Origin of the sequence: Pseudomonas sp. GM78 (assembly GCF_000282475.1) — a bacterium.
GTDB lineage: Bacteria > Pseudomonadota > Gammaproteobacteria > Pseudomonadales > Pseudomonadaceae > Aquipseudomonas.
Window position 1 is genome coordinate 1 of the sequence record NZ_AKJF01000147.1, and the last position, 54,866, is coordinate 54,866.

Genomic DNA, 54,866 nt, shown 5'->3' on the forward strand with positions numbered 1-54,866 from the left:
TGCCGAGCCCTAGCGAGGCACCGAGTGGTGGGGCAAAGCCTTTTGGTTCCTTTTTGGCGTTTGAAAAAGGGACTCGCCGTAAGGGCGAAACCGCCAGCCGCCACCACCGAAGAAACGGATAAGCTCCCAATCCAATCCAATCCAATCCATACACATAACGTCAAGCTTAAGTGAACAGCATTGCTTGTAGGAGCGAGCCTGCTCGCGAAAAACCTGAGAGCGCCGCAGGGTGTCAGGCTTCCAGCGTTTTCGTTGTCGTCCATCGCGAGCAGGCTCGCTCCTACAAATGCATTTAGCGTAAGGCCCGGGGGTTACCACCGCACGCCAAACACTTCGCGCAGCTCATCCAGTGCGGCCTGGTCGAGCGGGGTTGGCTTGGGGTTGCTCATCAGCCAGAGGCGTGCCGTTTCTTCCAGCTCTTCCAGGGCATAGCTCGCCTTCGACACCGAGCTTTCCCAGACCACCGGACCCAGGCGCTCGAGCATGACCCCGCGCACGCTGTTGGCCAGTTGCGCCACCCGCTCGGCGACCTTCGGCGAGCCCGGACGCTCATAGGCGATCAACGGGATGTGCCCGACCTTCATCACCTGATAGGGCGTCAGCGGCGGCAGGATGTCATCCTGCTGCCAGACCCCGGCCAGCGTCAACGCCACCAGGTGTGTGGAGTGGGTGTGGACCACGCCGCCGACACCCGGGTTGCGATCATAGACCTCCCGGTGCAAGGCCAGGGTCTTCGACGGTTTGTCGCCGCTGACCCATTCCCCTGCCAGGTTGACCTTGGAGAGGGCGGCCGGATCCAGGCGGCCCAGGCACGCGTCCGTGGGCGTGATCAGCCAGCCATCGTCGAGCCGGGCGCTGATGTTGCCGGCACTGCCTACCGTGTAGCCACGGCTGTACAACTGGCCGCCGACGTCACAGATTTCTTCGCGCAGGGCGTTTTCGTTGCTCATGCTTGATCTCCCGCCAGATGTTTCAGCGCCTTGGCGAAAAAGTCGGGGCCACCGAAGTTGCCGGACTTGAGCGCCAGGGCCAGGGGTTCACCGGGTGTGCTGACGCAAGCGGGCACGCCCGGATCAATTTGCGCACCGATCTGCAAGAGCTGGATACCCAGCGCTTGCACCACGGCCCCGGAGGTTTCCCCGCCGGCGACCACAAAGCGCCGCACACCGGCCTGGCGCAGTCCGCTGGCTATCCGGCCCATGGCCTGCTCGACCATATTGCCCGCGCGCTCGGTACCCAGCTCACGTTGTACGGTCTTGACCTCATCCGGGGAGCTGGTGGCGTAGATCAGCACCGTTTCTGCCGAGTCAGCGGCGAAGGCCAGTGCCTGTTCGATAACCGGCGCTCCCGCAGCCAAGGCCAACGGGTCAATCCGAAAGGCCGGACGACCTGCCTGCAGCCAGCTCGCCACTTGCCCGTTGGTGGCTTGCGAAGCGCTGCCCGCGAGCACCACTTCGCCGCCGTCGACCTTAGGCACTAGAGCGGCGTCCAGGTCGCGCAGTTTACCCGCCCGACGGAAGTTGTCCGGTAAGCCCAGCGCCAGCCCCGAACCGCCCGTCAGCAGGGCAAGACCGGCGCAGGCTTCGCCCAACAGGTGCAGTTCGGCATCGGACACGGCATCGGCGATCGCCATGCGCACACCCTCGGCGCGAAGCTGCGTCATGCGGGCGCGAATGCTTTCTACACCCCTGGACACCGTGTCATGTCGCAGCAGGCCGACCTTGCCCTGGCTCTGCGCTTGCAGCACCCGAACCAGGTTGGCGTCGGTCATCGGTGTCAGCGGGTGATGCTGCATGCCCGACTCGCTGAGCAGTTGGTCCTGGACGAACAAATGCCCGCGAAAGACCGTGCGCCCGTTTTCCGGGAAGGCGGGGCACGCCAGGGTGAAATCACTGCCCAGCGCGTCCAGCAGCGCTTCGCTCACCGGGCCGATGTTGCCGGCAGCGGTAGAGTCGAACGTCGAGCAGTACTTGAAGAAAATCTGTTCGCAGCCACGCTCACGCAACCAGCGCAGCGCTTCGAGCGAGGCCTCCACGGCGTCGGTGGCCGGCACGGTCCGGGACTTCAGGGCGATGACGATCGCGTCGGCGTCGAGTTGTTCGGCAACCTCGGCACCGGGTATGCCGATGCTTTGCACGGTGCGCATACCGCCGCGCACCAGCATGTTGGCAAGGTCTGTCGCACCGGTGAAATCGTCAGCGATGCAGCCCAGCAGAGGGCGGGCAGGGGCATTCAACATGTCGAGCTCCTCCTTTGGGTTCATCCGGGCAGATATTCAGTCATGTACTGCTTGATCACAGCGCGGAAATCCTCATCCGCGGTGAAGCCCAGGTCCCGCGAGTAGGTGGCGCAAAAGGACCCTGGCCACGAACCGACGATGCGCTCGATCGCCGGATTGCGCTCCAGGCTGATCCGCGCGGCCACGTTTTCACCGGCGACCTGGCGCAGGGCATCGATCATCTGTTCGACGGTAATCGACAGGCCTGGCATGTTGATCACCCGACCCTCGGTCATCTGCTCGCCGGCCAGCTCATGACCATGGATCAGGTTGGCGATCGCCTGTGCTGGCGACATCAGCCAGAGCCGCATATCGAGGGGCACCGGGCAAACGCTGGATTGGCCATTGAGCGGTTCGCGGATGATCCCGCTGGCAAAGCTGGAAGCGGCCAGGTTGGGTTTGCCCGGGCGCACCACGATGGTCGGCATGCGCAGGCTGCGACCATCGACAAAACCGCGCCGGCTATAGTCGGCGAGCAGCAGGTCGTTCATGGCCTTTTGCGTGCCATAGGAACTCTGCGGTGCCCACACCTGATCATCGCGCACGCGTTCCGGCAGTTGCCCGCCGAATACCGCGACGGAGCTGGTCATCACCCATTTCGGGCAGGTGCCGAGCTGGCGAATGCGTTCGAGCATGTTCTGGGTCGCGGTGAAGTTGATGCGCATGCCCAGTTCGAAGTCGGCCTCCGCCTGGCTGGAAACCACCGCAGCCAAATGGAAGATGCTGTCGGTGCTGGCGTCGATCAGGCTGTCGAGCACTTCAGGGTTGGCGATATCGCCACACACCACCGTTACCCGCGGATCATCGATGCCCTCCAGCGCGACCATGTCGAAGGCGATGATTTGCCCGATGGGTTGGGACTGGCCTGCACGGTCGGTGAGCGAGCCACGCAGCAGCAGGGCCTGGATCAGGCGGCGGCCAAGGAAGCCGGCTGCACCGGTCACGAGAATTTTCATGAGTTGCTCCAAACGTCAACGGTTGACGAGTTTTCCGGGAATTCTGAAGACCAGCAGGGCGCCGAGGAACAGTGCGCTTGCCATCACATACATGCCGATCGTGGTACTGTGGGTCGTGTCTTTGAGGAAACCCATCAGGTACGGCGAGACGAAGCCCGCCAGGTTGCCCCAGGAGTTGATCAGGGCAATGCCGGCGGCTGCGGCGGTGCCGCCGAGGAAGGCCGTTGGCAGGCTCCAGAACAGCGGCAGGGTGCTCATGGCGCCCATGGAGCCCAGGGTCAGGCCGATCATCGAAATGGTGAAGTTGTCGCTCCAGGTAGCGGAGATGAACAGCCCGATACCGCCCAGCACCGCGGTCAGCGCCAGGTGCCAGCGACGCTCGCGCAATCGGTCGGCGCTACGCGACACCAGGATCATGGTCATCGCGGCGGCGGCATACGGGATGGCGGTGAGCATGCCGACCTGCAAGACATCGCTGACGCCAGCCTGGCGGATCAGCGTCGGCAACCAGAAGCCCACGGTGTAGAAGCCGGCGATCATGCAGAAATAGATGGCCGTCAGCAGCCAGATGCGCGGCTGCAGGAACACCTCTTTGAGGCTGTGGGTTTGATGGCCAGCGGTCTCGGCGTCGATGCGCGTCTGCAGCAGGGTTTTCTCTTCCCGGGTGAGCCAGCCTGCACTGGAGATGCGGTCGCTGAGGCAGAAGATCACCAGGATGCCGACGGCGATCGAAGGCAGCCCTTCGAGAAAGAACAGCCATTGCCAGCCGGCAAACCCATGGTCACCGTTGAAGGCGCTCATGATCCAGCCGGACAGGGGCGCACCGATCAGTCCCGAGAGCGGCACGGCCGTGGCGAACAGGGCGTACATCTTGCCGCGACGATGGGTCGGGAACCAGTAGGACAGGTAGAGGATGACGCCCGGGTAGAACCCGGCCTCGGCGATCCCCAGCAGGAAACGCATGATGTAGAAGGACATCGGCGTGCTGACCAGCGCCATGGCCGAGGAGATGATGCCCCAGGTGATCATGATGCGCGCGATCCACAACCGCGCACCGACGCGATGCAGGATCAGGTTGCTGGGAATTTCCACGAGGAAGTAGGCAATGAAGAAAATCCCTGCGCCAAGACCGTAGACGGCCTCGGAAAACTGCAGATCGTCGGACATCTGCAATTTGGCGAAACCCACGTTCACCCGATCCAGATAGGCGACGAGGTAACACAGCAGCAGCAACGGCAGGGTACGCCACGCGGCTTTGCGATACGCAAGGTCCTCGAAGCGATCGACGGGCACGGTGGTGCCGGTTTGAATCACTGATTCAGTCATGTGTTTCCCCCATCCTTATTTTTGTAGTGGGTGACGTTGTTTTTATCGGACTTACATGAAGATCGGTTTTTTATCATAATACGTCATACGAATTCAAGGAGCAGAATCCAGAGGGGACGACGGGTCTAAAATGCAGTACCGTTCACCGATTTGAGCCCAGAGATGCCTATGCCTACTCCTGACAAATCCCCCTGTTCCGCCGAGGCGCTGGCCGTTTTGAAGGACTCCGCCAAGGGCACGCTGTCCGATCAGGTGACGGCGGCCCTGAAGGCCTACATCGCCAATGGCGAAGTGCTGCCGGGCGCTCGTCTGCCCACCGAGCCCGTGCTCTCGGAGCGTTTCGGGGTGAGCAGGACGGTCATCCGCGAGGCGATCTCACGCCTGAAATCAGCCGGGCTGGTCGAAGTTCGCCAAGGCAGCGGCACCGTCGTCAGCGAAGGCGCGCACATCAAGGCGTTCACCATCGACCTGGACGTCAGCGGGTCGATCGAGGCAGTGTTGCGGGTTACCGAACTGCGCCGCGGCATCGAAGGGGAGGCGGCGGCACTGGCGGCACAGCGGCATTCGCCGGCGCAACTGGAGGCCATCCACCAGGCGCTCAAGGCCATCGATGCCGCCGAGCAGGCGGGGCGCGATGGCGTCGAGGAAGACCTGGCGTTCCATCACTCCATTTCCAGGGCAACGGGCAATCCGCTGTACCCGTCACTGCACGAGTTCATCGCGCAGTACATCAAGGAAGCGATCCGCATCACCCGCTCCAACGAGGAACGCCGCCACGACCTGGCCAGGACGGTGCATGTCGAACACTCCGCCGTGTACGAGGCCATCGCCGCACGAGACCCTGAAGGCGCGCGCCATGCCGCCCTTAACCACATCAACAATGCGGTCGAGCGGCTCAAGAGTGCCGATCCGGCGTTCTGGCAGAATCCGGGGGCGAGAACCTAGTAGCACCGCGCGCGTCATGCATCGGTTGTTGGCCGTTGGCGGCTCCATTGCCGAAGCCTTCAACCAGATCTATATCTTCGAGCGCGCCTGCCAGGCTCAGGTGGCTGCATTGGCTGGTGGGCAATCGCTGCGTTTCCCCTCAAAAGACGTCTGCGAACTCACGGCCAGGCAGTTGGCCGCCGAGATTCGAGACAATCTTCACCTGTTGGCCTGGGAAGCTGCGTTGCGACTGATCGATGAGCAGAAATCCGATTATTGCGCCTGAGTGATTTCTGCCCCCGGATTATGGTGAACGCCTTGTCCCGACAGCAAAGCGCAGAGCAACGGGTCGCTTCAGCCTGCGCTGTGAAATCCGGGCAAAACGTATTCGGCAATTTCTTCAACCACCTCCACAAGGGGGCGTTCGCTGTGACGCAGATGCAGGCCAATATGCTGCACACCCGCTTCACGCAGTGCCTCCAGCTCTGCAATGAGCGCCATACGCCCGCCACGACCACCGAAGCGCAGCGGTTTCATCGGCGCATAAGGATCGGCTTCAAGGTCCAGATGCAGGAAGGTGATATAGGGTTTGTCAGCACCTACTTCACGCCAGAGACCAACGCGCCGACGATGTTCCTGTGGTGTTCCAGGGTAGGCGAGCCAGCCATCCATGTGCTCTCCAATCCAATTGGGTGATTGTTGGCCAAGTCCGGCAACCAGCAAGGGAACGCGCTCTTCACGCTGTGGCAAGAGTTGAGCGCCTTCCGGCAGGCGTCCAGTGCCCTGGCTTTTCAGCAGTTCCACGGCACTGCGAAAATGTGCTCCCCGTTGGTTGTAGTCGACTCCGAACAGCGGGTATTCCATCGGCCGATCGCCACTGGCCACGCCCAGTAGCAGGCGACCTTCACTCAGTTCGTCGATGCTATTGGCCGCCTTGAGGGTTAACCAGGGTTGTCGAAGCGGCAACACCACCGCGGCGGTGCCCAGCATGATGTTTTCAGTGACGCCGGCTAGATAGCCCAAGTAGGAAAAGGTCTCGAAAACCTGGGCGGCATCTCCAAAGTTCGGGTCATACATCGGCACGTCACGCACCCACAGTGCTCGAAATCCACTGGTGTCCGCCAATCGGGCCAATTGGGCGTGTTGCTTCAGGTCAGGAACGCCAAAGGGTCGTTTCTCTGCCATGCGCAAGTGTTGGCCCGATTTCGACCAATCATTGTCCAGTGGCAATTCCAGCCCGATGGAGAAGTGGGTGGATCCCAGCAAACGTTGAAAGTGTGAGTTCATGAAGTCTCCTGTGCCTGCACAATCCAGGGCAGCGCTTTGGGTGAATGCCGACAGTATCGGCGCCCCCTGTTGGGAGAAAAATGCACCGACAGGCACAATAGTTTTGACCTGAATGCACTATTGGACGACTTCCTTTGTGGAGGCAGTAGTGATTGCCAAGGGAGCAGGTTCAGGGAGGAGCTCACTGCGAAGCTCTTTACTCAAGACTCACAAAAACGCCGCTCATTGAGCGGCGTATTTTCAATGCAAAAACGATAGCTTGAATCGATCAGCCTTTTGCCTGGTTCGGGGACTTGAGTCGCTCGACTATGACCTTGCCCACGTCCAGCGCTGAAGCCGGATTTTGCCCGGTCACCAATTCGCGGTCGATGACGATATGAGGAGCCCACGCAGCAGTGTTGCTGCTGTATACGCCTCCGGCTTTTTCAAGGGCGGTTTGCGGATAGAACTTCATGGCCCCCCCGTTCAGTAGTCCCTTGGCCAGTTCCTCTTCCTGGTTGCTGATGACGGTGAACTTGTATCCGGCGTAGGTCCAGTCCGGCGTGGCGGTTTCGGTGCCGGATTCGAGCTTGTGAGTGAAGGTCGTCGGGTCGGACAGGGTAGACAGCAGGGCAATCGGACCATGGCAGACGAGGGCGGTTGTCTTGTTGTTTGCATGGAAGTTGTTCAGCAGTTTGCCCAACGCGGAGCTGCGCAGCAGATCCTGCATCGGTGCGTGGCCACCGGGTACATAGATAGCATCGAAATGCTCGTAGCCAATCTGTTCGACGCGCGACAGGCTGATGACAGGAGACTCACCCGCAGAGGTGATCTTGAGGCGTTCAAGCAACGCCTTGTGCTCCTCCAGTGCCGTCACGTCATTGTTGAAATACATCTTGTCGCTGGAGGACTTGTCCAGCGTTGGCGCGTTGCCCGTCGGCGTTGCAAAGGTCACCGAATGCCCGGCATCAAGCAGCAGTTTCACAGGTTGCATCAATTCGTTCAGGTAAAAACCAGTCGCAAAGACTTTCTTGTCCTTGAGGTCGAGGTGGTCTGAATCTGACAGAACGACCAATACGTTGCCGGCCTGAGCGTTGAAGGCCGTAGTGCAAATGGTCATTGCCAGGGCGAGTCGGGTAATGGGGCGCATGGGATTTCCGAACAGTGGAGGTTGTGTTCGATCAGCAGTCGACTGATCGTTGATACAACTATATTCATGCCTCCCTGGGCGATAAACTTGCTCAGAAGAAAAGCACTTGTTCTTTGGAGGTAAAGGTGAGCCGTCGATTCGACTATCTTGCAGACGTAGAAGTCTTCGTCACCGTAGTGGAGAAGGGCTCCCTGAGTGCTGGGGCGGTTGTTCTGGCGACCACCCCTTCGGTGGTCAGCCGGGCGATCTCACGCCTGGAAACACGCCTGGGCGTTCAGCTATTACGGCGCACGACTCGACGCCTGAGCCTGACCGACGCGGGTCTGCTTTACCTGGAACAGTCCCGCACGGCATTTTCGTTGATCGATGATGCAGAGCGGGCGATCCTTGGGCAGGAAGGCACGTTGACCGGTCGGGTCCGACTCAGCGTGCCGACGACTTACGGACACTACAGGCTGCCGGCGTTGCTCTGCCGCTTCAACCGGCAGTACCCACAGGTGCGCATCGAGTTGAGCATCAGCAATCGAAATGTGGATCTGGTGGCCGAAGGGTACGACCTGGCCATTCGCCTGGGGCAATTACCCGACAGCGGTCTGGTTGGACGCAAACTTGAAGAGGCGGGTTTGTGTGTGGTCGCCGCGCCGGATTACCTGCAGCGCGCAGGTATGCCTCGCAGCGTTGACGAACTGTCAGCACATGCCTGTCTGCCATTTGTGATGCCCAGCAGCGGCCGGATCGGGCCTTGGCTCTTTTGCGAGCAGGGGATTGATCGGGAGTGGATACCCGAGGCGAGTATTCAAGTGTCCGACGACGTGCTGGGCACGGTGTCATTGGCCGAGCACGGCATGGGAATCTGCCAGACCTACGAGTTTATTGTACGGGAGCGGATTCAAAGCGGGCGCCTGGTGCCGCTGCTCGAACAGTCGGGTGGGCGGTCCCGACCGTTCTCGTTGATATTCCCGCCTCATCGCCAGTTATCGGCTGCGTCCAGGGCGCTGATCGACTTCCTGATTCGCGAGGTAGCGAATCAGGCCGATACATCACTCATTAAGCGTCATGCAATCGAGTAGGGCGGGTAATCGGTATAACCCTTGGATCCGCCACCATAGCTCAATGCGCGGTCTGGTTTTAACAGCGGCCAGTCGTTGTACAGGCGCTCGACCAAGTCGGGGTTGGCGATGAACGGTTCACCGAAGGCTGCGATGTCGATCAACTCGTCGCGCAGGAATTTTTCCGCACGCTCTTTGGTCATGCCTCCGGCGAGAACCAATGTACCAGGGTAGTGGCTGCGGAATCTCTGCAGAAAATCGTCTGGAATCGGCGAACTGCCCCGCGACAGTTGATCCATGAAATGAACGTAGGCCAGTCCACGCCGGGACAGCTGATCGGCGATATACAAGTAGGTTTCCTCGACGTCCTCGTAAAGCCCCATGTCGAACAGTCCGCCGAACGGTGACAGGCGTATTGCCGTGCGTTGCGCACCAATACGATCAATGACGCTATCGACCACTTCCAGCAAGAAACGAGTGCGGTTTTCGAGGGTGTCGCTGCGGTAATCGTCCGTGCGGTCATTGACCAACGGATTGAGGAACTGTTCGATCAGGTAGCCATTCGCTCCATGCAATTCAATGCCATCGAAGCCGGCATCAATCGCATTGGCAGCGGCCTGTGCAAAGTCACGAATGACCTCCTTGACTTCCTCTGTGCCGAGGGCGCGGGGTTCAGAAACATCGACCGGGCCGGGTTCACCACGATCGGTCATACCCCAGGCCTGGGAGTTGCGAGCAATCCGGGAGGTCGAGCTGACCGGTGCAGCACCGCCGGGCTGAATGCTGACGTGGGAAATACGCCCGACATGCCATAGCTGCGTAAAGATAACGCCGCCGGCATTGTGGACAGCCTGGGTCACTTTGCGCCAGCCATCGATCTGGGGCGAGGTGTAGATACCAGGGATGGCCAGAAACCCTTCAGCCGAGCGCGAAATCGGAGTGCCCTCGGTAATGATCAGTCCGGCACTGGCGCGTTGGCTGTAGTACAGCGCGGTCAGTTCGTTGGCGATGCCATCGGGGTTGCGAGCCCGGGTCATCGGTGCCATTGCGATGCGGTTACGCAGCGTCAGCGCGCCGGTCTGGCAGGGGTCAAATAAAGTGCTCATGGGGTCATGTCCTCACTGATGGTGCTCAAGAGCGTAAGCGTCGGTTTGCTCGCTGATAACCTGGCAACGATGAACATGTTTTGTGAGGTCGTTTCACAACTGTGCAGGGAAGCGGCAGCCACATCGAGGATATGGGGCGATCAATGTGAATTTTATTCAAAAGACAAATGAATGTTGCCCCCTTATTTATGCCATTTTTGACAAGGTGCTTGTGATATTTTTTCACTAGTCATTCAGAGGAGAAAGACGTGGATAACAGAGCGGGTGAGATGTCGGTATTCGTGCGCGTTGTTGATGCCGGCAGCTTTTCGCAAGCCGCACGCCAAATGCTGATGACGCCTTCAACCGTCAGCAAACTGATTGTGCGCCTGGAGCTTCGTCTAGGCGTTCGCCTGCTGGAGCGCTCGACACGCAAGCTGTCATTGACCGATGAAGGGCGCATTTACTATGAGCGCAGTCATGCACTGCTGGCTGAACTTGATGACGTCGAACGGGTATTGGCCCAAGGCGCACAGAAAGCACGTGGAACAGTGCGCATCAATGCCTCGGTAGCGTTTGGTACCCTGGCGATCGAACCCAATTTGCCGGCTTTCTGGGAGGCTCATCCCAATATTCAGATCAACCTTTCCTTGTGCGATGACATCGTCGACATGTACCTGGATAGAACGGACATTGCCTTCCGCGTAGGCGTATTGAATGACTCGACGCTGCGTGCGAGGAGGATCGGGGTTGCCCGGCGCAAGATCGTTGCTTCGCCGGTTTACCTGGAAAAGTACGGGGTTCCCGAAACCCTGGAAGACCTGTGCGAACATAATTGCCTGAGCTTCAATTTCCGTCGTTCCAGTCCGGTCTGGCCCATGCACCAGAGTGGTCGTATCGTTGATCGGATCGTCCAGGGCAACCTGCAAGCGAACAATGGCGAGACGGTTCGGCGCATGGCCATTGCCGGCGTCGGGATCGCCAGGCTGGCGGACTTTCACATCGATGAAGATCTTGCTGCAGGGCGCCTGGTCGAGGTCCTCGCGCAAAGCGGGCATGATTGCGAGGAAGTCCATGCGCTGTATCAGGGGGGGCAACATGTGCCCCAGCGTATCCGGACGTTCCTCGACTTCATGGTGCCGCGCCTGCAGGCTTTCATGGATCGCGGGTGAGCCCGCTGCCATCCTCAGTCGCTGGCTTCAATGATTGCCTTGAGGTTCTCCAGGCCTGAGCGATAGAGGGCCTGGAAGTGCTCGATGACTGTCTCTTCATCGGCCCCCTGAACCAGAAACGTGCTCGACCAGGACGCCAGCGTTCGGCCTTTGCCATCGGACTGCGCCGACATTCTGCCGACATAGTCAATGACCGGCGACGGGCCTTCCAGCAAGGCATAGCTATAGTGTTTTTCATCTTCGTCAAACGTGAGCAAGCGCTCGACAATGGTCGCACCCTGGGTGGTTTCCAGATGACGCAGGCGTCCTCCGTCACTCAGGGTGCTGCTGGCGATGACATCGAGCCAGCGAGGCAACCAGTCAAAGCCGCCGAGTAGCGACCAAACCTGTTCGAGGGGACGTTCGATGGCAATCCAGACGTGGACTTCACTCATGTTTTTACCTGTTTTGGGAGGGGTGTTCATAGGATGACTGACGCGACCAGCCATAAATTGGCGGCACTGATCAGCAGGAAAATCACCCAGGCCATGACAGCGACCGGGTGTGAAGTAGCGAAGTCGCCCATCAGCGTTTTATCGCGGGTAAAACGAATCAGCGGATAGACCGCAAACGGCAGTTGTATCGACAGCACCACCTGTGAAAGCACCAGCAGGTCACCCACTGCGCGATCCCCCAGCCAGAGGATTGCGCCCAGCGCCGGCACAATGGCCAGCAGACGGGTGACGACGCGTTGCTTCCACAATGCAACCTTCAGCTGCAGGAAACCTTCGAGCACCACTTGACCGGCGAGAGTGCCTGTCAGCGTCGCGCTTTGTCCGGACGCAAGCAGGGCCAGGGCAAACAGCACGGCGGACAGGGCGACCCCCGTCAGCGGCGCCAGCAGTTGGTGGGCCTGCTCGATGCCGCCAATCTCGGTGTGGCCACTGTCATGGAATACGGCTGCGGCCACTAGAAGAATGGCGACCTGTACGGCGGCGGCAAGCGAAAGCGCGCGGATCGTATCGTTCGAACCGCGGCGCAGAGATTGCCTGACCTGCACACCGTCATCAGGGCGGCTGGGGGATCGGGACAGGGATGAATGCAGGTACAGGTTGTGCGGCATGACGGTGGCGCCGATGATGCCCACCGCAATGAATAGCGCCCCAGGTTCAGCCAGTGTGTCCAATGAAGGACTGAACCCCTGGAGCACAGCATTTGTATCGAGTGTGATCAGCGCCAGTTCAATGGCAAAGCACAGGACAATGATCGCTACCAGTGCCAGGACGATCTTCTGCACTCGGCCATTGGCGGCGCCCTTCACGCCCAGGATGAACAGGGTACTGACAGCAGTCAGCACGATGCCGATGCTCAGCGGCAGGTTGAACAGCAGTTTGAACGCCAATGCCGCTCCCAGTACTTCGGCGATGTCGGTAGCGATGATGGCTATCTCCGCCATCGCCCAGTGCGCAAATGTGGCTTGTCGGCCATAGCGAAGGCGGCAGGTCTGGGCAAGGTCCTGACCTGTGACCACGCCCAGGCGCAGGGCGAGTGTTTGCAAGAGCATGGCCGCCAGGCTCGACAACACCACCATGAACAGCAAGCTGTATCCGAATTGAGCACCGGCGGCGATCCCGGTGGCCCAATTGCCGGGATCCATGTAACCCACGGCGATCAACAGCCCGGGGCCCATCAATAGTGAGAGGCGCCCGGGCACAGGCGAGCGTTGGTTGGCCGGCACTGCGGGGTGCTCCGAAAGCGAAATCCGGGCTGTCATCGATCAAAGTCTCCTGTGGCGCCGGGGCAGGCGCGCCAGCACCAGGGTATGAATGAACAGCAGAATGCCGGCCACCGAAAGGATCGCGGATACGTTTCCACTCATGGCTTGGGCTGACAGCAGGCACACCAGCGCCGCCATTTGGCTCAGCAGGCGCCGGGCCAGCGAGCTCCGTGAGGGTTTCGACACTTCGAACAGGCAGCCGGGCCAGGCGTCTGGCATGGCTTGCGAGAACGTCATGACGGCGATGGCCACCACGGCATAGAGCCAGATCCCGACAGCGGGGGGGCTGTCGGTCAGCGCCAGGGCGATGGCGCTGATCGTCAACAACGTTGCAAGAGCAGTGAACGCAACACGGCTATGACTCATGGTGTCTGGCTCAAGCCCATCGGCGCATCCACCCGCAGGCGCAACACATGAAATGGTGGCTGACTGTCGTCCTCACCCGCATTGAGCAAGGGGTGACGGTGCAACTGGTTGGCCGTGATGTACAGCCATTTGCCTTGTGCATCGAGTTCGACACCATCCGGCCAACCGAGCAACCGATCATCCTGGGCCAGGATGCGATAGCCGGCCGGCGACGCTAGCCCGATAGCGTTATTGGCGATGTCGGTCACGTAGACGTTGCCTTCGGCATCGACATCGAAGCCGTCGCAATGCGGCTTTTCGCACCAGTACTCCACGGCCTCACTCAACGCTGTCATGCCGCAGGGTTGAGCGAGGCTTTCGGTGCTGATCCGATAGACCTGGCGCGCCGACATCGAACCGAAATACACCCAGCGGCCTAAAGGATCGATTGCAATCGGATTGAGGCCGTAGCGATACGCAATGACTTCACCTTCGGGCGTACGCAACGCCAGCGGTTTACCCGCAACGATCAGCGGCACATCGCCCGGCATCAGTCCTGGGTAGCACTCCAGCGAGCGCCACGAAAGGCCGGTTAGCAGATCGACCACGACAATGGCTGGATAGTCGCTGACGCCACTGGCATTCATCGTCATGTCGGCGATGTAGATGCGCTGGCGCCGCCAATCGATGACGAAATCCTGGGTGAAGGAACTGGGGCGCAGGACGTTCTGCGGCAACACGATCAGTCGGTGTAAACGTTTTTCGCGGTCATTCCAGGCGATCAGCCGCGGCTGCTGTTGCTGCGGCTTGCCCATGTCGAGTATCCAGACGATCCCTTCGGGGTCGGTGCGGATACCGATCACTGCGGACATGCCACGCCCATCGTCGCCAGGTTTGCCGGCCCAGGTCTCATTGGGGTAAGCCGGGTGCTCACCGTCCTGCGCCACTGTCCGCACCGAGATGTCTGGCGCGATGATGGCAGATACCGACACCAGTACTCGCCCGTCAGGCATTACCGTGGGGTTGCCCGGACGCTCGACCGGGAATGTCGCGAAAATCTCCAATGGCTGGCTGTTCATGGCTTGGCCTGCACGAACGATTCTGCGGTGCCGCTGGACGGATCGACAAAAATGATGTCGCTTGGATCACGTCGCGGGGTATCGACCGACACCATGAACAGCGGGTGTTCGAGGATCTTCGGCATGCCGTGAATGGTGAACTTCTTGAAGAACAGCATTTCGCCTGGACCAACCTCGAACTCTTCGCGATCGCCCATGAAAAAGGTTGCGCGCCCTGACAGCACAATCAGGTATTCGTCGCAGGTGGCGTGGTAGTGCGCGGGGGTCGGATGATAAACCCGGAATACGCGGGCACTGGCTTCGTCTTCATCGGTCAGGCGCGTGTCGACCAGCAGCGTTTCGGCTGTTTCGGGGAACGTCTTGACGATCTCGTCGAGGTTGAACGAGGCATGGGGTGCGGCCTCGACCAGTTTTTTCCGGGTGCTTGCTTCGGTCATCTTGAAACCCTCATTCAGGCGTCTTTCGAGGGACGCTGTGATGTTGTTTGAGGCTTCAGGATAAGCACTGGAAAAACAGCAGAGAACGCAGTGGCCGTGCACAAGATTTGAGAATTCAAATAACAATTCGATTCGCTCGTGTGCCCACCGCGATGGCGTGCTTCTGCGAATTCAATTCCAAACAGCTACGCCCGGCGATGCATTTCTGACGCGAACGGCCTGCGGCATAGTGATGAGTACTCACTATCGAGTCCAGCTGCGTCGGAGACAAAAGATGCAAGTCAGAGCTGCTGTTCTAAGACACATGAATGCGGCCCCACCCTATGCCCAGAGCAAACCGATTTCGATCGAAACCATCGAACTGGCGCCGCCGGGACCGGGCGAAGTGCTGGTGCGAATTCGCGCCGCCGGCCTGTGCCATTCCGATTTGTCGGTGATCAATGGCGACCGGCCCAGGCCATTGCCCATGGCGCTCGGTCATGAAGCTGCAGGAGTGGTCGAAGCCCTGGGCGAGGGGGTCAGCGATCTCGAACCGGGGGATCATGTGGTCATGGTGTTCATGCCCAGTTGCGGTCATTGCCTGCCCTGTGCCGAGGGTCGCCCTGCGCTCTGTGAGCCTGGGGCGAAAGCCAACGCTGCCGGGACGCTGATCAACGGCTCGGTGCGCTTGAGCTCGCCTGCCGGGCATGTCCATCATCATCTTGGCGTTTCGGCGTTCGCCGAGTACGCCGTGATGTCGCGTAATTCCGTGGTCAAGATCGACCGCCAATTGCCCTTTGTCGAAGCGGCGTTGTTTGGCTGCGCGGTGTTGACCGGTGTCGGTGCGGTGGTCAACACCGCGCAATTGCGCGTAGGCTCGAGCGCCGTGGTAATCGGCCTGGGCGGCGTCGGGCTCGCTTCGGTGTTGGGTGCACGGGCCGCGGGGGCCAGCAAAATCATTGCTGTTGACCTGTCAGCGGAAAAACTCGCCCTGGCCAGGGACGTTGGCGCCACCGCCGTGGTCAACGGTGGTGCCCCGGACGCCGTCGAACAGGTGCTGGCGCTGACCGGTGGCGGCGCCGACTACGTGTTCGAAATGGCCGGATCCATCCGGGCTCTGGAAAACGCGATGAAAATGACCAGGCGCGGTGGCATGACCGTGACCGCCGGCCTGCCGCCACCCGGTTCGGCGCTGCCGGTCAATGTCGTTCAGTTGGTGGGCGAGGAGCGCACGCTCAAAGGCAGCTATATCGGCACCTGTGTGCCGCTGCGCGATATTCCGCGGTTCATCGAGCTCTATCGTGATGGTCGCCTGCCGGTGGATCGGCTGTTGAGTGGCAGGCTCAAGCTGGACGACATCAACGAAGGTTTCGACCGCTTGCACGATGGCAGCGCGGTGCGTCAGGTCATTGAATTTTGAGGAGCGACAGCATGGCCGATACAAACTTCCTTTCAACCCTTGATGACCCGACGCTGTTTCGGGAAGCGAACTACATCGACGGCCAGTGGCTGGAGGTCGGTGAGGGGCGCAGCATCGTCGTGACCAATCCGGCCAACGGTAAAGTGCTGGGTCGGGTGCCGTCACTGGGCGCAAGCGACACCGCCCGGGCCATTGCCGCCGCCAAACGCGCGCAACCGGCGTGGCGGGCGCTCACCGCGAAAGAGCGCGCAACAAAACTGCGTCTTTTGTTCGAGTTGATGATCTCCCATCGCGAAGACCTCGCGCGAATCATGACTGCTGAACAAGGCAAGCCATTGACCGAGAGTCGCGGCGAGATCACCTATGCCGCGTCGTTCATTGAATGGTTCGCGGAGGAGGGCAAGCGGGTCTACGGCGACACCATCGCCTCCCATTCGCCAAGCAGTCGGATCATCGTTCAGAAAGAACCCATCGGTGTGTTTGCCGCGATCACCCCGTGGAACTTCCCGGCGGCGATGATCACCCGCAAGGCCGGGCCGGGTTGGGCCGCCGGTTGCACCGGGGTGTTGCGGCCGGCAAGCCAGACGCCGTTCTCAGCGCTTGCCATTGCCGTGTTGGCCGAGCGTGCGGGTCTGCCGCCAGGTGTGTGCAACGTGATTACCGGGCCGGGGAGTGAAATCGGTGGTGAGCTGACCTCCAACCCCGACGTGCGCAAATTGTCCTTCACCGGCAGCACCGAGGTCGGTGCCACGTTGCTGGCCCAATGCGCGCCCACGATTAAAAAGACCAGCATGGAGTTGGGCGGCAACGCGCCCTTTATCGTGTTTGACGATGCCGATCTGGATGCCGCGGTGCAGGGAGCACTGGCCTCCAAGTACCGCAACGCCGGGCAGACCTGCGTGTGCGCCAATCGTCTGCTGGTGCAGGACGGCATCTACGACGCTTTCGCGGCCAAACTGAAAACCGCAGTCGAAGCGTTGAAGGTCGGTAGCGGGTTTGAGGACGGCGTGACGATCGGCCCGCTGATCGACGACAACGCGGTGCGCAAGGCCGAGGAGCATGTTGCCGATGCGGTCGAGCGCGGTGCCTCGGTGCTGACCGGTGGAGAACGTCATCCGTTGGGCGGCAGTTTCTACCGGCCGACCATCCTGCTGAATGTGCCAAGGGAAGCGAAAGTGTTTCGCGAGGAGACGTTCGGCCCGGTGGCGCCGATGTTCCGCTTCACCTCCGAGGCACAAGCCATCGAGATGGCCAACGACACCGAGTTTGGCCTGGCATCGTATTTCTATAGCCGCGATATCGGTCGGATCATGCGTGTCGCCGAAGCGCTGGAGTGCGGCATCGTCGGAATCAACGAAGGACTGATCTCGACCGAAGTCGCGCCATTCGGCGGGGTGAAATCGTCGGGGCTGGGTCGCGAAGGTTCCAGGTACGGCATCGAAGACTATCTTGAAATCAAATACCTCTGCCTGGGCGGCATTGATCGCTGAATGTTCAAGGAGATGGCCGTAAGGTCATCTCCTTCGTTATGAATTCAAATATTCCAACCTCCCTTTCAATAATCTATTCCCTGAACTTCCACGAATTAATAATTGATCAGTGAATACGCTTCACAGATTATTTGCATGCGGGCGATTGAATGCCCGGATGGCTCATTCCAGAGCGCTGGCTCTTGTCTTTTGGTCAATATTCTTTTCGCATTTCGACGGTTTATCTTCACCGGGTGCTCACGGAAAATCCTTTCCATTCAAACACTACCGAGAACACCCGAAATGACTTACCTGAAAAAAACCGTTGCGCTGCTCGCTACCCTGACCGCGCTATCTGCGTCCCTGTCGGTTCAAGCTGAAGAGTCTGGCGCCTTTGTTGAGCGTAATAAGACGCACAGCGAACACACCGTTAAAAGTTAAATCAAGCGCTCATCGAAATTTAGCTTTTACACGCTGAAGTTTTAATTCCGATATTTCATTGGCCATTGAATGCAGTCCATTCAATGGCCGACTGTGGAGAATGCAAAAGTGAATTCATCTACAACGGGAAAAGCGAGAGCATCGTTCCCATTAAAATCGGCACTTGGAAAGGGCGTGGCGGTGTCGGCGTTAAGCCTGGCGCTGGCAGCCGCCTTGACCGGTTGCGGTCCGGATCAGGCCAGCAATGAGCCAACGGCTCCCAGTGTCACGGTCAGCAAGCCCGTCAAATCAGTGATCACCGATTGGGACAGTTTTACCGGACGCTTCGAGGCTACCGATTCGGTGGACGTCCGTTCGCGGGTCAGCGGTTATCTGGAGAAGGTCGCGTTTCGGGATGGCGCCATCGTCAAGAAGGGCGACCTGCTGTTCGTGATCGATTCGCGCTCATTCCAGGCCGCCGTGGTCCAGGCTCAAGGCAAACTGGCCCAGGTGCGCTCCCAGCTGGCCCTCGCCGAGCAGGAGTTCGCCCGGGCCAACGTCCTGATCGAATCCAGAACCATCGCTCGCAGCCTTTATGACCAGCGCCTGCAAGCGCGTCAAGCGGCGCAAGCCGAGGTCTTGAGTGCTGAAGGTGCATTGAGCAATGCCAAGCTTGACCTGGAATTCACCCGGATCACCGCACCCATGAGCGGGCGAATCAGCCGCAAGCTGATCAGCGAGGGCAACCTGGTCAACGGCGGCAACAGCAGCGCGACGTTGTTGACCACCATCGTGTCGCTGGATCCGATCGACATCTACTTCGATATTGATGAGCAGAGCTACCTCAAATACCGTCGTCAGACCAATGCCAGCGCCAACCAGAGCCAGGTGCGGATTGCCTTGCCGGGTGAAACCGAGCCGAGCATGACCGGGCGCATGGACTTCATCGACAACCGCCTCGATCCATCGACCGGAACCTTGCGTCAACGGGCCCGCGTCAGCAATCAGGACCTGCAATTGAGTCCGGGGCAATTCGGTCGTGTGCAGTTCTCCAGCCAGGCGGCTTACCCGGCACTGCTATTGCCGGACACCGCGATCAGCGTCGACGCGACCCGCAAAGTCGTCTACGTGCTCAACCCGCAGAACAAGGTGGAAATTCGACCCGTCACCCTCGGCAAATTGCATGACGGCTTGCGCGAAATCTCCAGCGGTTTGCAAGAGCAGGACCGGGTGATCGTCGATGGCCTGCAGCGCGTGCGCGCCGGTGACACCGCCACAGCGCAGGACCGTGCGTTGGTTCAAGCCGGGAAAACCACAAAGATCGCGCAGGTGCAGCCATGAGCCTGGGGCGCACATCCATCGAGCAACCGGTGCTGGCGATTGTGCTGTCAATCGTCTTGATGATCATCGGTGGCCTGGCCTATCTGGTCTTGCCGACTTCCGAGTACCCGGACATCGCACCGCCCACCGTGGTGGTGACCGCGACGTACCCCGGCGCGTCGGCGCAGACCGTGGCCGAGACCTTGGCGATACCCATCGAACAGGAGGTCAACGGCGTTGAAGACATGCTTTATATGTACAGCCAGGCGACGTCCGATGGCAGCCTGAACCTGACCGTGACCTTCAAGAGCGGCACCGATGTCGACAAGGCGCAGGTGTTGGTGCAGAACCGTGTGGCGCTGGCCACGCCACGTTTGCCGGAACCGGTGCAGCGCAGTGGCGTGACAGTGCGCAAGTCTTCGCCGACACAACTGTCGACGATCTTCATCTCCTCGCCGAAGGGCACCTACGACCAGCTCTACGTCTCGAACTTCGCGATCCGCAGCGTCGCCGATGTGCTCAAGCGCATCGACGGTGTCGGCGACATCAACCCACTGGGTGCGCGCGAATATTCGATGCGTATCTGGCTCGATCCCGAGCGCGTGGCAGCTTTCAACCTGACCCCCGCCGACATCATTGCCGCCGTGCGTGCGCAGAACACTCAAGTGGCTGGCGGGGTGATCGCCCAGCCGCCGGTGGCGTCCCAGGCATTCCAGCCCAACCTGATATTCGAGGGCCGTTTGAAGGAGCCGGCCGACTTCGACAACATCGTCCTCAAGTCCGGGACTGCCGGTCGCCTGGTGCGTCTCAAGGACGTGGCGCGCACGGAAATCGCCGGGCTGGCCTACGTCAACAATACCTATTACCTGCGCAATCCGGCCATCGGCCTGCAAGTGCTGCAACGTCCGGGCGCCAATGCCCTGGCGACGATGAAGGTGGTCGAAGAGACCATGGAGAAAATCGGCAAGGACTTCCCCGAAGGCATCGAATACAGCATCGGCTACAACCCGACGGCGTTTATTGCCGACAGCATCGGGGAACTGGGCAAGACCATCTACGAAGCGGTGATTCTCGTGGTGCTGGTGATCATGGTGTTCCTGCAAGGCTGGCGGCCGTCGATCATTCCGATCCTGGCGATTCCGGTGTCGTTGGTTGGCACCTTCGCGGTCATGGCGATGCTCGGGTACTCGATCAACAACCTGACCCTGTTCGGTCTGGTGCTGGCGGTGGGGATCGTGGTCGACAACGCCATCGTGGTGGTGGAAAACGTAGAGCGGCATCTGGCCGATGGCAAGAGCCCGCTGGAAGCGACTATCGTCACCATGCAGGAGATCGGCGGCGCGCTGATTGCGATTACGTTGGTGCTGTGTGCGGTGTTCATTCCGACGGCGTTCATTCCGGGGATTTCCGGAGAGTTTTTCCGCCAATTCGGCATAACCATCGCGGTGGCCACGGCGATCTCGCTGTTCAACTCGGTGACGCTGTCGCCGGCGCTGGCGGCGATGATTCTGCGCCGCCATGAACCGGAGGCACATCATGCAACGAAAAGTGGCCTGTCCGGCTTGCTTCAGCGTGCGGCGGATGGTTTCAACAGCGGCTTCCTGAAACTTTCGTCCAATTATGCCCGCAGCGTACGCAACCTTGTGGCCCGAACACCGTTAATGTTGGCGATCTACGCCGTGCTGATTGCTGCCACTGCATATTTACTGGTGTCGACGCCCAAGGGCTTTATACCGATTCAGGATCGCGGTTACCTGGTGGTTATCGTTCAACTGCCGGACGGTGCTTCGCTGGAGCGGACCAACGAGATCTCCCAACAGATCGAAGCGATTGCCCTTGAGGTCCCGGGTGTGGACCGGGTGCCGACGTTCTCCGGCTTCTCGATGGTGACCGGTACAAGTTCATCGAACTCGGCCGGCTTGGCCCCGGTGTTCCAGCCATGGTCGGAACGCAAGTTGCACGGGTTGACATCGGACAGGATCGCCGAGGATTTACGCGAGCGTTTGAAAGTGGTCAGCGGTGCGACGGTCATTGTCGCCACGCCACCGCCAGTTCAAGGGTTGGGCAGCACCGGCGGGTTCTCCATGCGCCTGCAGGACACCGCAGGGTTGGGCACCGAAGCGTTGGCCAAAGCCACGGATGACCTGATTGCGGCTGCGAATGCCACTCAGGGCATGAGCGGTGTCTATTCACCGTTCTCGGCCAGGACACCCCAGGTGTTTGTCGAACTGGACCGTGAGCGCGCCGAAATGCTTGGCGTGCCCAGCAGCCAGATCAACCAGGCGATCGAGACGTACTTTGGTTCGTCCTACATCAACGACTTCAACCTCGTCGGTCGTACTTATCGAGTGACCGCGCAAGCGGACTTGCCTTACCGCGTCACGCCGCAAGATCTCGCCCGGGTCAAGGTGCGCAACGATGCCGGGCAGATGGTACCGATTGCCAGCGTAACCCGTCTGCATGAGGCGCTGGGTGTGGAACGATTCCCGCGTTACAACCTGTTCCCGACTGCCGAAATCAACGGCGACACTCTGCCGGGGCTGGGTTCCGAATTCGGGATCAAGACCATGGAGCGCCTGGCGAAGGAGACGCTGCCGGCCGGTATCACCTATCAGTGGACCGACCTCAGTTACCAGCAGACCACGGCCGGCAACATGGGGCTGTTGGTGTTCCCCTTGTGTGTGATCTTTGTCTACCTGGTGCTGGCGGCGCAGTACGGCAGCTGGAGCCTGCCGCTGGCGATCCTGCTGATCGTACCGATGTGTCTGCTGGCGGCCGCCGGGGGTGTGCGCATGATGGGCCTGGACATCAACATCCTCACCCAGATCGGTTTTATCGTGCTGGTTGGGTTGGCGGCGAAGAACGCGATTTTGATCGTCGAAGTCGCCCGGCAGCAGGAGAAGGAAGGGCAGGGCATCGTCGAGGCGGTGGTTGAAGCCTGTCGTCTGCGCTTGCGCCCGATCCTGATGACCTCGCTGGCTTTCGTCCTAGGTGTGTTGCCGTTGGTGATGTCCGAGGGCGCGGGTTCCGAGATGCGCCAGGCCGTGGGGGCGGCGGTGTTCTTCGGGATGATCGGTGTCACGTTGTTCGGTCTGTTGTTCACGCCGGTTTTCTATGTGCTGATCCGTCGCCTGGCCGGTGGTGAACGTCAGGCACTTGCTCAATCCATTCATTCTGAACAGGGCGTGGCTCATGAATAACTCTCTTCGCGTTTCAGGCGTGGTGCTGGGCGCTGCGCTGTTGAGTGCGTGTGCATCGCCTGTGATGCCGCCCAAGTCGGAGTTGCCGGCCGAACGTTTCGTCAATGCTCAAGCGGCGCAACCTGCCAGCGTGACCGATCATTGGTGGACGCTGTATCAGGATCCGCTGCTCGACCGTCTCGTGGTGCGTGCCGTGGGAGAAAACCTTGATTTGCAGATGGCCTTGGCGCGGATCGATGCCGGGCGTGCATTGCGCAACATTGCCGCCGCCTCGGGCAGTCCTCAGGTCGATTTGGGAGCCAGTGCGGCGCGGCAGCGGATCTCCGCTGACCAGGCCGGTTTCAGCGATTCGCTGATCACCGAACCGGTCTCGATCGGCTTGAGTGCCGCTTGGGAAATCGATCTGTTTGGTCGTATCCGCGAAGGCGTGCGTGCCGCCGACGCCGACCTCGACGCAACCGAGGAAGAGGCGCGGGGTGTGCGGGTGGCGCTGATCTCGGAAGTGGTCCAGGCCTACGCCGAGGCGCGCGGCCTGGAGGAGCGTTTGGCGATCGTCAAGCAAAGTGCGGCCAGCCAGGCCGAGACGTTGCAGCTGACCGAGCAGTTGTATGCGGCCGGCGACAGCCCGGAAGCGGACGTGCTTCGCGCCCGTTCGCAATCGGATTCCACCGCCGCCCAGGTGCCCGCGTTGCAACTGGACTGGCAACGCTCGCTGCATCGCTTGTCGGTGCTGCTGGCCCAACCGGCCGAGACGTTGTATCAGCAATTCAAGGACAACCCGGTGAAGGTCTCGAGCGTGTCGTTGCTGGACGCGGGTACGCCGGCGGATCTGTTGCGTCGACGCCCCGATATTCGTGCTGCCGAAGCGCGTTTGATTGCGGCGTATGCGCGAGTCGGCGTGGCCCAGGCGGACCTGTTGCCGCGCTTGAGTCTATCGGCAGCATTGGGCTCGTTGATTGACGGTGTGAGCGCTGCCAATCTGGCCAGCTCGACGTTCTGGCTGGCCGGTGTGAATGCCAGCGTGCCGGTGTTTGACGCAGGTCGACGACGCAATGTGGTTGATCTTCGGGATGCCGAGGCGCGGCAGGCGTTGTTGAGTTATCGACGCACTGTGTTGACGGCCGTTTCCGAGGTGGAATCAGCCCTGGCTGCTGCTCAACGCAATGCTGAACGGCAGACCTACCTGGCAAGTGCAGCCAGTCAGGCCAGCTCTGCTGCCGAGCAGATTCAGCGCGCCTGGCGAGCGGGGGAAACACCGTTTCTGGATGTGCTGCAGGCGCAACGGGTGCAACTGGCGGCGCAGAATGCGCTGTCCCGGGTCAAGACCGCGCAGTGGCAGAATCAGGCGGTGTTGGTGAATGCGTTGGGCGGCTGATCCCGCTGTAAATCCTTGCAGAAAAACCCCTGTGGGAGCGGATTTGCTCCCACAGGGGCATGCACTTCAGATTTTATCGATCGGCACGCCGTGGTTGTTCTTCCACATCAGCACCACGGCGCTGGCGATGACGGCGACCACGATCAGGTAGATGTTGAACATCCAGCCCATGTTCTCCGAGTACAGCCAGGTCGTCAGGTAAGAGGCGGTGCCGCCGAATACCGCAACGCCCAAGGAGATACACACGCCGAACATCCGGGTGCGATAGCGGGTCGGGATCTGCTCGGAAATCGATGCCGGTTTGCAGCCGGTAATGAACCCCACCAGCAACAGGCCTGCGGTTTGCGCGACCATCAGGGTCCAGGGTTCGCTGGAGATCAACCCCCACAACGGGAACAGTGTGGCGGCAATCCCGAGCAACGAAATCAGTGCGGAAATCTTCCGGCCCCATTGATCCGAGATCCACCCGGAAATCGGCAGGAATACCAGGTAAATGACCTGGGCAATGCAGCTCATGGTGAATGCGCTGCGCGGGTCCATGCCTTTGACGCTGATCGCGTAGATGGAGGCGGAGGTGACCCAGGTGTAGTAGGTCAACGTGGCGCCGGCCTCATAGAGGAACAAGCGGATGCCGTGTTGAATGATGGTGCCGCGACTCCAGGCCGGTTCCGCCGATTCGCTGCCGGCACTGGGGCTGTGTTCGCTTTCCATCATGTTGCGGCGTAACCACAAGGCAAACACGGCCAGCAGGCCTCCCGTGGCAAAGGGAATGCGCCAGCCCCATTCCTGCATTTCGCTGACGGATAACAACGAGGTCAGCAGCGCCATATAGAACGTCGCCAGCAACGATCCGGAACCGACTGCCAGGAACACCGTGCTCGACCACAGGCCCCGGCGCTTGGGCGGGGCGATTTCGGCGATGTAGGCATAGGACGTGGTGGTTTCGCCGCCATGGGCAAAACCCTGCACCAGCCGGGCCAGCAGCAGAAGTGCCGAGGCCCAGCTGCCAATGGCGTCATAGGAGGGAATAAAGGCAATCAGCAGGCTGGCACCGGCCATCAGCAGCATGGTACTGAGCAGCACCGTGCGTCTGCCCAACTTGTCGGCCAAGATGCCGAAAAAGATACCGCCGATAGGCCTTAACAGAAAACCGGCGGCAAATACCGCCAGGGTGTTGAGCAGGGCAGAGGTGGCATTGCTTTTATCGAAGAGTGCTGCGGCGATGTAGACCGAGGCGACGGTATAGATTGTCCAGTCGAACCACTCCAGCAAGTTGCCGACGCCGGTGGCCATCAAAGACTTTCTGCGCAGTGATGTACGAGTTGTTTTGGCCTGTCCGGTCGAGTAATCGGACATGGTCTCGGTGATGTTATTCATTGTTGGCTCCGAGATGTTTCATGAACCACGGTATGTGGTGAGGTGAACTGGTATAAAGCGAGGTCTCCAGCCAAACGAATTCCAGAGGTGGGAGCGAGCCTGCCCGCTCCCACAGGGGCAAGGCAGGGATCAGGCGTCGAGATGCGCCAGCGCCACTTCCTCGATCCCGGCAGCGTCAAGCTTGTAGTGTTCGTACAAGTGCGTCGGCGGGGCGATCAGGCTGTATTCGTCATAGATGCCGTGACGCTTGAGCTTGACGCCGACACCTTCGTCCGCCAGGACCTCGGCCACGGCAGCACCCAGGCCACCGAGCACGTTGTGCTCTTCGACGGTCATCATTCGTTTGCTGCGGGCAGCGGCGCGCAGGATGGCGTCGCGGTCGATCGGTTTGATCGAGGCCATGTCGATAACGCCCACCGAACGCCCTTCGGCATTCATTTTGCGAGCGGCGGCCAGAGCCGGATGCACGGTGATGCCGCAAGCGATGATGGTCAGTTCTTCACCTTCGAAGTGCTCATGCGCCTTGCCGAATTCGAATACCACACCGTCCTCGTAAACGATCGGGTCACGACCACGACCAATACGGAAATACACCGGTTTGTCGTAGGTAGCCGAGGCTTTGATTGCCGCCACCAATTGCGCACCGTCCGCGGGTGACACCACTGCCAGATCGGCAATCGAACGCATGGTGGCGATGTCTTCAGTGGCGTGGTGCGAAGTACCGTAGAAGCCCAGGGAGATCCCTGTGTGGTGACCGATCAGGCGCACTGGTTGCGCCGAATAGGCGACATCCATGCGAATTTGCTCACAGCACAGCAGGCCGAGGAACGAGGCGAAGGTCGCCACGAACGGCATCACGCCACAAGTCGCCAAACCGGCTGCCGCAGTGACCATGTTCTGCTCCGAAATACCGAATTGCAGGTAACGCTCGGGGTAGCGACTGGCGAATTTGTTCAGGCCGTTGGAATACTGCAAGTCAGCTGAGCCTGCCATCACCGGGTAGCCGGCCTCGGTCAGTTCAATCAGCGCATCGGACAGGTACGAAAGGCCCGGGTTGAGTGCATTGAGGCCACGGTACTGCCAGGAATTAGGGGAAAGAGGGGCGTTCATGTTCAGATCTCCATGGCTTCAATTTCAGCGATAGCGCGTTTGGCGTCTTCCGGGTCGAGGTAACCGAGGTGCCAGCCGGGTTCGGTTTCCATATAGGAAACGCCTTTGCCTTTGACGGTCTTGGCGATGATGCAGACCGGTTTGTCACGGGTTTCGTCGGCTTTTACCCGCCGCAGGGTTTCGGTTACTTCGGCGATGTTGTGGCCGTCGATGACATGCACTTCCCAACCGAATGCCCGCCATTTTTCGTCCAGCGGTTCGATGCCGATCACGTCGTCGACTTCACCGTCGAGTTGGAAGCCATTGCGATCGACAATCGCGATCAGGTGCCTGGCCTTGTGATGGGCCGCGCTCATGGCTGCTTCCCACACTTGGCCTTCCTGCATTTCGCCGTCTCCGAGCATGACGAATACGTCGTAGACTTCGCCTGTGAAGCGCTGGGCCAGGCACATGCCCAGGCCACCGGAGAGCGCGTGGCCGATGGAGCCGGAAGAGAAGTCGATGCCGGGTACTTTGCGCATGTCAGGGTGATCGCCCAGAGGGCTGCCCAGGCGGGTGTATTCATCGAGCCACTGCTTGGGGAATACACCAAGGTCGGCCAGGATCGGGAACTGGCCCACGGCGGCGTGGCCCTTGCCCATCAGGAACCGGTCGCGGCCAGGCCATTTCGGTTCGTCGGGGCGAATGGTCATCACGTCGTAATACAGTGCCGAGAACAATTCAGCGGCGGAAAACACCGAGGTGTAATGGCCGGTCTTGGCGATTTCGATCAAGCGGATGGTTTCCAGGCGAACGAATTTCGCCCGTTCCTTGAGCTTGATAACCGTCTCGGTGGAAGGCACAAAATTGCTGGCTTTCCACTGTTCTAGCGTTTTGCGGGGCGTAGACATCTCTACCTCCAGATCACAGGCATGAAGTTGTTGAAGTTGAATCTCAGTGGCGGGGTTTGAACTTCAACGGGGTGGTTGTGGGTTCATTTTTAGAGGTTTCATCGAGGGCTCAATGACTCAACCCTTCGAGCGCGCGCATCGCGGCGATCAGTTCATCGCAGGTCAGTGCAGCGCCTGAGCCCGAGACAAAATTGCGCGCGTGCGGGGCTTTCAACGTAGGTTCGGCAACTTGCCTCAGCAGGGAGTCGTCAACCTGGGGCACACCCAGTTCTTTCAGGTTGCGGGGCAAGCCGATGCGTTGATAGAAACCCAACATATCGCCCATGAGTTCGGCGTCGCGGTCTTCCAGCACCAGCTGCACCAGCAAGCCATACGCCACTTGCCAGCCGTGAACCTGCTGTTGAGCGCCGGGAATTTTCGACAGGCCGCGGGTCATCGCATGGGCGATGGACAGGCCGCCGCTTTCGAACCCCAGGCCGCTCATTAACAGCACGGCTTCGATCAAGTGATCGAAGGCGACCGTCACCTCGCCGGTACCGGCCTGGGCCAGCGCCGGTTCGGCGTATCGACGAATGACGTCATAACACTCGCGCGCCAATACCAACCCGGACAGTGCCGGGCGAGCGCCAAACATGTTCACGCCGCCGGACTCGTAGCATTGCTCGGCCTCGAACTTCTTGGTCAGGGCATCGGCGATACCCGCCAGCAGAAACGGGCGCGGTGCCTGGGCAATCAGTCTGGTGTCGACCAGCACATAACGCGGGCTGACCAGCAAGTGACCCACTTCGCTCAATTGATGATGGGCGTCGTAAACAACGTAGTTTTTCGAGGTGGGCGCGTCGTTGGAAGCCACGGTGGGCATGGTGATCAGGGCTCGGCCCGAGGTGTGGGCGAGGGCTTTGCCGGCGTCGATGCACTTGCCGCCACCTACGGCAAGGATCATGTCGAAGTCGACGGGCGCGGCGGCGGCTCTCAGACCCGCGATGCCGTCGGCGGTTATCTCGCCGTCGAAGTTGATGTAGTGCAGCTCGACTTCAGCCTGGGCGCAGGTGTCATCGAGTCGTTGGCGGATCAAGCCCAGCACATGGCTGTCGATCACCACTACGGCCTTGCGTCCGCAGTGCGCCAGATAAGTACCCGCTTGAGCGAGCACTTCAGTGCCCTGGACGTAGCGTCCGGGAGAACCGAAAACCAGATTCATACAGTACCTCTCACTTCACTGCTTATTGTTGTTCGAGGCTTGGCGGGAGGTCGCCGAGCACACGCTCTTGTTATGATGCATGATATATCATGTTTTTAGGCGGTCAAGCACTCAATCGACGAGATGGCACTCAGGCGATGGAATACCCGCCGTCTACCGGCAGCGTGGTACCGGTCACGTAGCGCGCATTGTCCGACACCAGGAAGGCGATCACATTGGCCACGTCTTGCGGTGCGCCCCAGGCTTTCATAGGGATACGCGCCATGATGCCTTCGGAGCGCGTCGGGTCTTCAAAGGCGCGGCGCGACAGGTTGGTGAGAATCCAGCCCGGCGCGACGGCGTTGGCGCGTACGCCAACGGCCGCCCAAGCCACGGCCATGCAGCGGGTCAATTCGCTGATGGCGGCTTTGCTCGAGGCATAGGCGGGGGTCTTGGCCGAGCCGAAAATCCCCCACATCGAGGCGAAGTTCACCACCGCGCCGCGCGCCGCCTTCAGGCCGGGCAGGGCGGCGTTGGTGATGCGCAATACGGCGTTGAGGTTAACGTCCATCACCCGACTGAAGCCTTCCAGCTCCCATTCGCGGTTGTGATCAATGATGCCGGCGGCGTTAACGATGGCATCGACCCGATCGAACTGCGCGAAGAAGTTGTTCACGGCTTCGTCGCAGGTCACGTCGAGTTCCTGGTAATGAATACCTTCGACCCGTTGCTCGGGTTCGCCGAGGCCGATGGTGTATACGTCGTAGCCGTCGGCGAGCAGGCGTTGTGCCGTGGCCAGGCCGATCCCGGAGCCACCGCCCGTCACGATTGCAGTCTTTTTCATGGTTGTTCCTTGTGCGTTGAAGGAGGGCGTCTTAAACACCGGTTTTGGAAAATAGAAACTCGGCCAGCAGATCGATCTGGCCGGTGATCATGTGCGCGCCTTTGTGGATGACGCAGCCACGTTCGGCCGCGGCGCTCAGTAGCGGCGTGATGTCCGGGTTCATCACCACGTCACCGACCACCGTGCCGGGGGCCAGGGTTTCCACGGGCAGCGGCAACGGGTCTTCGGCTTTGAGGCCCAACGCAGTGCCGTTGATCACCACATCAAAACCATTGGCGTCAGCGGGCCCGGCAGTGACCTGCCGTGCCGGGAACATCTGCCGCAGTTCGGCGACCAGCTCCTGGGCTTTACCCGGCGTACGATTGCTGATCACCAGCGCTTCGATATCTTCGGCCAGCAAGGCGTGGGCAATGCCGGTTGCCGCGCCTCCCGCACCGAGCAGCAGCACTCGTTTGTTGCGTAGGTCATGGCCCTGTTTTTTCAGACCGGCAATGAAACCGTCACCATCGAACATACGCCCGCTGAAGCGTCCATCCGGCAACCGTTTGGCTACGTTGCACACGTTCAGCAGGCGAGCGGTGCCTTGCAGTTCATCGCACAATTTCGCAACCTCCAGTTTGTGCGGAACGGTGACGATCACCCCCGCGAGGTTTTCAATCCCGCGCAAACCTTCCCACGCCTTGGCGAGGTTGGCCGGCGACACTTCCCAGGGCACCAGCACGCCGTCATGGCCGAGACGTTCCACTAACGGGTTGAAGAACTCAGGGGTGCGCAGGTGTTTGGCGGGGTAGGTCAGATGAACCACGACCCGGGTTTTACCGCTGATAGGCATTGGATGCTCCTCCGTTCAAAGGGTTGGATGAGGTACCGGCGACGGGCAACGCGAGGCGTCCCAGAATCATGTCGGCGGCTTTTTCGCCGATCATGATCGACGGTGCGTTGGTGTTGCCGGAAATCAGGTTGGGCATGATCGACGCATCGACCACACGTAGATTGAGCAGGCCACGTACACGCAGCTCCGGATCGACCACGGCCATGTCGTCGGTGCCCATCTTGCAGGTGCCGACCGGGTGGTAGACGGTCTTGGCGCGTTGACCGATATAGTTCAGCAAGGCTTCATCGCTGCGCACGTTCGGCCCCGGGAAGACCTCTTCGCCGGTGTAGTCGCGCATTGCCGGCTGCGCGAGAATTTCCCGCGCCAGATTCAGGCCCTTGATCGCTACGCGGCGATCTTCGGGGTGAGCGAAATAACGCGGGTCAACCAACGGCGCCGCGGCGGCGCTGGTCGAGGCCAGGCGAATATCGCCACGGCTCATCGGGCGCAGGACGCAGGTATTGATGGTTGCACCGGGCTTCTTGATCGTTTCCTGGTCGAGGTCAAAAAATACGATCGGCACAAAATGCATCTGCGCGTTGGGCCGCGCCGCGGCGTCATCGGTGTTGACGAACGCGCAGGCCTCCGTGACGTTCGAACTGACGGGGCCGCTGCCAAACAGTAAATACTGCAGCCCGTTCTTGACCGTGTTGAAGGCGTTGTCCTGGCCGTAGTAACCGTACTGGCCGTGGCAGTAGGCGATGGTTCCGACTTCGGCGTGGTCTTGCAGGTTCTGGCCAACACCGGGCAGGGCGTGGAGTACCGGAATGCCATGGCGTTCAAGTTCTTGCACGGGACCGATGCCCGAGAGCATCAACAGCTTCGGTGACTGGATGGCGCCAGCGCTGAGGATCACTTCCTTGCCGCTTCGAACCTGCAGCACCTGGCCTTTATGGGTGTATTCAACCCCCACGGCTTGATTACCCTCGACCAGGATGCGTTGCACCGTCGCATCGGTGATGACGGTCAAGCGTTCGGAGTTCTCCGCCGCGCGCAAATACGCCACGGCCGCGCTGCAACGGCGATTGTTACGGGCGGTAATCTGGTTGTAGCCGACACCGTTCTGGCGTTCGCCATTGAAATCCGCGGTGAACGCAATCCCGGCCTGCTGCGCGGCACGCACAAACCCACGGGATAACTCGCACACCTGCTTGAGATCCGAGACGCCCAGCGGACCACCGGTGGCGTGGTAGCGGTTATCGAAGCGTTCGTTGTCTTCGGCGCGTTTGAAGTACGGCAACACTTCACGATACGACCAGCCATCGCAACCGCCGCTGGCCCAGTCATCGTAATCCTCCTGCTGGCCGCGTATGTAAATCAGCGCGTTCACCGAACTGCCACCGCCCAGCACCCGCCCCTGAGGCAGGATGCGTGTGCGCCCGTCCATAGCGCTTTGCGGTTGGGTTTCATGGCGCGACAGAAGCGGACTGGACAACAAACGGGTGAACCCGGCAGGGATGTGAATCAACGGATGAGTATCGCGAGGACCCGCCTCAATCAGCAGAACCGAGGCGCCGGCCTCGATCAGTCGACCGGTCAGCGCGCAGCCCGCGGAGCCGCCTCCAATGACAACGTAATCGTGCATGCCTTTCTCCGAACAGTGTTGTTCTTGTTTTCATACATCATATATCTTCGATCCCCCCAAGCGTCAATCCCGGGTTTTGGATGTCGAGGTTTGCTTGAAAAAGCTGTTGCTGGCTAAAAATAAAATATGATATATCATCGATCCGTCGAGGGATCACCTCTCGCAAACGTCCTCAAAGCAATAACAAAAAGCCTCCACGACGAGGCCAGGATGACGATGAAATGACCCAAATATTTGCTGCACCCGGCCGCTATATCCAGGGCTACAAGGAGCTCGATCGACTGCACCGGCATGTAGCCTGGTTTGGTCGGCGGTTGCTGGTAATTACCACTCAGGGCCGTTTCGACAGCCTGAAACAAACGTTGAGTGTCAGCTTCGAGAGCACCCGCACCGAACTTCACTTCGGGATTTTTACCGGCGAAGTGACGCGCCAGGAAATCCAGCGACTCACCGCACACATGCACGGCCTTGATTGCGACGGGGTGATCGGCATCGGTGGCGGCAAGGTGCTCGACGCCGCCAAGGCTGTCGCCAATCAGGCCAAGGTGCCGCTCTGTATCGTGCCCACCATCGTTTCCAATGACGCGCCCACCAGTTCGCTGTCGGTGCTGTACACCGAGGCGGGCGCGTTTGACGACGTGCTCTTTTATGAACGTAGTCCGGACGTGGTGGTGGTCGATACCTGGATCATTGCCCAGGCGCCAGTGCGTTTACTGGTGGCCGGAATGGGCGATGCGCTGTCGACCTACTTCGAGGCGCGGACCTGTGTGCAGGCGCACCGTGACAACTTTCTCGGCAACGCGGGTGCCGGGATGACGCAGGGCAGTTCCGGTGCCAAAGCGACACTGACCTCCATGGCGATTGCCGAGCTGTGTTATCGGGTACTGCTGGAAGATGGCCTGCAAGCCAAACGCGCCGCCGAACACCAATGCGTGACCAAAGCCTTCAACCGTGTGGTGGAGGCCAACGCGTTGATGAGCGGTATCGGTTTCGAAAGCAACGGCGTTGCGACTGCCCATGCGGTGTATTGCGGGTTCAGTGAACTGGGCAGTCGGGCAACGATGTATCACGGCGAATACGTGGCGTTCGGCACCCTGGTGATGTTGGTACTCGAAGGTAAATCCAGCCGTGAACTGGATGCTGTACTGAGGTTCTGCCTGAGCATCGGTTTGCCCGTGACCTTCGAAGACCTGGGCCTGGCCGACATCACGGCGCACGAACTCGACAGTGTGGCACGCACCGCGGCCGACCCCAACCAGACCAGCAAGGTCGAGCCGTTCGAAGTCACCTTCGATGAAATGAAAGCGGCGCTGATCTGCGCCAGTGACCTTGGCCAACTTTATAAAAAAGGCGGGTCGTTGCTGGCCGGCTGAAGCCGCTTGCAGCGCATCCCCACAATAAAAGGTGATCTGATGAAAGCATTTCAGGCAAGTCTGCCACTGACCCTGGATTTCGAAGTCGGGGCGATCAAGCGCATGGGTGAGAAGGTCAAGCCGTTCGGCAAAAAAGCCTTCCTGATGGTCGATCCGTTTCTGCAAGGGAGCGACCTGGTGGCGCAAATCACCGGTAGTTTCGTCGAGCGCGGCATCGGGTTTATCGAGTTCTACGACATCGTGCCCAATCCTCGACACACTACGATCGATCGTGCCGTCGGGCTGGTTCGCGATGCCGGATGTGATGTGGTGGTCGCGGTGGGCGGTGGCAGTGCGATCGACTCGGCCAAGGCCGTGGCATTGGTCGCTGTTCACGGTGGCAGTTGCTGGGACTACACCGAGCGCCTGGGCGAAGCCGTTACCCGCCCGCAAAGCCGAGGCCTGCCCCTGCTGGTGGTGCCGACCACTTCCGGCACCGGCACCGAAGCGACGCCTTTTGCGGTGATCAACAACCCGGAACTGGGCCTTAAATGCGCCATCGTCAATCCGTTCATCTACCCCGATGTGGCGTTGATCGACCCACAGGTTCTGGTGTCGAAGCCGCCGAAGCTGACCGCGTTGACTGCTGTCGATACGTTCTGCCACGCACTTGAGGCCTACATCAGCATTCACTGCACGCCCTGGGTGGAGATGGTGGCGTTGGAATCGATCCGCTTGTTCGCGGCCAATGCCCTGCAGTGCGTGGAGCACGGCGATGACCTGGAAGCTCGCGCACGCATGGCATTTGCCTCGACCCTGGGCGGCATGGCCATCGCGAGTGCCGGCGTCACGGTGTCCCATGCCCTGGGCCAACCATTGGGGGCCATGACCGATGCGCCCCATGGTGGCACCGTCGCGGCCAGTACCCCTTATGTCATCGATTGGACCTTGCCGGTATGCACCGACAAATTCGCCCGGGTCGCGGGGATTCTCCAGCCGTCAACGCTGAGCTTGTCCGAGAGCGCCCGTGCCCGGCGTTTGCCGGACATCCTCAAAAGGCTGTTCACCACGTTGGGTGTCTGCGACACCTTCCAGAGCTACGGTTTACGCCCTGAGCAGATCGACGACTTTGCCCAGACCGTCTGGACCAGTTTCAACCAGGACCTGGCGTGTCACCCGAAGAAGATCAACAGTCAAGAGGAGGTCGCCGAAATAGTGAGGATGTGTTTCTAACTGAAGACTCTGCAATGCCGTTCTGAAGACAGTGTTTCACCGACGGGGCAGTTCGGTCGGCGGGATTCTGCATGCTCGAAAAAACTAAAACCAACAATAAAAACAGTTTCGGGAACACCAGGAATGACCAAAAAAAGAACCATCGTTGTCGCCGGACTTTTAAGTGCCTGTGTATTACCTGGCGCGCACGCCGCCAGTTACTCGCCGAACAACTTCCTGCTCGGAGACTGGAACGGCGAGCGCTCCCGCTTGCATGAGCAGGGCGTGGATTTTCAGCTGACCTACGTGAATGAACTGGCCTACAACACCCAGGGTGGCGAGAAGCACAAAGGCACTTACAGCGATCAACTGATGTTTGACAGCAACTTCGATTTGCAGAAGTTGTTTGGCTGGCAGGGTGCGAGTTTCCGTATGACGTTGAGCAATCGTAACGGCGAAAACCTCACCGCCGAAGCCGGGACCAACACCTTGTTGGCCGCCCAGGAAATCTACGGCTACGGCAGCGTGACCCGGCTGGTGCAGTTCTATTATCAGCAAGCGCTTGTGGATGATCGGTGGGTGGTGAAGCTGGGGCGCTTGCCCATGAGTGGCGATGTGTTTCCGTTTTCCTGCAAGTTTCAGAACCTGACGTTCTGCGGTACGGTGCCCGGCTACATCACACCGAACTGGTTCACCTGGCCGGTCAGCCAATGGGGGGCGGCGGTGGCGGGCAAGCTCACTGATGAGCTGTCTCTCAACGCCTCGCTATACCAGGTCAACCCGCGCTTTACCGAAAACGCCCAAGGGCTGAATTTCGGCAGCCCCTCGGGCACCACCGGTTATCTGGCCGTTGGTGAACTGGCTTGGGCGCCAACCTTGAACGGCTTGCCCGGCACCTACCGGGCGGGTATCTGGCGCAATACCGGCGACTTCAATGATGTCTACCACGACGTCAACGGCCAGCCCATCGGCCTGACCGGCAATGCACCGCAACAGCACGATTCGGCCAGCGGTTATTACGCGTTGGCCGAGCAAAGGGTGTACCAGGACCCGGGTAACAGTGCCCGTGGCCTGACCCTGTTTGCCAACTTCATTCAATCGGACCGCGACGTGTCCTACGTGGAAAAAGTCTTCCACATCGGTGCGTTTGTCAGTGGACCCTTTGCCGCGCGCCCCCAGGATGAAATCGGTTTGGCGATCGGGCGCCTTGAAGTGAATGAACACTCCGCCAAGCGTATCCGCCAGGCCAATGGCTATACCTCGGCAGCGCCGGATACCGAATACCCGATGGAGTTGTACTACGGCATCAGCGTTACTCCGGCCCTGACAATGCGCCCCAACGTGCAGTACGTCAGCAATCCCGGCGGGTTCAGTGGAGACAAAAGCGTGGTGGTGTTCGGGTTGAAAACTGAAGTCAGTTTCTAACTCATCAAGCGGATACAACGAATAAAGATGTGAATAAAACCCGTTGAATCAGGGCCTTACTTTGTCTGTGATTTTAATGGTGCATCATATATCTAGATCGGGCGCCTACGCCTGAAACAACAACAGGAGACGCAACAGCATGAACACTCTCGTTGATTTCGCTGCGGTCCAGCAGCGTGTCGCCGCCCTGAACCTGCCGGGGAAAGCTTTCATCAATGGCCGTTTTGTCGATGCTCTGAGCGGCCAAACCTTCCCTAATATTTCTCCGCGTAACGGCCGTGTGTTGAATCACGTCGCGTCTTGTCAGGCCGAAGACGTCGATGTCGCCGTCAAGGTCGCCCGGCAGGCATTCGACAGTGGTGTGTGGTCGCAACGGGCACCCAAGGAACGCAAGAAAGTCATGCTGCGTTTCGCGACGTTGTTCGAGCAGCACATGACTGAACTGGCCTTACTCGAAACCCTGGACATGGGCAAACCGGTGTCCGAAAGCAGCGGTTTCGATGTGCATGCCGTACTTGAGTGCCTGCAGTGGTACGCCGAGTGCTGCGACAAGGTCTACGACGAAATCGCCCCTTCCGGTCCCGGTGCGTTGGGCATGATCACCCGGGAGGCCATTGGCGTAGTGGCGGCCGTGACGCCGTGGAATTTCCCGATGCTGATGGCCATGTGGAAAGTCGCCCCAGCGCTGGCGATGGGCAACTCGGTGATCCTCAAACCCGCCGAACAGTCACCGCTGACGGCGCTGCGTATCGCCGAACTGGCCGCCCAGGCGGGCATTCCACCGGGGGTATTCAACGTGCTGCCAGGCTTCGGACCCACCGCCGGACGGGCGCTCGGGCTGCACATGGATGTCGATACGCTGGTATTCACCGGTTCTGGTGAGGTTGGCAAATTGTTCCTGCAGTACTCGGGACAATCGAACATGAAACGGGTTTGGCTGGAGTGTGGCGGCAAGACTCCGAACATTATTCTCAATGACTGCCATGACCTGGAAAAGGCCGCAACCACCGCAGCCAGATCAATGTTTTTCAACCAGGGTGAAGTGTGCGTGGCGCCTTCGCGGTTGATCGTCGAGCAAGGCATTCGCAATGAATTTGTCGCTGAAGTATTGCGGGTCGCGCGGACCATTGCCGTCGGCGACCCGCTCGATCCAGCCACGCAATTGGGGGCGATGGTCGATCGGGCCCAAATGGATCGGGTGCTCGGCTACATCACCAAAGGCAGTGAAGAGGGCGCGCAAGTCATCCTGGGAGGTGAGCGCGTGGGCGGGGCATTGGCCGACGGATTCTTCATCGCGCCGACGATCTTCGACAACGTCACCAATGACATGACCATCGCCCGGGAAGAAATCTTCGGCCCGGTGCTATCGGTAATCAATGCCCAGGATCACCTGGACGCCGTACGCATCGCCAATGACTCGCCCTACGGCCTGGCCGCCAGCCTGTGGACCAGCGACCTGAGCCGCGCCCATTCCATCATCCGTTCGCTGCGGGCTGGCAGCGTCTGGGTCAATTGTTTCGACGGCGGCGACATCACCATGCCCTTTGGTGGTTACAAGCAATCGGGCAACGGTCGCGACCGCTCGTTGCACGCCCTCGACAAGTACTCGGAACTCAAATCCGCCTGGATCGATTTGCAGGCCTGAGTCGTTAACGAGACACCGGTGCTGTGCACAACAGCACCCGCATCACCGATCAAAATCAGCGCACTGGAGAATAATAATCATGAAGCTGTCTGCTGTTCGTTCGATCACCACGTTCGCCTTGGCGAGCCTTATCGGCACCCACGCCTGGGCGGCGCCCAAGCATGAAATCTACACCTTGATGCCAAACACGGCGCTGTCGGGGGTGATTGACCCCGACATGCCGGATCGCACTGCAATCAACAAAGCCTTGCCACTGAAAAAGAAGGGTGAGCGTCTGCGCATCGGCTGGACCGAAATCACCCTTGGCAATCCCTGGTTTGTCTCGATGATCGACGACTCGAAAACCATCGCGAAAAAGTACAACTACGACATTGAACTGCAGGTGGCCGACAGTGATGTCGCCAAGCAGAGCGCCCAGGTCGACAACTTCATTACCCTGGGTGTCGACCTGATCGTGATCGACCCGACCGATGTGCAAGGTTCGGTATCGGATGTCGAGCGCGCGGTAGCGGCGGGGATTCCGGTGATCACCGTCGGAACCGCCCCGGACGCCCGGGCGCCGGTGATCACCACAAGCACCGGTAACCCGTATGGCAGTGGTTTCGAGGCCGGGCGTCATGTTGCGGCCAAGACCGATCCGGCCAAGGTGATCAATGCAGCGATGGTCATTGGCGTGATGGGCAATTCCACCTCCGAAAGCCGTCTCAATGGCATGATTTCCGGGATCGTCTATGCCCGTTCCCAGGAGCGGAAATTGGGGTTGTCGAAAGAGGACGCGATGCTCAAGGGCTTCAGACTGTTCCAGCAGGTCAAGGCCAAGGGCAGCTTCAGCTGGCCGGAAGGCGGTTTCAACGTGCTTGCCTGGGGGCGTGGTGACTGGACCGAAGAGGGTGGCCTGGCGGCCACGGAAGACATCCTCTCGTCTCAAGGTGACAAGCTCAATCTGGTCTTGGCCGAGAACGACTTCATCGCCATTGGCGCAATCAATGCCCTTGAAAATGCCGGCAAGAAAAACAGCGTGACGGTCGCCTCCGCTGCCGGCAGCTTTCGGGTGGCGCTGGACTTGATCAAGCAAGGAAAATTGCTGGTGACTGCCACCAACAGCGGTTCACAAACCGGTGTGGCCGCCATCGAGTTGATCCACCAGATGCTCGAAAAAGGACTGGATGCCAACAACCTGCCGCTGGCTTCCTATTTCCCGGTCACGTTGATCACGCCCGATAACGTCGATATCTACATCAAGGCCGACAGCTTGCCGCCATCCACCGACACCGTCCCGCCGTTCCGCTCCATCGAGCAGATCAAAACCGCGATGAAATGATTTCGCGGAACTGAATCGAGCTGTGGCCGCTGTGTAGAACTGCAGCCACAGCTCGTAGGGCGGCTGTCTATAGAGGGTGAGCACAATGAATGCGATGCAAAAACCAGCCGTAGAGATGCTCGACATCTCGAAGAAGTTCGGGGGCATCAGTGCCCTGAACAACGCGAGTTTTTCCGCCCGTGCGGGGGAAATCCACGCCCTGATGGGCGAGAACGGTGCCGGCAAATCAACCTTGATGAAGGTCCTTTCCGGGGCCTACGTGCGCGATGCCGGCAGCGTCAGTCTTGACGGCGAGACCGTCGATATCCGCAAACCGGGTGATGCCCTCAATCTGGGTATTTCCATCATTTACCAGGAGTTTGCCCTGGCCCCGCATCTGTCCGTGGCCGAGAACATCTGCATCGATGACCTGGGCAAGAGCAAGGGCTTCGTACAGTGGGCGGCCATGCGCAAGAAAGCCCGGGCGATTCTCGACGAACTGGGTTTCAGCGACATCGACGTTCGCCAACCGGTCGGCAGTTTGTCGGTGGCGCACCAACAAGCCGTGGAGATCTGCAAGGCGCTGTCGCGTAATTCCAGGGTGCTGGTGTTCGACGAACCCACGGCGGTGCTGACCTCCCATGAGGCGCAAAAGCTGTTCAGGATTCTCGATGAGTTGCGGCGCAAGGGTGCGTGCATTGTCTACGTCTCCCACCGCATGGACGAAATATTTCGTATCTGTGACCGCGTCACTGTGCTCAAGGATGGCCACACCGTTGGCACGCTGGGCCTGGCCGACATCACCGAGCGTGGTTTGATCGAGATGATGATCGGTCGCGAACTGAGCGACCTGTTCCCTTCGCGCAAATCGCAGATTGGCGAGGTGTTACTGAAGGTCGAGAACCTGTGTGCCGGGCGCCTGGTGCGTGATGTGAGTTTCCAGGTGCGGGCCGGTGAAGTCCTGGGTTTTTGTGGGCTGGTCGGGGCCGGGCGGACCGAAACCATGCGTGCGATCTTCGGCGTCGATCGCAAGACCTCCGGCACCCTGCACCTCGAGGGACGGGAGATCCACAACCGCTCGCCACGGGAAGCCATTGCCAATGGCATCGGTCTGCTGCCAGAGGATCGTAAGCAACAGGGGGTGCTGCTGGAAATGTCGATCAGGGTCAACGGCGCGCTACGCCCCGACAGCCCCTATACCGGGCCCATGGGCTGGATTGCCAGTGGCCGGGAAACCCAGGGTATCGAAGCCCTGCGCAAGCAACTGGCAGTCAAGACACACTCGATCGAGCAACTGGTCGGCGACCTGTCGGGTGGCAATCAGCAGAAAGTCGCCCTGATGAAATGGGTCGATGCCGGCTGCCGGGTGCTGATCCTCGATGAGCCTACCCGTGGTGTCGACGTGGGGGCGAAAACCGAAATCTACCGGGTCATCAACGATCTCGCTGCACAGGGTGTGGCGATCATCATGGTTTCTTCGGAAATGATTGAAATCATCGGTATGTGTGACCGCGTGCTGGTGATGCGCGAAGGCGCGATTGCCGGCGAACTGTCGGGCGAGCGCATTAATGAACAAACAATGATTTGCCTGGCAATGGGAGTCCAGCACCATGAGTAACCCAAATTCCAAGCTGGCCACGGCCGAGCTTATGCAGCAAAGCAGTCGCGCCCAGGGAGACCGGCCCCGTCAACGCTCGTTGCAACGTCTTTTTCTGCAGCACAATGCGCTGGTCATGCTGGTGGTGCTGGCCATCGTCGCCAGCGTGCTTTCGGCGGACTTTCTTACCTACCAGAACCTGGGCAACCTGTTACGCCAACTGACGCCGTTGCTGCTGGTGAGCATCGGCATGTTGATTGTGATCCTGACGGCGGGTATCGATTTGTCCGTGGCGTCGGTGGCAGCCGTGGGGGGTATTGTGGTCGCCATGACCCTCAATGTGCTGCCGGTCGACGGCAGTGCCGGGTTGTTGCTGGCAGCGGCGATTGCGGTGGCGGCCGGCGTGTTGATGGGGCTGGTGACCGGCACCTTTATCGCGTACTTCCGCATGGCACCGTTTATCGCGACCCTGGCCATGATGACGGTGGCCCGTGGCTTGGCGTTCATCCTGTCCAACGGCCAACCACAACGGCTGGACGACACGCTTGTCAGCGCCCAATTGCTGCGTGATTTCGGACGACTGGCCGATGGCGTGCTAGGCATCCCTTGGCCTGTGTGGCTGGCGGCGGGGGTGACGCTCGTGTTTGCCTTGATCCTGCGCTACAACGCTTATGGCCGCCTGACCATTGCCAGTGGCAGCAATGAAACGGCGGTGCGCCTGGCGGGCATAGCGGTTGAGCGTTACAAACTGGCGGCCTACGGCATTTGTGGTGGACTTGCAGCATTGGCCGGAGTGGTGATCGCATCGCGCTCAGGTGTCGCCACGCCCAGCGCCGGCTTGGCACTGGAGCTTGATGCGATTGCCGCGTGTGTGATCGGCGGCGCCTTGTTGTCGGGTGGCAAGGGTACGATTTTCTACACGGTGGTAGGTGTGCTGGTATTGGGCCTGATCGGCAACATCATGAACCTGCTGAGTGTGCCGGCCTATCCGCAACAGATCATCAAAGGCGCAATTATTGTCGTGGCTGTGCTTTTGCAAGGTGTCGGTCGACGGGACGCGCGTATTTGATTGGACCGCTGGACGGAGTGGCAGGCGTCATCTGATGATGTATGATGCGTTATCGGCAATTGATGTCGGCAGATTCACAAGTCTGCCACTCCGGCGCAGAGTAATCGACTATGGAGATCGAGCAATAGTGACCGTGCATAAGCCCATTGATAAAGGCAACTTGAGCGAACGGGTGTATTCAATTATTCGCACCGCGTTGATGGACGGGCAGTACCAGCCAGGCGATCGTCTGCGTATCAGTACACTGGCCGAAGAGTTCGGCGTATCGATCACCCCGGTGCGCGAGGCGATCTTCCGCCTGGTCAGTGACCACGCGTTGGACATGAAAGCTGCAACCTCGATTTATGTCCCGGAGCTGACGGTCAGTCAACTGCGGGAAATCCAGTTGATCCGTCATTTGCTCGAAGGCGAAGCGGCCGGCATGGCCGCTCAGCGGATCACCAAGCCGGAGCTGGAGAAACTCGAAGCCATCCAGGAGGCATTCCAGAAGGCGGTTCCCGTCGACTACAAGCAAGCTGCCTTGTTGAACAGAGAGTTCCACTTCGGTTTGATCTCCGCGGCGCGCATGCCCGTGGTGTCTAAAACCCTTGAAAACATGTGGGTCATCATGGGGCCGCTGCTGAGCCGGTTCCACGCGGAGGTGCCCAAGCGGGAGCTGGCCAGCGCCAAGCACAAGCATTTCGAAGTGCTGGAAGGCTTACGCACCCGCGACTCGGACAAAGCCAAGCACGCAATGCAGGCGGACATCGCGTGGGGTGAGTTAATGATCGAATGGCTGGAAAAAAAGGAAAACCTGGCCGAGGCGTAAATCGAACTGCCGCAGTCGGTTCGCATTGGAGGACCTGTCGCCCGAACTCCACACCATGGCGGCTCGGGCGCTTTGATTTTTACGGCCTATGCAGGCAGTACGGAATCTGACTCATTCAACCGGGCAACCCATTTGCCGCCTTCGCCCCCTTGCTTGAGGGCATGCAAGGCCTCGGGCAGTTTTCGGAAGTCGAAGACCTGATGTGGGGGAAGCGACAACTTTCCGTTCAGCACACCGTCGAACAGCTGTTCACCGGCTTGTCGCAGCCGTTGCCGATCGCTCAGGCTGGCGTGGGCATGGAAGCTGTTGAGGGCCACTTCATGCAAGGAGATCGCGGTGCTGAAGGCGGGTAGTGGAGCGGTTTCCTGACGATCCTGAATGCACACCAGGTGACCGTTGTAACCCAGCAGCGGAGCCAGGCTGGCGGCATGTGCACCGCTGACGGTGTCAAACACGGCGAGCAACCTACGCTCACCCAAGGCAGACTGCAGAGCTTGTTGCCAATGGGCCTGGCGGTAGTCGAATACACCAACCGCACCTAATGCGTTGAGGTTCGAATGATGTTTCGTGGCTGCCGTGGCCCACACACGATAGCCACGTTGTACCGCCAATTGCATCAGCAACAGACCGACTGCGCCGCCGGCACCGACCACGAGCACATCGCCGCTAGCGCCTGGCACTTTGTCCAGTGCTTGCCAGGCTGTCAGGCCGGGGCAGGGCAGCGACGCGGCAGCGCTGTCATCGAGTGCGGCTGGAACCACCAATACCGTGGCGGCATCAAGTAGACAGAACTCGGCAAAACTGCCGTCGCGCGACAGTGACTGGTGATACGCCACGCGCGTGCCAGGTTTTATGTGTACACAAGCACCGGCTGCGACCACCACACCCATGCCGTCCACGCCAGGTACATGGCCGTCCTTCCAGTCCGGATGTCCCCACTCGATGATTTTCCAGTCCACCGGGTTCAACGCCAGTACGCGGTTAGCCACCAGTACTTCGCCCGATCTCGGCTGCACAAGTGGTTTGCGGATCAGCTCCAGGCCATCGATACCCTTATCCGAGTTCCAGGACCAGGCGGCGAAATCAGCGTGCATCGTGTGTCCTCATGAAAAAGCGGATTGCAATCATTCAATCCAGCGGTTGGCCTTGGCGATTAAAAGTTCGCCTCACGTCAAGTGCGCCAGTATCCGCGCCTGCAAACCTGAGTAGAACGTCAATGGGAGAAAAGGTGTTGTGAACCAGGTTCAGTAATACCCGTTTGGAAATCTGCTGAGCGGTAAACCGGTTACCCGTTTTACTGTCTGCTGAACGCAATAAAAATCGATGGTGGAGGCCAGCCACTGCCCCAGCTACCTTGATCACAGTATCCTGTGCAAAACCCTCATCGTTTCATTTGCGAGCGCCAACCCTTGAAGAGTCGAGCATTACTGGTTGGGGTGGACATGGGCACCTCCAGTACCCGTGTCGTGGTCGTTGACCAGGATGGCTGTCAGCGGGGGGCGGCGAGTCGGTCCGCGCGCTTGGCGAATCCGGCGCGACAGGTGTTCGAGCAGTGTCCGGACGAGATGTATGCGTCGGTGTTGCTGGCCATCGCCGATGTCATGGCTCAGGCATCGATCAATGCCGGCGACATCGCTGGTATCGCGATCTGCGGGCAAATGGCCGGGATCTCGACCATCGGCCGCCACTGGGAAGCCACAACGCCCTACGATTCCTGGCTCGATATGCGTTGCGCCCACCAGGTGCAGCGGCTCAAGGCTTTCGAGCCATCGATCATTCAACAGGCGGGCGGCCCGGTCAGTGCCAACCATGCCGCGAAATGGCTGTACTGGCGTGACGAACAGCCCCGGGTCTATCGCAAGATCCGCAAGATCATCATGCCGGCGGCCTACGTCGCAGGGCGCATGGCGGCGCTGGATGCCGATGCGGCGTTCATGGATGACACCTACCTTGGCTTCAACAGTTTTGCCGACAACCAGGCGATGCAATGGAACACGGCGCTGCTCGATGAATTCCAGCTGGAGGTCGATCGACTCCCCAGGCTGGTGAAACCCTGGGATCGCATCGGCTCGGTGTGCGCAAAGGCGGCGCGCGATTGCGGGCTGTTGGCCGGCACGCCGGTGTTTGCCGGGTGCGCGGATATCGCTGCGTCCCTGCTCGGTACCGGATCATTTGAACCTGGGCAACTGTTCGACATTGCCGGTACTGGCTCGGTGCTGGCGACCGTGCTTGACCATTACGCGGTGGACGCGCAGCACCAGACCCTGACGACGTTCCGCCACTGCATCCCCGGGTTATTTTATTCGATGGCCTACGTCGGTGGGGCCGGCATCACGCTCAAGGCATTCGGCCTGACGGACGCCGAGTGCCAGCAACTGCAAGCGCGGGCCGGGGCTGCGTTGTCCGAGCGCGACAAGCTGCTGTTCATGCCCCACCTCGGGGGGCGCCATGCGCCGTTCGATGCCGCGCTGGCCGGCGCGTTTGTCGGCCTCGACTGGCGCCACGACCGCACCGACCAGTACCGCGCGATGCTGGAGTCGATCGCCTATGAATACGTGCGTTTTGCGCAATGCATGCGGGACATGCAGGTCGATTTCGGCGACGCAGGGGTGATCAGTCTGGGCGGGGGGGCGAACAGTCCGCTGTTCCGGCAGATCAAGGCTGATGTGCTGGGGTTGCCTTATCGCAAACTGCCCGGCGCCGAGTACGGTGTGCTGGGCGCTGCGCTAGTGGCGGGACAGGGTGCGGGGGTGTTTGCCGATCTCAAGCAGACAGCCATTGACTGGCAACGACCGGACGAATGCGTGACGTTGCCGGACGCGTCCCGGCAGGCGTTCTATGCCGGTATGCGCAAGGCGTACGAGCAGATGCTGAGCAAACTCAGGCCGGTGATGGCCGATCTGCAGGCGGTGCCGTTGGCATGAGGGTCATGGCATGCTGTGTTCGAATCGGCGCACAGGCGAGGTGCCGGGCCGGCATGTCCAGATTCTTGAAGTACTGAACGGCAAAATCAACGAAGGATTTGACCCGCGCCGGCAGCTTCTTCCCGCCTTCGGTGAGCACATGGAACCCGGTGGTCGCACATTGATAGTCCTCGAGCAGCGGCACCAGTCGTTGCGCCTGAATGTCATCGGCCACTTCCCAGACTGACTTCCAGATAATCCCCAGGCCCTGTACCGCCCACTGGCGCAGGGTAAAGCCGTCGTTGGCCAGCCGATTCCCCTTGACCTGGATCGTGCTCGACAGGCCGTTGTGCATGAACTTCCAGCGATCGAGCGCGAAGTCGGCACGCAGTTGCACCAGGCAGTTGTGCTGATGCAGGTCCTCGGGCACCAGGGGTTTCGGGTGCCGCTGCAGATACTCAGGCGAACAGCAGACCATCGGCCGGTCGACGCCCAGGGAGCGGGCAATCAATGAGCTGTCCGGAAGATCGCCGAAACGGATCGCGATGTCCGAACCCGATTCGACGAAGTCGAGAATCCGGTCGGTGAAAAACAGGCGGATGCTGACGTGGGGATTTTCGCCAATGAAGGCATCGACCAGTTGGCTGACCCATTGCCGGCCGAGGTCGGTAGGGCAGGTCAGGCCGATGGTCCCGAGCAAGTCGCTGTGGCCATTCTTGATGATGTTGTCGAGGGCATCGACCTCTTCGAGGATTTTCAGCGCGTTTTCAAACAGCAACTGGCCTTCGGCAGTCGGGCTCAGGCTGCGGGTGTTGCGCTTGAGCAAGCGCAAGCCATAGAACTCCTCCATCGCCTTGAGGCGACCGCTCATGGCCGCCGGCGACAGACCCATTTGCCGGCCGGCCGTGGAAAGGGAGCCTGTCTGCACCACCAGGCGAAACAGCCGCATGTCCTGTAATCGATCAACCATGATGTTTCAACTCGCCAGGCTTGTTTTCTGATTGTTCGGAAAGTATCGATCGATTATTCACCTGATTCAATTAATTAAATATCCAAGGGTTCTTTCCAGTAACTAACAAACTGCTCTGGAATGGGTGTTCCAGGCGATATGTGAACTTGATTCAAATGAGTTTGTTGTTGGCTTCACCTTACGGGAAACTTGAAAAGTCAATTTTTCAAAAGTGAATAGAAAAGTAGAGGGGATTGTTAATAATGAATGCCTGAGCTTGTGAGTCACCCAAAAAAGAGGGTTTAAGTATGCACGTTCAATATCAAGTGGCCGCCCCTTCGATCGACCTGGCCGGCCCATTCAAAATGGCAATGGGGCGTTTCGCCTCTTCCATAACCCTGATCACTACACTCGACGATGACGGCCAGCCCCATGGTCTGGCGGCCACCGCTTTTTCCTCGGTGTCGATGGACCCGGCCTCGGCCCTGATCTGCATCAATCGCAGCGCCAGCGCCTCGCCGATCATCAAGCGCTCCGGGCTGTTCTGCGTGAACATGCTGCAAAGCCAGCACGAACCGATCTGCAAGATCTTCAGCCAGCCCGACCTGCGCGAACGCCGCTTCGTCGTGGGCGACTGGCGCACCGGGGAGCACGGCATTCGTTACCTGGCCGATGCCCAGGCGGCCATCTTCTGTGAAGTTGTTCAGGAGATTGAACACGGTACCCACACCGTGATGATCGGCAACGTGATTGATGTCATTACCCAGCCTTTCGAGGAGCCGCTGCTGTACATGGGAGGGCGATACCGGCAACTGGGTGATTAATCGGCAAGTCGTGCAGTGCTCGGTCTTATAACAATTAAATAAGAAGTGGATGTGGGTATGAACAATCAGTTGTTGGTCAAGTCAAGACTCGCCGGATCGATTCCAAAGTGGATCGGCCTGGAAACTAACGTGGCCGGCCCGATGGTCGGGCTTTTGTTGTTGTGTGCGGTACTTACCGTCTTTACCGATAGTTTCCTGACCTTGAGCAACCTGCTCAATGTGCTCGATCAAGTGACCGTGCTGGGCATCATGGCGCTGGGCATGACCCTGGTGATTCTCATCGGTGGCATCGACCTGTCTGTCGGCGCGGTGCTGGCCGTGGCGATCATGGTCATGAGCTGGCTCGAGCAGGTGCTGGGGTTACCGATGTGGGTGGCCATGCTCGGGGCCCTGGCCGTCGGTGCGGCCTGCGGGTCGACCACGGCCTTGCTGGTGGTCAGGGCCGGCCTGCCGTCGTTCATTGCGACCCTGGCGATGATGTCCATCGCTCGCGGCCTGGCCTACATGGTCACCGACGGCGCGCAAGTCAGCGGCTTCCCGGAATGGTTCAGCAACCTCTCGGTGATTCGTTACGGCGGTGTGTTGTCGCTGACCGTGAGCTGCTTTGCCGTGTTGGCGCTGGTGTTCTGGTTCGTCCTCAAGTTCACGGTGGCCGGGCGCAGCCTGTACGCCATCGGCGGCAGCGCCAAGGTGGCCAAGCTCGCGGGTATCCGGGTCAAGGGCTACACCAGTGCGGTGTACATCATTTCCGGAATTTGCGCGGCCCTGGGCGGCGTCATCATGACCTCGCGGCTGGACACCGCCGGAGCCGGCGCGGGCGTCGGCTATGAGCTGGACGTGATCGCCGCGGTGGTGATCGGCGGCGGCAGCCTCAAGGGCGGGGCGGGCAGTGTGGTCGGCACCCTCATCGGCGTGCTGATCATCGGTGTGTTGCGCAATGGCCTGAACCTGGCCGGCATTTCGCCCTTCATCCAGCAAGTGGTGATTGGCGCCGTGATCGCCTTCGCCGTGATGCTCGATCTGCTCAAGCGCAAGGCCGACTGACCCCAGGCCCTCGAACAAAAAAAGCCCTCGTGCCCAATCCAGAACAACAAGGATAAAAACATGAAACTGCCTGCTTTTTCAGTGCGTGTGCTGTGGTTGCCGCTGCTCGGCTGCCTGATGTCGTGCGGTGTGAACGCACAGACCAAACCCGTGGATCAGATCACTGTCGGGATGTCGATCCCGAGCCTGCAATGGGTGTTCTACCTGATGGTCCGCGATGGCGTGATGGAACAGGCCAAGGGCCTGGGGATCAACAATGTGCTGGTCGCTGACGCCCAAGCCGATCCGGCGCGGCAGGTCAGCCAGATCCAGGACATGTTGAGCAAAGGCATCGATGTGCTGCTCTACACCGCCACCGGCAGCGCTGCTTCGGCCGTACCGGTGCGACTGGCGCGGCAGCAGGGGGTGCCGGTGATCTGCATCGACAACTTCCCGAAAAACGTCGAGTGCGATGCCTATATCTCCACCGACAACCTGGCGGCGGCGGGCGAGCTGGCCCGGCAAATGATCAAGCTGACCGGTGGCAAGGCCGAGATCGGCCTGCTCCAGGGCACCTTGGGCGACTCGACCGAAGTGGCCCGGGCCAAAGGCCTGGACGCGGTGTTGTCCGAGGCGCCGGAGATGAAAATCGTCGACCGCAAGCCGACCGACTGGCTGCAGGACAACGGCTTCAAGGTGGCCCAGGACATGCTGCAGAAAAACCCGAAAATCAACGTGTTCATTGGTCGGTCCGATGCGCCGGCACTGGGTGCCGCCCAGGCGGTCAAGGTCGCCAACATCGATCACAAGGTCTGGGTCTTCGGTTATGACGGCCTGCCCTCGGCCCTGGAAGCCATGCGCGACGGCAAGCTGGACATGACCATCACCCAACAAGCCGTGGAAATGGGGCGTACGGCGTTGCGCACCGCGGTCGACCTGCAGCAAGGCAAGCCGGTGACCAAGACTCAACTGCTGCCGGCCTTCGTCACCACCCGCGAAAACGTGGCGACCTTTCTTGAGCAGCACCCTTGAGACCGGCGAAGGAGGGTAACGTCATGAATGCGATCCAGACCGGGCAGGCACCGCTGTTTCGGGCCAGCAACATCGGCAAGTCATTCAATTCGGTCAGGGTGCTGGAAGACATCAGCCTGGATATCGGCTACGGCGAAGTGGTGGCGTTGCTGGGGGAGAACGGTGCGGGCAAGTCGACCTTTTCCTCCATCGTCGCCGGCGCCTTGACGCCGTCCAAAGGCACGATGTTCCTCGCAGGCGAACCCTACGCGCCGAACGGACCCGGGGCGGCCATGGCCCTGGGCATCAACATGATCCATCAGGAGATTCATCTGCTACCGGACTTGAGCGTGGCGGAAAATGTGTTCCTCGGTCACCTGCCCACCCGTGACGGCATGATCGACCGCAACGCCATGCACCGCGAAACCGAGAAACAACTGCGGCGCCTGGGCCTGGACATTTCCCCGCAAACCCCGGTGCGGCAACTGAAGATCGCCGCCCAGCAACTGGTGGAAATCGCCCGAGCCCTGACGCTCAACTCGCGCTTGCTGATCCTCGACGAGCCGACGGCTGCCTTGGGCAAGGACGAAACCGACCTGCTGTTCAAACAGATCGAGGAGCTGAAAAAGGAGGGCGTGTCCTTCATCTACATCAGCCACCGCATGGATGAAATTGCGCGGATCGCCGACAAGGTCGTGGTGATGCGCGACGGGCATCTGATCGCCCGTCACGACAGCGGCTCGGCGGATGTCAGCGTGCTGGTGTCGCAGATGGTGGGGCGGCCGATCGAGCGCTTGTTCCCGGAATTGCCGCTGCCCGGTGATACGGAGGTGCTGCGCGTCGAGCAACTGTCGGACAAGGCCGGACGCTTTCACGATGTGTCGTTTTCGGTCAAGGCCGGGGAAATCTTCGGGATTGCCGGCATTGTCGGCGCCGGTCGCACCGAGCTGGTCCAGGCGATTGCAGGGTTGAGTGCGCTGAGCCAGGGCAAGGTGATGCTGGGTGATCGGCCGCTGCCGGCCAACAATGTGCAGGCGGCGATCCACGCCGGTGTGGTGTTGATACCCGAAGACCGCAAATCCGAAGGCGTGGTGCTCAGCCAGACCATTGCCGAGAACCTGACCTACTGCAACCTGGACAGCCTGAGTTCCTGCGGGATCATGGCCAACCAGCGGGTCGCCGCTTTTGCCCGTGAGCGTATAGCGACACTGGGGATCAAGGGCGTGGCGGGGCAGATGCTCGACAAGTTGTCCGGTGGCAATCAGCAGAAAGTGGTGATCGCCAAATGGATCGCCCGCCATCCGAAAGTGATCATTCTCGACGAACCGACCCGGGGCATCGACATGGGCGCCCGCGCGGCGATCTATGAACTGATCATTGACCTGGCGAAAACCGGGGTCTCGGTGATCGTCGTCAGCTCCGATCTGGAAGAAGTCATCGGTCTCTCCCATCGCGTCATGGTCATGGCCCGCGGCTGCTCCCAGGGCATCCTGCATCGGCCGCAGATTGCCCCCGACAGCATCATGACCCTGGCGACCGCGTGATGACCGACAGCCAACGAGGAGGTTGCAGTATGTCCACTCAGTATCAGGCACGGCCTTACCGACCGTTCGCGCAATTGCTGGACTTGTCCGGCAAAACCGCTGTCGTCACTGGCGGCGGCAGCGGCATCGGCCTGGCTATCAGCCGGCGCCTGGCCGAAGCGGGTGCCAAGGTATTGATTGGCAGCCTGGCGCCGGAGCGCAGCGGTGAACTGGTCGAGGCCGGGTTTGCCGTTGAGTTTGTGCGCACCGATGTCAGTCAGCCCGCCGATATCCAGCGCCTGGCGGACATGGCCGTCGAGCGCTTCGGCCGCCTGGATATCTGGATCAATAACGCGGGCGTCTATCCGCTCAAGCCCATCGACGAGGTCGATGCGGATTTCTGGGACAGGCTGCACGCCATCAACACGCGTGGGGTGTTTCTCGGTGCGCAGGCGGCACAGCGGCAGATGCGCCGTCAGCAAAGCGCCGGGGCGATCATCAATCTGTCGTCGATCTGTGGCCACCGGTCCATGGCCAATCACTGTACCTACGACGCTTCGAAGGGCGCGGTACTGGCCATGACCCGCAGCCTGGCCAAGGATTTGAGCGCCTTCGGCATTCGGGTCAACTCGATCTCGCCGGGGCTGACGGCGACCCCGGGCAACCTGGAGCCGGAACTGCTGGAGCAGCACCGGCAGAACAACGTGCTGGACAACATCCCCCTGGGCCGGGCAGCAGAGCCCTGGGAAATTGCCGATGCCGTGCTGTACCTGGTTTCGCCATTGTCCTCCTACGTGACGGGCACTGACTTGCTGGTGGATGGCGGGTGGCTGCTGCATGGAAGTTGACGCGTAACTGAACCCACCGAGGGCCGATGGCGTGCGTTGAAGCAACGCTCGGTCAGCCCCGGATATTGAACCCCTTTGCTTGAACGTTGCGACTCGCAGCGCCGGCACTGGCACGCCTGCGAAACGAGCGCTCGTCATGAAAACGCTGTGTTGCAGCAACTCTGTTCGCAACACAGCGGTCACTGAAAACAGCAGGAGAACGACATGAAACTCGCCATGTTCATGCAGCCGCTTCACCACAAGGGCTGGGATTATCACGAGATGTACGACCAGGACATTGCCTGCGCCGTCCACGCCGACAGCGTCGGTTTCGATGAACTGTGGGTGGGTGAACATACCTCTCAGCGCACCGAGCCGATCACCAACGCGCTGCAATTTCTGTCCACCCTGATTCCGCTGACCCGGCGCATGAAGTTGTGCACCGGTGTACTCAATCTGCCCCATCATTTCCCGGCGCGTATCGCTGCCGATGCGGCGATGTTCGATCACATGTCCAAGGGGCGTTTCATCATGGGCATCGGCCCGGGCGGGCTGGCCTCCGACTTCGAGGTGTACGGCAGCAACGGCAAGGACCGCGGGCAGATGATGGTCGAGTGCTACGAGATGATCCGGGCGATCTGGAACTCGGGCGCACCTTATGAGTTTTCGACCGAACACTATCAGGTCAGCCTCAAGGACTCGGTCCATCACGAACTGCAGATCGGCTACATGCCGACCCCGTTCCAGAAACCGTTCCCGCGCGTCGCGACCACGGCCATGAGTCCGTTCTCCGGTACCGCCAAACTGGCTGGCGCCAGGGACTGGGACTTGATGTCCGCCAACTTCAACCCGACGGCGACCGTGGCCTCGCATTGGCAGGCTTACTGCCAGGGCGCAGAAAGTGCCGGAATCAAGGCTGACGCCAACAACTGGCGGGTGGCCCGTTCGGTGTTCGTCGCCGACTCCCAGGCCCAGGCCGAGGACTATCTGGCCATGGAGAGCTGCACCCTGCGGCGCTACTTCGACTACATGATCGATAACCTGGCCAGCAACCACTACACCAAGATCTTCAAGACCCGCCCCGACATGACCGACGAGGAAGTGACGGTCGATCACTGCATCAAGGAAATGGTGATCTACGGCGACGTGAATTCGGTCACCGAGCAACTGGTCGCGTTCAGCGAACAGACCGGGCCGTTCGGCACCTTGATGACCACCTTCCATGAGTGGGACGACGCAGCGCTGTGGCGACGCTCCATGGAGCTGACCGCGCAGCAGGTCATGCCACGCCTCAATGACTACATGACGCCACGCTTGAAAGCGCAGTGATCGCCTGCGCTGGGCCCGGCCACATCGCGGATGTGGCCGAAACTCTGGTAATGCCCCTGGACACGACACATGACTGATTTGACGACGCAACACTTGCGCGAAAATGCACAGCGCGACTTTCAATTGACCGCCGAGGAGCTGGCCCGGTTGCGGGAAAAAGCCCAGTTCATTCGCCTGGAAACCATTCGCCTGATCGAAATCGCCAAGGTCGGCCACTACACCTCGGTGTTCTCCGCCGCCGAGCTGTTCGCCGCCCTGTATTACGACGTGATGGACCTGCGGTTCGGCGAGCCGAAATGGGCCGATCGCGACCGTTTCATGATGGGCAAGGGGCATGCGGCGGTCGGCCTGTTTCCGGTGCTGGTGGAGTGGGGGTTCTTCGAGAAAGAGATCCTCGACAACTACACGCGCCTGGGCAACCCGCTGGGCGATCACCCGGACATGCGCAAGGTCCCGGGGGTGGATTTTTCTTCCGGCTCCATCGGCCATGCCTTGTCCGGCGGGCTGGGCATGGCCCTGGCCGGGCGGATGCTGGGCAAGTCGTTCACCACTTACGTGATGCTCGGCGACGGCGAAATGCAGGAAGGCCAGGTGTGGGAGGCGGCGCTGGGCGCGGCTCACCACAAGGTCCACAACCTGGTGGCGATCATCGACCGCAATGGCTATCAGCTCGACGGCAACGTGGATGACGTGATCGGCATCGAGCCACTGGCGGACAAGTGGATCGCCTTCGGCTGGGAAACCCATGTGGTCGATGGCCATGACCTGGCGGCGGTGACCAGCCTGCTGCGTCGTCTCAAGGCCGACACCACGCGCACGCAACCGGTGTGCGTCATCGCCAATACGGTCAAGGGCAAAGGGGTTTCCTACATGGAAACCGAGCCGGGATGGCACCTGGGTTATCTCGACCCGCAAGACGCACAACGCGCTATCGACGAAATCAAAAGCAAGGTGATCTAAGCCATGAATACCGCACCTCTGTCGAACAACTCCTGGCAGTACCGGGCACTGAACAGCCAGACCCCCAGCTTGAATGCCTTGTCCGATGCGCTGATCGAACTGGTCGAGCGCGGCGAGCCGGTGGTCGCCGGCACCGCTGACCTGCAGTACTCCAACGGTTTGTCGAAATTCGCCGAGCAGCATCCCGAGCGATTCGTGCAGTTTGGCATTTCCGAACAGAACATGGTGTCCGCCGCAGCCGGGATGGCAGCGGTGGGCATGAAACCGTTCGTGGCGACCTTTGCATCTTTCCTGCCGTTGCTGTGCTGCGAGCAGATCCGCATGGACGTGGCCTACTCGGCACTGCCAGTGCGCCTGATTGGCCACCACGCCGGCATCTCCCTGGGCTTCTACGGCACCTCGCACCACGCCACCGAAGACCTGGCGATCATGCGCTCGATCGCCGACATCACGGTGGTTGCACCGGCCGATGGCAATCAGCTCAAGGCGGCGATCCTGGCTTCGGCCAACTACCCGCAACCGATCTATTTCCGCATTCAGCGCGGGCGGGATCCGGTGGTCTATGACAGCGTCCCGGATTTTGTCTTCGGCAAGGCCACGGTGCACCTGACGGGCGATGAACTGACCATCATTGCCACCGGTTCCACGGTACATCCGGCCCTCGAAGCCGCGCGGGCCTTGAATGCCGCCGGACGTTCGGTGGGCGTGATCGACATGACCACCATCAAGCCGCTGGACCGCGAGGCGGTGCTGACCGCTGCGCGCAACAGCCGGGCGATTCTCACTGTGGAGGAGCACAACATCATCGGCGGATTGGGCGGGGCCGTGTGTGAAGTCATCGCGGAGGAGGGCATTGGTGTCAAAGTGCGGCGCCATGGTCTTTACGATGAGTACAGCCTGATTGCGCCGCCGACCCACCTGTATCGGCATTACCGGCTGGATGCGGTGGGGATCGAAAGCGTGGCGCTGGAGGTGTTGGGTTAAGCCCATTTCTCCCTGACTGTGTTACCCCTTTTTAGGCTTCATGAGCCTGGCGTGCGGTGGGGGGCTTCATTGATGAAGGCCCTGGTCGCACGTTTTTTTATGCCTGGGATTTTTTGTGGGGAGTGGTTTGGTTTTGGATCTGATGGGGCGCGGGTGGGGACTGAGTACATATCCATTGCTGCGGTAACGGCGGCTTATGGTTTCGCCCTTACGGCGAGTCCCTTTTTCAAACGCCAAAAAGGAACCAAAAGGCTTTGCC

At 60.1% G+C, this 54,866-nt stretch carries 48 protein-coding genes and 1 pseudogene; 28 read left to right on the top strand and 21 right to left on the bottom strand.

What is annotated here, in order from left to right; all coding sequences use genetic code 11:
• Window positions 1-311: 311 nt before the first annotated feature.
• From otnC to PMI35_RS08370, 4 genes are read right to left on the bottom strand one after another with little or no spacing between them, the layout of a single operon-like run.
• The gene (otnC, locus tag PMI35_RS08385) at window positions 312-950 is read right to left on the bottom strand and encodes a 3-oxo-tetronate 4-phosphate decarboxylase (protein ID WP_008063134.1); all 639 of its coding nucleotides are present in this window, start codon (window positions 948-950) and stop codon (window positions 312-314) included.
• Window positions 947-2,239: a 3-oxo-tetronate kinase gene (gene otnK / locus PMI35_RS08380; RefSeq protein ID WP_008063136.1), complete on the bottom strand. Its 1,293-nt coding sequence runs from the start codon at window positions 2,237-2,239 to the stop codon at window positions 947-949. Before otnK ends, otnC begins: the two co-directional genes overlap by 4 nt.
• A 20-nt stretch (window positions 2,240-2,259) precedes the next feature.
• Window positions 2,260-3,234 (bottom strand): D-erythronate dehydrogenase, encoded by a 975-nt coding sequence (gene denD / locus PMI35_RS08375; protein WP_008063138.1) that lies wholly within the window; start codon window positions 3,232-3,234, stop codon window positions 2,260-2,262.
• Between the two features lie 15 nt (window positions 3,235-3,249).
• Window positions 3,250-4,560 (bottom strand): MFS transporter, encoded by a 1,311-nt coding sequence (locus tag PMI35_RS08370; RefSeq protein ID WP_008063146.1) that lies wholly within the window; start codon window positions 4,558-4,560, stop codon window positions 3,250-3,252.
• Window positions 4,561-4,722: 162 nt separating this feature from the next.
• Between PMI35_RS08370 and PMI35_RS08365 the strand changes: the two genes are divergently transcribed.
• Window positions 4,723-5,505: an FCD domain-containing protein gene (locus PMI35_RS08365; protein WP_032831889.1), complete on the top strand. Its 783-nt coding sequence runs from the start codon at window positions 4,723-4,725 to the stop codon at window positions 5,503-5,505.
• A gap of 16 nt (window positions 5,506-5,521) precedes the next feature.
• Complete coding sequence (locus PMI35_RS08360; protein ID WP_008063149.1) at window positions 5,522-5,770, top strand: hypothetical protein; 249 nt, start codon at window positions 5,522-5,524, stop codon at window positions 5,768-5,770.
• Between the two features lie 68 nt (window positions 5,771-5,838).
• On the opposite strand, the gene PMI35_RS08355 is transcribed toward PMI35_RS08360, so the two are convergent.
• The gene (locus PMI35_RS08355) at window positions 5,839-6,771 is read right to left on the bottom strand and encodes a TIGR03571 family LLM class oxidoreductase (protein WP_008063151.1); all 933 of its coding nucleotides are present in this window, start codon (window positions 6,769-6,771) and stop codon (window positions 5,839-5,841) included.
• A 268-nt stretch (window positions 6,772-7,039) separates the two neighbouring features.
• Window positions 7,040-7,900: a type 1 glutamine amidotransferase domain-containing protein gene (locus PMI35_RS08350; protein WP_008063156.1), complete on the bottom strand. Its 861-nt coding sequence runs from the start codon at window positions 7,898-7,900 to the stop codon at window positions 7,040-7,042.
• A gap of 125 nt (window positions 7,901-8,025) precedes the next feature.
• On the opposite strand from PMI35_RS08350, the gene PMI35_RS08345 reads away from it, so the two are divergent.
• Window positions 8,026-8,970, top strand: coding sequence for a LysR family transcriptional regulator (locus PMI35_RS08345; RefSeq protein WP_008063158.1), 945 nt, complete (start codon window positions 8,026-8,028; stop codon window positions 8,968-8,970).
• Here PMI35_RS08345 and PMI35_RS08340 read toward each other — a convergent pair.
• Window positions 8,955-10,055: an alkene reductase gene (locus tag PMI35_RS08340; protein WP_008063159.1), complete on the bottom strand. Its 1,101-nt coding sequence runs from the start codon at window positions 10,053-10,055 to the stop codon at window positions 8,955-8,957. The two genes, PMI35_RS08345 and PMI35_RS08340, sit on opposite strands and share 16 nt — an antisense overlap.
• A 248-nt stretch (window positions 10,056-10,303) precedes the next feature.
• On the opposite strand from PMI35_RS08340, the gene PMI35_RS08335 reads away from it, so the two are divergent.
• The gene (locus tag PMI35_RS08335; protein ID WP_008063160.1) at window positions 10,304-11,206 is read left to right on the top strand and encodes a LysR family transcriptional regulator; all 903 of its coding nucleotides are present in this window, start codon (window positions 10,304-10,306) and stop codon (window positions 11,204-11,206) included.
• 14 nt (window positions 11,207-11,220) lie between these two features.
• On the opposite strand, the gene PMI35_RS08330 is transcribed toward PMI35_RS08335, so the two are convergent.
• The 5 genes from PMI35_RS08330 to PMI35_RS08310 are packed head-to-tail and all read right to left on the bottom strand — an operon-like array spanning window position 11,221 to window position 14,823.
• Window positions 11,221-11,640 (bottom strand): SRPBCC family protein, encoded by a 420-nt coding sequence (locus tag PMI35_RS08330; protein WP_008063161.1) that lies wholly within the window; start codon window positions 11,638-11,640, stop codon window positions 11,221-11,223.
• Between the two features lie 26 nt (window positions 11,641-11,666).
• Window positions 11,667-12,959, bottom strand: coding sequence for an Nramp family divalent metal transporter (locus tag PMI35_RS08325; RefSeq protein WP_008063162.1), 1,293 nt, complete (start codon window positions 12,957-12,959; stop codon window positions 11,667-11,669).
• Window positions 12,960-12,962: 3 nt separating this feature from the next.
• Window positions 12,963-13,328, bottom strand: a complete 366-nt coding sequence (locus PMI35_RS08320; protein ID WP_008063163.1) for a hypothetical protein — start codon at window positions 13,326-13,328, stop codon at window positions 12,963-12,965.
• Entirely contained in the window at window positions 13,325-14,386 is a 1,062-nt protein-coding gene (locus tag PMI35_RS08315; protein ID WP_008063164.1) for an L-dopachrome tautomerase-related protein, read from the bottom strand. Before PMI35_RS08315 ends, PMI35_RS08320 begins: the two co-directional genes overlap by 4 nt.
• On the bottom strand, window positions 14,383-14,823 hold the full coding sequence (locus PMI35_RS08310; protein ID WP_008024140.1) for a cupin domain-containing protein: 441 nt from the start codon (window positions 14,821-14,823) through the stop codon (window positions 14,383-14,385). The genes PMI35_RS08315 and PMI35_RS08310 overlap by 4 nt, the downstream gene beginning before the upstream one ends.
• Window positions 14,824-15,097: 274 nt before the next feature.
• On the opposite strand from PMI35_RS08310, the gene PMI35_RS08305 reads away from it, so the two are divergent.
• The 6 genes from PMI35_RS08305 (at window position 15,098) to PMI35_RS08285 (ending at window position 24,006) form a co-directional block, all read left to right on the top strand.
• Complete coding sequence (locus PMI35_RS08305; protein ID WP_008063171.1) at window positions 15,098-16,222, top strand: zinc-dependent alcohol dehydrogenase family protein; 1,125 nt, start codon at window positions 15,098-15,100, stop codon at window positions 16,220-16,222.
• A gap of 11 nt (window positions 16,223-16,233) precedes the next feature.
• Window positions 16,234-17,712 (top strand): NADP-dependent succinate-semialdehyde dehydrogenase, encoded by a 1,479-nt coding sequence (gene gabD, locus PMI35_RS08300; RefSeq protein ID WP_008063172.1) that lies wholly within the window; start codon window positions 16,234-16,236, stop codon window positions 17,710-17,712.
• Between the two features lie 282 nt (window positions 17,713-17,994).
• A complete protein-coding gene (locus PMI35_RS35005; RefSeq protein WP_008063173.1) occupies window positions 17,995-18,132 on the top strand; it encodes a hypothetical protein in 138 nt (45 codons plus the stop codon).
• Window positions 18,133-18,306: 174 nt separating this feature from the next.
• On the top strand, window positions 18,307-19,452 hold the full coding sequence (locus PMI35_RS08295) for an efflux RND transporter periplasmic adaptor subunit (protein WP_008063174.1): 1,146 nt from the start codon (window positions 18,307-18,309) through the stop codon (window positions 19,450-19,452).
• The gene (locus tag PMI35_RS08290) at window positions 19,449-22,631 is read left to right on the top strand and encodes an efflux RND transporter permease subunit (protein WP_008063175.1); all 3,183 of its coding nucleotides are present in this window, start codon (window positions 19,449-19,451) and stop codon (window positions 22,629-22,631) included. Before PMI35_RS08295 ends, PMI35_RS08290 begins: the two co-directional genes overlap by 4 nt.
• Window positions 22,624-24,006, top strand: a complete 1,383-nt coding sequence (locus PMI35_RS08285) for an efflux transporter outer membrane subunit (protein ID WP_008063176.1) — start codon at window positions 22,624-22,626, stop codon at window positions 24,004-24,006. Before PMI35_RS08290 ends, PMI35_RS08285 begins: the two co-directional genes overlap by 8 nt.
• A gap of 66 nt (window positions 24,007-24,072) precedes the next feature.
• Here PMI35_RS08285 and PMI35_RS08280 read toward each other — a convergent pair whose 3' ends face one another.
• The 7 genes from PMI35_RS08280 to PMI35_RS08250 form a co-directional block, all read right to left on the bottom strand.
• On the bottom strand, window positions 24,073-25,383 hold the full coding sequence (locus PMI35_RS08280) for an MFS transporter (protein ID WP_008063177.1): 1,311 nt from the start codon (window positions 25,381-25,383) through the stop codon (window positions 24,073-24,075).
• 129 nt (window positions 25,384-25,512) lie between these two features.
• The gene (locus PMI35_RS08275) at window positions 25,513-26,493 is read right to left on the bottom strand and encodes a transketolase family protein (RefSeq protein WP_008063178.1); all 981 of its coding nucleotides are present in this window, start codon (window positions 26,491-26,493) and stop codon (window positions 25,513-25,515) included.
• A gap of 2 nt (window positions 26,494-26,495) precedes the next feature.
• Window positions 26,496-27,383 (bottom strand): transketolase, encoded by an 888-nt coding sequence (locus PMI35_RS08270; protein ID WP_008063180.1) that lies wholly within the window; start codon window positions 27,381-27,383, stop codon window positions 26,496-26,498.
• A 109-nt stretch (window positions 27,384-27,492) separates the two neighbouring features.
• Window positions 27,493-28,584 carry a glycerol dehydrogenase gene (locus tag PMI35_RS08265; protein WP_008063185.1) on the bottom strand — a complete coding sequence of 364 codons (1,092 nt, stop codon included), beginning with the start codon at window positions 28,582-28,584 and terminating at the stop codon, window positions 27,493-27,495.
• 130 nt (window positions 28,585-28,714) lie between these two features.
• Window positions 28,715-29,407, bottom strand: a complete 693-nt coding sequence (locus PMI35_RS08260; RefSeq protein ID WP_008063186.1) for an SDR family NAD(P)-dependent oxidoreductase — start codon at window positions 29,405-29,407, stop codon at window positions 28,715-28,717.
• Between the two features lie 31 nt (window positions 29,408-29,438).
• Window positions 29,439-30,239, bottom strand: coding sequence for a shikimate dehydrogenase family protein (locus PMI35_RS08255; RefSeq protein WP_008063188.1), 801 nt, complete (start codon window positions 30,237-30,239; stop codon window positions 29,439-29,441).
• Window positions 30,223-31,866 (bottom strand): GMC family oxidoreductase, encoded by a 1,644-nt coding sequence (locus tag PMI35_RS08250; protein WP_008063190.1) that lies wholly within the window; start codon window positions 31,864-31,866, stop codon window positions 30,223-30,225. The genes PMI35_RS08255 and PMI35_RS08250 overlap by 17 nt, the downstream gene beginning before the upstream one ends.
• 221 nt (window positions 31,867-32,087) lie before the next feature.
• Here PMI35_RS08250 and PMI35_RS08245 point away from each other — a divergent pair, with 221 nt between their 5' ends.
• The 8 genes from PMI35_RS08245 (at window position 32,088) to PMI35_RS08210 (ending at window position 42,274) form a co-directional block, all read left to right on the top strand.
• Window positions 32,088-33,239, top strand: a complete 1,152-nt coding sequence (locus tag PMI35_RS08245; RefSeq protein WP_008063192.1) for a glycerol dehydrogenase — start codon at window positions 32,088-32,090, stop codon at window positions 33,237-33,239.
• A gap of 39 nt (window positions 33,240-33,278) precedes the next feature.
• Window positions 33,279-34,451 carry an iron-containing alcohol dehydrogenase gene (locus PMI35_RS08240; protein ID WP_008063194.1) on the top strand — a complete coding sequence of 391 codons (1,173 nt, stop codon included), beginning with the start codon at window positions 33,279-33,281 and terminating at the stop codon, window positions 34,449-34,451.
• 123 nt (window positions 34,452-34,574) lie between these two features.
• Window positions 34,575-35,855 carry a carbohydrate porin gene (locus tag PMI35_RS08235; protein ID WP_008063196.1) on the top strand — a complete coding sequence of 427 codons (1,281 nt, stop codon included), beginning with the start codon at window positions 34,575-34,577 and terminating at the stop codon, window positions 35,853-35,855.
• Window positions 35,856-35,994: 139 nt separating this feature from the next.
• Window positions 35,995-37,500 (top strand): aldehyde dehydrogenase, encoded by a 1,506-nt coding sequence (locus PMI35_RS08230; RefSeq protein WP_008063199.1) that lies wholly within the window; start codon window positions 35,995-35,997, stop codon window positions 37,498-37,500.
• 79 nt (window positions 37,501-37,579) lie between these two features.
• A complete protein-coding gene (locus tag PMI35_RS08225) occupies window positions 37,580-38,821 on the top strand; it encodes a sugar ABC transporter substrate-binding protein (RefSeq protein ID WP_008063201.1) in 1,242 nt (413 codons plus the stop codon).
• A gap of 85 nt (window positions 38,822-38,906) precedes the next feature.
• On the top strand, window positions 38,907-40,418 hold the full coding sequence (locus tag PMI35_RS08220; RefSeq protein WP_008063207.1) for a sugar ABC transporter ATP-binding protein: 1,512 nt from the start codon (window positions 38,907-38,909) through the stop codon (window positions 40,416-40,418).
• On the top strand, window positions 40,411-41,466 hold the full coding sequence (locus PMI35_RS08215; protein ID WP_008063209.1) for an ABC transporter permease: 1,056 nt from the start codon (window positions 40,411-40,413) through the stop codon (window positions 41,464-41,466). The genes PMI35_RS08220 and PMI35_RS08215 overlap by 8 nt, the downstream gene beginning before the upstream one ends.
• Window positions 41,467-41,599: 133 nt before the next feature.
• Window positions 41,600-42,274, top strand: coding sequence for a GntR family transcriptional regulator (locus PMI35_RS08210; RefSeq protein ID WP_238543199.1), 675 nt, complete (start codon window positions 41,600-41,602; stop codon window positions 42,272-42,274).
• Between the two features lie 86 nt (window positions 42,275-42,360).
• Here PMI35_RS08210 and PMI35_RS08205 read toward each other — a convergent pair whose 3' ends face one another.
• Window positions 42,361-43,368, bottom strand: a complete 1,008-nt coding sequence (locus PMI35_RS08205; protein ID WP_008063213.1) for a zinc-binding dehydrogenase — start codon at window positions 43,366-43,368, stop codon at window positions 42,361-42,363.
• A gap of 276 nt (window positions 43,369-43,644) precedes the next feature.
• On the opposite strand from PMI35_RS08205, the gene PMI35_RS08200 reads away from it, so the two are divergent.
• Window positions 43,645-45,198, top strand: coding sequence for a xylulokinase (locus PMI35_RS08200; protein WP_443217069.1), 1,554 nt, complete (start codon window positions 43,645-43,647; stop codon window positions 45,196-45,198).
• On the opposite strand, the gene PMI35_RS08195 is transcribed toward PMI35_RS08200, so the two are convergent.
• Window positions 45,155-46,147 (bottom strand): LysR family transcriptional regulator, encoded by a 993-nt coding sequence (locus tag PMI35_RS08195; RefSeq protein ID WP_008063225.1) that lies wholly within the window; start codon window positions 46,145-46,147, stop codon window positions 45,155-45,157. The genes PMI35_RS08200 and PMI35_RS08195 overlap by 44 nt on opposite strands.
• 287 nt (window positions 46,148-46,434) lie before the next feature.
• Between PMI35_RS08195 and PMI35_RS08190 the strand changes: the two genes are divergently transcribed.
• From PMI35_RS08190 to PMI35_RS35485, 9 genes and pseudogenes are all read left to right on the top strand, one after another.
• On the top strand, window positions 46,435-46,950 hold the full coding sequence (locus PMI35_RS08190) for a flavin reductase family protein (RefSeq protein ID WP_008063226.1): 516 nt from the start codon (window positions 46,435-46,437) through the stop codon (window positions 46,948-46,950).
• A 57-nt stretch (window positions 46,951-47,007) separates the two neighbouring features.
• Window positions 47,008-47,994 (top strand): ABC transporter permease, encoded by a 987-nt coding sequence (locus PMI35_RS08185; protein WP_008063227.1) that lies wholly within the window; start codon window positions 47,008-47,010, stop codon window positions 47,992-47,994.
• A gap of 60 nt (window positions 47,995-48,054) precedes the next feature.
• Window positions 48,055-49,005, top strand: coding sequence for a sugar ABC transporter substrate-binding protein (locus tag PMI35_RS08180; protein ID WP_008063228.1), 951 nt, complete (start codon window positions 48,055-48,057; stop codon window positions 49,003-49,005).
• A 23-nt stretch (window positions 49,006-49,028) separates the two neighbouring features.
• Entirely contained in the window at window positions 49,029-50,528 is a 1,500-nt protein-coding gene (locus PMI35_RS08175; RefSeq protein ID WP_008063231.1) for a sugar ABC transporter ATP-binding protein, read from the top strand.
• A gap of 29 nt (window positions 50,529-50,557) precedes the next feature.
• Window positions 50,558-51,355, top strand: a complete 798-nt coding sequence (locus tag PMI35_RS08170; RefSeq protein ID WP_008063233.1) for an SDR family NAD(P)-dependent oxidoreductase — start codon at window positions 50,558-50,560, stop codon at window positions 51,353-51,355.
• A gap of 204 nt (window positions 51,356-51,559) precedes the next feature.
• Window positions 51,560-52,663 (top strand): LLM class flavin-dependent oxidoreductase, encoded by a 1,104-nt coding sequence (locus PMI35_RS08165; RefSeq protein ID WP_008063235.1) that lies wholly within the window; start codon window positions 51,560-51,562, stop codon window positions 52,661-52,663.
• 69 nt (window positions 52,664-52,732) lie between these two features.
• A complete protein-coding gene (locus PMI35_RS08160) occupies window positions 52,733-53,623 on the top strand; it encodes a transketolase (protein ID WP_008063237.1) in 891 nt (296 codons plus the stop codon).
• Window positions 53,624-53,626: 3 nt separating this feature from the next.
• Window positions 53,627-54,607, top strand: coding sequence for a transketolase family protein (locus PMI35_RS08155; protein ID WP_008063239.1), 981 nt, complete (start codon window positions 53,627-53,629; stop codon window positions 54,605-54,607).
• A gap of 72 nt (window positions 54,608-54,679) precedes the next feature.
• A pseudogene (locus tag PMI35_RS35485) lies at window positions 54,680-54,866 on the top strand (hypothetical protein); the annotation flags it as partial.

Coding starts and splice junctions, on each gene's coding strand:
- PMI35_RS08230 (WP_008063199.1), top strand. CDS start 35,995: ATGAACACTCTCGTTGATTTCGCTGCGGTCCAGCAGCGTGTCGCCGCC.
- PMI35_RS08290 (WP_008063175.1), top strand. CDS start 19,449: ATGAGCCTGGGGCGCACATCCATCGAGCAACCGGTGCTGGCGATTGTG.
- otnC (WP_008063134.1), bottom strand. CDS start 950: ATGAGCAACGAAAACGCCCTGCGCGAAGAAATCTGTGACGTCGGCGGC.
- PMI35_RS08165 (WP_008063235.1), top strand. CDS start 51,560: ATGAAACTCGCCATGTTCATGCAGCCGCTTCACCACAAGGGCTGGGAT.
- PMI35_RS08305 (WP_008063171.1), top strand. CDS start 15,098: ATGCAAGTCAGAGCTGCTGTTCTAAGACACATGAATGCGGCCCCACCC.
- PMI35_RS08350 (WP_008063156.1), bottom strand. CDS start 7,900: ATGCGCCCCATTACCCGACTCGCCCTGGCAATGACCATTTGCACTACG.
- otnK (WP_008063136.1), bottom strand. CDS start 2,239: ATGTTGAATGCCCCTGCCCGCCCTCTGCTGGGCTGCATCGCTGACGAT.
- PMI35_RS08170 (WP_008063233.1), top strand. CDS start 50,558: ATGTCCACTCAGTATCAGGCACGGCCTTACCGACCGTTCGCGCAATTG.
- PMI35_RS08340 (WP_008063159.1), bottom strand. CDS start 10,055: ATGAGCACTTTATTTGACCCCTGCCAGACCGGCGCGCTGACGCTGCGT.
- PMI35_RS08275 (WP_008063178.1), bottom strand. CDS start 26,493: ATGAACGCCCCTCTTTCCCCTAATTCCTGGCAGTACCGTGGCCTCAAT.
- PMI35_RS08155 (WP_008063239.1), top strand. CDS start 53,627: ATGAATACCGCACCTCTGTCGAACAACTCCTGGCAGTACCGGGCACTG.
- PMI35_RS08195 (WP_008063225.1), bottom strand. CDS start 46,147: ATGGTTGATCGATTACAGGACATGCGGCTGTTTCGCCTGGTGGTGCAG.
- PMI35_RS08215 (WP_008063209.1), top strand. CDS start 40,411: ATGAGTAACCCAAATTCCAAGCTGGCCACGGCCGAGCTTATGCAGCAA.
- PMI35_RS08365 (WP_032831889.1), top strand. CDS start 4,723: ATGCCTATGCCTACTCCTGACAAATCCCCCTGTTCCGCCGAGGCGCTG.
- PMI35_RS08370 (WP_008063146.1), bottom strand. CDS start 4,560: ATGACTGAATCAGTGATTCAAACCGGCACCACCGTGCCCGTCGATCGC.
- PMI35_RS08235 (WP_008063196.1), top strand. CDS start 34,575: ATGACCAAAAAAAGAACCATCGTTGTCGCCGGACTTTTAAGTGCCTGT.
- PMI35_RS08255 (WP_008063188.1), bottom strand. CDS start 30,239: ATGCCTATCAGCGGTAAAACCCGGGTCGTGGTTCATCTGACCTACCCC.
- PMI35_RS08330 (WP_008063161.1), bottom strand. CDS start 11,640: ATGAGTGAAGTCCACGTCTGGATTGCCATCGAACGTCCCCTCGAACAG.
- PMI35_RS08315 (WP_008063164.1), bottom strand. CDS start 14,386: ATGAACAGCCAGCCATTGGAGATTTTCGCGACATTCCCGGTCGAGCGT.
- PMI35_RS08225 (WP_008063201.1), top strand. CDS start 37,580: ATGAAGCTGTCTGCTGTTCGTTCGATCACCACGTTCGCCTTGGCGAGC.
- PMI35_RS08190 (WP_008063226.1), top strand. CDS start 46,435: ATGCACGTTCAATATCAAGTGGCCGCCCCTTCGATCGACCTGGCCGGC.
- PMI35_RS08245 (WP_008063192.1), top strand. CDS start 32,088: ATGACCCAAATATTTGCTGCACCCGGCCGCTATATCCAGGGCTACAAG.
- PMI35_RS08270 (WP_008063180.1), bottom strand. CDS start 27,383: ATGTCTACGCCCCGCAAAACGCTAGAACAGTGGAAAGCCAGCAATTTT.
- PMI35_RS08180 (WP_008063228.1), top strand. CDS start 48,055: ATGAAACTGCCTGCTTTTTCAGTGCGTGTGCTGTGGTTGCCGCTGCTC.
- PMI35_RS08185 (WP_008063227.1), top strand. CDS start 47,008: ATGAACAATCAGTTGTTGGTCAAGTCAAGACTCGCCGGATCGATTCCA.
- PMI35_RS08360 (WP_008063149.1), top strand. CDS start 5,522: ATGCATCGGTTGTTGGCCGTTGGCGGCTCCATTGCCGAAGCCTTCAAC.
- PMI35_RS08320 (WP_008063163.1), bottom strand. CDS start 13,328: ATGAGTCATAGCCGTGTTGCGTTCACTGCTCTTGCAACGTTGTTGACG.
- PMI35_RS08160 (WP_008063237.1), top strand. CDS start 52,733: ATGACTGATTTGACGACGCAACACTTGCGCGAAAATGCACAGCGCGAC.
- PMI35_RS08325 (WP_008063162.1), bottom strand. CDS start 12,959: ATGACAGCCCGGATTTCGCTTTCGGAGCACCCCGCAGTGCCGGCCAAC.
- denD (WP_008063138.1), bottom strand. CDS start 3,234: ATGAAAATTCTCGTGACCGGTGCAGCCGGCTTCCTTGGCCGCCGCCTG.
- PMI35_RS08220 (WP_008063207.1), top strand. CDS start 38,907: ATGAATGCGATGCAAAAACCAGCCGTAGAGATGCTCGACATCTCGAAG.
- PMI35_RS08310 (WP_008024140.1), bottom strand. CDS start 14,823: ATGACCGAAGCAAGCACCCGGAAAAAACTGGTCGAGGCCGCACCCCAT.
- PMI35_RS35005 (WP_008063173.1), top strand. CDS start 17,995: ATGACTTACCTGAAAAAAACCGTTGCGCTGCTCGCTACCCTGACCGCG.
- PMI35_RS08280 (WP_008063177.1), bottom strand. CDS start 25,383: ATGAATAACATCACCGAGACCATGTCCGATTACTCGACCGGACAGGCC.
- PMI35_RS08240 (WP_008063194.1), top strand. CDS start 33,279: ATGAAAGCATTTCAGGCAAGTCTGCCACTGACCCTGGATTTCGAAGTC.
- PMI35_RS08355 (WP_008063151.1), bottom strand. CDS start 6,771: ATGAACTCACACTTTCAACGTTTGCTGGGATCCACCCACTTCTCCATC.
- gabD (WP_008063172.1), top strand. CDS start 16,234: ATGGCCGATACAAACTTCCTTTCAACCCTTGATGACCCGACGCTGTTT.
- PMI35_RS08175 (WP_008063231.1), top strand. CDS start 49,029: ATGAATGCGATCCAGACCGGGCAGGCACCGCTGTTTCGGGCCAGCAAC.
- PMI35_RS08285 (WP_008063176.1), top strand. CDS start 22,624: ATGAATAACTCTCTTCGCGTTTCAGGCGTGGTGCTGGGCGCTGCGCTG.
- PMI35_RS08260 (WP_008063186.1), bottom strand. CDS start 29,407: ATGAAAAAGACTGCAATCGTGACGGGCGGTGGCTCCGGGATCGGCCTG.
- PMI35_RS08250 (WP_008063190.1), bottom strand. CDS start 31,866: ATGCACGATTACGTTGTCATTGGAGGCGGCTCCGCGGGCTGCGCGCTG.
- PMI35_RS08205 (WP_008063213.1), bottom strand. CDS start 43,368: ATGCACGCTGATTTCGCCGCCTGGTCCTGGAACTCGGATAAGGGTATC.
- PMI35_RS08265 (WP_008063185.1), bottom strand. CDS start 28,584: ATGAATCTGGTTTTCGGTTCTCCCGGACGCTACGTCCAGGGCACTGAA.